Source organism: Pseudarthrobacter sp. Pseusp20 (assembly GCF_059492155.1).
The window spans coordinates 729235-784699 of record NZ_CP168521.1 but is presented as its reverse complement, the minus strand read 5'-3'; the positions used below and the strand labels follow the sequence as shown (position 1 = coordinate 784699).

Annotated in this window: 56 protein-coding genes, 3 tRNA genes, 1 pseudogene and 1 riboswitch (2 of these 61 running past the window's edge); of the genes and pseudogenes, 23 read left to right on the top strand and 37 right to left on the bottom strand. The window is 66.4% G+C overall.

Going from position 1 to position 55465, the window contains the following annotated elements; translation table 11 throughout:
* Both ACEN9K_RS03835 and ACEN9K_RS03830 read right to left on the bottom strand, forming a co-directional pair.
* A protein-coding gene (locus tag ACEN9K_RS03835) for an adenylosuccinate synthase (RefSeq protein ID WP_026266160.1) crosses the window boundary here: on the bottom strand, positions 1-262 show its 5' portion. The gene continues 1028 nt to the left of window position 1, outside the view; only the first 262 of its 1290 coding nucleotides appear in the window; it begins with the start codon at positions 260-262; its stop codon lies beyond the left edge, outside the window.
* A 238-nt stretch (positions 263-500) separates the two neighbouring features.
* Complete coding sequence (locus ACEN9K_RS03830) at positions 501-1589, bottom strand: M14 family zinc carboxypeptidase (protein ID WP_495635199.1); 1089 nt, start codon at positions 1587-1589, stop codon at positions 501-503.
* A gap of 184 nt (positions 1590-1773) precedes the next feature.
* A riboswitch (SAM riboswitch) is annotated at positions 1774-1877 on the top strand.
* Positions 1878-1890: 13 nt separating this feature from the next.
* Here ACEN9K_RS03830 and ACEN9K_RS03825 point away from each other — a divergent pair.
* The gene (locus ACEN9K_RS03825; protein WP_495635198.1) at positions 1891-3099 is read left to right on the top strand and encodes a cobalamin-independent methionine synthase II family protein; all 1209 of its coding nucleotides are present in this window, start codon (positions 1891-1893) and stop codon (positions 3097-3099) included.
* Between the two features lie 201 nt (positions 3100-3300).
* The gene (locus ACEN9K_RS03820) at positions 3301-3930 is read left to right on the top strand and encodes a uracil-DNA glycosylase family protein (RefSeq protein WP_134165181.1); all 630 of its coding nucleotides are present in this window, start codon (positions 3301-3303) and stop codon (positions 3928-3930) included.
* A gap of 12 nt (positions 3931-3942) precedes the next feature.
* Here ACEN9K_RS03820 and ACEN9K_RS03815 read toward each other — a convergent pair whose 3' ends face one another.
* The 4 genes from ACEN9K_RS03815 to ACEN9K_RS03800 all read right to left on the bottom strand — a co-directional run bounded on the left by ACEN9K_RS03815 (position 3943) and on the right by ACEN9K_RS03800 (position 6518).
* Positions 3943-4083 carry a hypothetical protein gene (locus ACEN9K_RS03815; RefSeq protein ID WP_166673119.1) on the bottom strand — a complete coding sequence of 47 codons (141 nt, stop codon included), beginning with the start codon at positions 4081-4083 and terminating at the stop codon, positions 3943-3945.
* 195 nt (positions 4084-4278) lie between these two features.
* Positions 4279-4701: a DUF3151 domain-containing protein gene (locus ACEN9K_RS03810; protein ID WP_018772228.1), complete on the bottom strand. Its 423-nt coding sequence runs from the start codon at positions 4699-4701 to the stop codon at positions 4279-4281.
* The gene (fbaA, locus tag ACEN9K_RS03805; protein ID WP_018772229.1) at positions 4702-5721 is read right to left on the bottom strand and encodes a class II fructose-bisphosphate aldolase; all 1020 of its coding nucleotides are present in this window, start codon (positions 5719-5721) and stop codon (positions 4702-4704) included.
* Between the two features lie 122 nt (positions 5722-5843).
* A complete protein-coding gene (locus ACEN9K_RS03800; protein WP_018772230.1) occupies positions 5844-6518 on the bottom strand; it encodes a TrmH family RNA methyltransferase in 675 nt (224 codons plus the stop codon).
* 40 nt (positions 6519-6558) lie between these two features.
* Here ACEN9K_RS03800 and ACEN9K_RS03795 point away from each other — a divergent pair, with 40 nt between their 5' ends.
* Positions 6559-7401, top strand: coding sequence for an HAD-IIA family hydrolase (locus ACEN9K_RS03795; RefSeq protein WP_018772231.1), 843 nt, complete (start codon positions 6559-6561; stop codon positions 7399-7401).
* Between the two features lie 2 nt (positions 7402-7403).
* Here the strand turns inward: ACEN9K_RS03795 and ACEN9K_RS03790 are convergent, their stop codons facing one another.
* The 5 genes and pseudogenes from ACEN9K_RS03790 to ACEN9K_RS03770 all read right to left on the bottom strand — a co-directional run.
* A complete protein-coding gene (locus tag ACEN9K_RS03790) occupies positions 7404-8444 on the bottom strand; it encodes a thioesterase domain-containing protein (RefSeq protein ID WP_018772232.1) in 1041 nt (346 codons plus the stop codon).
* Positions 8445-8513: 69 nt separating this feature from the next.
* Positions 8514-9134, bottom strand: a complete 621-nt coding sequence (locus ACEN9K_RS03785; RefSeq protein WP_026266219.1) for a hypothetical protein — start codon at positions 9132-9134, stop codon at positions 8514-8516.
* Positions 9135-9216: 82 nt separating this feature from the next.
* The gene (locus tag ACEN9K_RS03780) at positions 9217-9990 is read right to left on the bottom strand and encodes a GAF and ANTAR domain-containing protein (protein ID WP_056392235.1); all 774 of its coding nucleotides are present in this window, start codon (positions 9988-9990) and stop codon (positions 9217-9219) included.
* 110 nt (positions 9991-10100) lie between these two features.
* Positions 10101-10685 (bottom strand): orotate phosphoribosyltransferase, encoded by a 585-nt coding sequence (pyrE, locus tag ACEN9K_RS03775; protein WP_495635676.1) that lies wholly within the window; start codon positions 10683-10685, stop codon positions 10101-10103.
* A gap of 48 nt (positions 10686-10733) precedes the next feature.
* Positions 10734-11993: pseudogene (locus ACEN9K_RS03770) on the bottom strand (FAD-dependent oxidoreductase); the annotation flags it as partial.
* 75 nt (positions 11994-12068) lie between these two features.
* On the opposite strand from ACEN9K_RS03770, the gene nadE reads away from it, so the two are divergent.
* Complete coding sequence (gene nadE, locus ACEN9K_RS03765; protein ID WP_018772237.1) at positions 12069-12923, top strand: NAD(+) synthase; 855 nt, start codon at positions 12069-12071, stop codon at positions 12921-12923.
* A 114-nt stretch (positions 12924-13037) separates the two neighbouring features.
* On the opposite strand, the gene ACEN9K_RS03760 is transcribed toward nadE, so the two are convergent.
* Positions 13038-13832: an IclR family transcriptional regulator gene (locus tag ACEN9K_RS03760; RefSeq protein ID WP_495635197.1), complete on the bottom strand. Its 795-nt coding sequence runs from the start codon at positions 13830-13832 to the stop codon at positions 13038-13040.
* A gap of 165 nt (positions 13833-13997) precedes the next feature.
* Here ACEN9K_RS03760 and ACEN9K_RS03755 point away from each other — a divergent pair, with 165 nt between their 5' ends.
* Genes ACEN9K_RS03755 through ACEN9K_RS03740 form a run of 4 tightly spaced genes read left to right on the top strand, consistent with a single transcriptional unit; the run spans position 13998 to position 18130 of the window.
* Complete coding sequence (locus ACEN9K_RS03755) at positions 13998-14714, top strand: CoA transferase subunit A (RefSeq protein WP_018771680.1); 717 nt, start codon at positions 13998-14000, stop codon at positions 14712-14714.
* 46 nt (positions 14715-14760) lie between these two features.
* Complete coding sequence (locus tag ACEN9K_RS03750) at positions 14761-16218, top strand: short-chain fatty acid transporter (RefSeq protein ID WP_235509820.1); 1458 nt, start codon at positions 14761-14763, stop codon at positions 16216-16218.
* Between the two features lie 32 nt (positions 16219-16250).
* A complete protein-coding gene (locus ACEN9K_RS03745) occupies positions 16251-16940 on the top strand; it encodes a CoA transferase subunit B (protein WP_134165185.1) in 690 nt (229 codons plus the stop codon).
* Complete coding sequence (locus ACEN9K_RS03740; RefSeq protein ID WP_495635196.1) at positions 16937-18130, top strand: acetyl-CoA acetyltransferase; 1194 nt, start codon at positions 16937-16939, stop codon at positions 18128-18130. The genes ACEN9K_RS03745 and ACEN9K_RS03740 overlap by 4 nt, the downstream gene beginning before the upstream one ends.
* 54 nt (positions 18131-18184) lie before the next feature.
* Here the strand turns inward: ACEN9K_RS03740 and ACEN9K_RS03735 are convergent, their stop codons facing one another.
* Positions 18185-18763: a GlcG/HbpS family heme-binding protein gene (locus ACEN9K_RS03735; protein WP_018771684.1), complete on the bottom strand. Its 579-nt coding sequence runs from the start codon at positions 18761-18763 to the stop codon at positions 18185-18187.
* Positions 18764-18960: 197 nt separating this feature from the next.
* Here ACEN9K_RS03735 and ACEN9K_RS03730 point away from each other — a divergent pair, with 197 nt between their 5' ends.
* From ACEN9K_RS03730 to ACEN9K_RS03710, 5 genes are all read left to right on the top strand, one after another.
* Positions 18961-20190 (top strand): histidine kinase, encoded by a 1230-nt coding sequence (locus tag ACEN9K_RS03730; protein ID WP_208324275.1) that lies wholly within the window; start codon positions 18961-18963, stop codon positions 20188-20190.
* Positions 20187-20813: a response regulator gene (locus tag ACEN9K_RS03725; protein ID WP_495635195.1), complete on the top strand. Its 627-nt coding sequence runs from the start codon at positions 20187-20189 to the stop codon at positions 20811-20813. The genes ACEN9K_RS03730 and ACEN9K_RS03725 overlap by 4 nt, the downstream gene beginning before the upstream one ends.
* Before the next feature lie 132 nt (positions 20814-20945).
* Entirely contained in the window at positions 20946-21149 is a 204-nt protein-coding gene (locus ACEN9K_RS03720; RefSeq protein WP_009357211.1) for a cold-shock protein, read from the top strand.
* Between the two features lie 149 nt (positions 21150-21298).
* On the top strand, positions 21299-21628 hold the full coding sequence (locus ACEN9K_RS03715) for a hypothetical protein (protein WP_018771687.1): 330 nt from the start codon (positions 21299-21301) through the stop codon (positions 21626-21628).
* A gap of 67 nt (positions 21629-21695) precedes the next feature.
* Positions 21696-22478, top strand: coding sequence for a MerR family transcriptional regulator (locus tag ACEN9K_RS03710; protein ID WP_495635194.1), 783 nt, complete (start codon positions 21696-21698; stop codon positions 22476-22478).
* Between the two features lie 19 nt (positions 22479-22497).
* On the opposite strand, the gene ACEN9K_RS03705 is transcribed toward ACEN9K_RS03710, so the two are convergent.
* Genes ACEN9K_RS03705 through ACEN9K_RS03690 form a run of 4 tightly spaced genes read right to left on the bottom strand, consistent with a single transcriptional unit; the run spans position 22498 to position 26151 of the window.
* Positions 22498-23181 carry a DedA family protein gene (locus tag ACEN9K_RS03705; protein WP_495635193.1) on the bottom strand — a complete coding sequence of 228 codons (684 nt, stop codon included), beginning with the start codon at positions 23179-23181 and terminating at the stop codon, positions 22498-22500.
* 27 nt (positions 23182-23208) lie between these two features.
* A complete protein-coding gene (locus ACEN9K_RS03700) occupies positions 23209-23985 on the bottom strand; it encodes an enoyl-CoA hydratase (RefSeq protein ID WP_495635192.1) in 777 nt (258 codons plus the stop codon).
* Positions 23982-24998, bottom strand: coding sequence for a 3-hydroxyisobutyrate dehydrogenase (mmsB, locus tag ACEN9K_RS03695; RefSeq protein WP_495635191.1), 1017 nt, complete (start codon positions 24996-24998; stop codon positions 23982-23984). Before mmsB ends, ACEN9K_RS03700 begins: the two co-directional genes overlap by 4 nt.
* Positions 24991-26151: an enoyl-CoA hydratase/isomerase family protein gene (locus ACEN9K_RS03690; RefSeq protein WP_268003479.1), complete on the bottom strand. Its 1161-nt coding sequence runs from the start codon at positions 26149-26151 to the stop codon at positions 24991-24993. Before ACEN9K_RS03690 ends, mmsB begins: the two co-directional genes overlap by 8 nt.
* Positions 26152-26312: 161 nt before the next feature.
* Between ACEN9K_RS03690 and ACEN9K_RS03685 the strand changes: the two genes are divergently transcribed.
* Together ACEN9K_RS03685 and ACEN9K_RS03680 are read left to right on the top strand one after the other, a co-directional pair.
* Entirely contained in the window at positions 26313-27119 is an 807-nt protein-coding gene (locus tag ACEN9K_RS03685) for an exodeoxyribonuclease III (protein ID WP_142069132.1), read from the top strand.
* 34 nt (positions 27120-27153) lie between these two features.
* On the top strand, positions 27154-28044 hold the full coding sequence (locus ACEN9K_RS03680) for a DUF8083 family protein (RefSeq protein ID WP_495635190.1): 891 nt from the start codon (positions 27154-27156) through the stop codon (positions 28042-28044).
* A gap of 4 nt (positions 28045-28048) precedes the next feature.
* Here the strand turns inward: ACEN9K_RS03680 and ACEN9K_RS03675 are convergent, their stop codons facing one another.
* From ACEN9K_RS03675 to ACEN9K_RS03655, 5 genes are all read right to left on the bottom strand, one after another.
* The gene (locus tag ACEN9K_RS03675; RefSeq protein ID WP_018771695.1) at positions 28049-29101 is read right to left on the bottom strand and encodes a LacI family DNA-binding transcriptional regulator; all 1053 of its coding nucleotides are present in this window, start codon (positions 29099-29101) and stop codon (positions 28049-28051) included.
* Between the two features lie 125 nt (positions 29102-29226).
* The gene (locus ACEN9K_RS03670) at positions 29227-29475 is read right to left on the bottom strand and encodes a hypothetical protein (protein WP_026266133.1); all 249 of its coding nucleotides are present in this window, start codon (positions 29473-29475) and stop codon (positions 29227-29229) included.
* A complete protein-coding gene (locus tag ACEN9K_RS03665; protein ID WP_495635189.1) occupies positions 29472-30371 on the bottom strand; it encodes a carbohydrate ABC transporter permease in 900 nt (299 codons plus the stop codon). The genes ACEN9K_RS03670 and ACEN9K_RS03665 overlap by 4 nt, the downstream gene beginning before the upstream one ends.
* Entirely contained in the window at positions 30368-31405 is a 1038-nt protein-coding gene (locus ACEN9K_RS03660; protein ID WP_026266134.1) for a carbohydrate ABC transporter permease, read from the bottom strand. Before ACEN9K_RS03660 ends, ACEN9K_RS03665 begins: the two co-directional genes overlap by 4 nt.
* Positions 31406-31412: 7 nt before the next feature.
* A complete protein-coding gene (locus ACEN9K_RS03655; protein ID WP_018771699.1) occupies positions 31413-32705 on the bottom strand; it encodes an ABC transporter substrate-binding protein in 1293 nt (430 codons plus the stop codon).
* A 140-nt stretch (positions 32706-32845) separates the two neighbouring features.
* Between ACEN9K_RS03655 and ACEN9K_RS03650 the strand changes: the two genes are divergently transcribed.
* Entirely contained in the window at positions 32846-34648 is a 1803-nt protein-coding gene (locus ACEN9K_RS03650; RefSeq protein ID WP_478222420.1) for a glycoside hydrolase family 13 protein, read from the top strand.
* An 85-nt stretch (positions 34649-34733) separates the two neighbouring features.
* On the opposite strand, the gene ACEN9K_RS03645 is transcribed toward ACEN9K_RS03650, so the two are convergent.
* From ACEN9K_RS03645 to ACEN9K_RS03605, 9 genes are all read right to left on the bottom strand, one after another.
* Entirely contained in the window at positions 34734-35345 is a 612-nt protein-coding gene (locus ACEN9K_RS03645; RefSeq protein ID WP_495635188.1) for a hypothetical protein, read from the bottom strand.
* Positions 35342-35980, bottom strand: coding sequence for a hypothetical protein (locus tag ACEN9K_RS03640; protein WP_495635187.1), 639 nt, complete (start codon positions 35978-35980; stop codon positions 35342-35344). The genes ACEN9K_RS03645 and ACEN9K_RS03640 overlap by 4 nt, the downstream gene beginning before the upstream one ends.
* Positions 35977-36357, bottom strand: coding sequence for a hypothetical protein (locus ACEN9K_RS03635; protein ID WP_018771703.1), 381 nt, complete (start codon positions 36355-36357; stop codon positions 35977-35979). Before ACEN9K_RS03635 ends, ACEN9K_RS03640 begins: the two co-directional genes overlap by 4 nt.
* The gene (locus ACEN9K_RS03630) at positions 36354-36545 is read right to left on the bottom strand and encodes a membrane protein (RefSeq protein ID WP_018771704.1); all 192 of its coding nucleotides are present in this window, start codon (positions 36543-36545) and stop codon (positions 36354-36356) included. The genes ACEN9K_RS03635 and ACEN9K_RS03630 overlap by 4 nt, the downstream gene beginning before the upstream one ends.
* Positions 36542-36991, bottom strand: a complete 450-nt coding sequence (locus ACEN9K_RS03625) for an Asp23/Gls24 family envelope stress response protein (RefSeq protein ID WP_026266136.1) — start codon at positions 36989-36991, stop codon at positions 36542-36544. The genes ACEN9K_RS03630 and ACEN9K_RS03625 overlap by 4 nt, the downstream gene beginning before the upstream one ends.
* Positions 36992-37189: 198 nt before the next feature.
* Positions 37190-38785, bottom strand: a complete 1596-nt coding sequence (locus ACEN9K_RS03620; protein WP_018771706.1) for a glycoside hydrolase family 68 protein — start codon at positions 38783-38785, stop codon at positions 37190-37192.
* A gap of 693 nt (positions 38786-39478) precedes the next feature.
* Positions 39479-39554: transfer RNA gene (locus ACEN9K_RS03615), tRNA-Phe, on the bottom strand.
* 48 nt (positions 39555-39602) lie between these two features.
* A tRNA-Asp gene (locus ACEN9K_RS03610) sits at positions 39603-39676 on the bottom strand.
* A 90-nt stretch (positions 39677-39766) separates the two neighbouring features.
* A tRNA-Glu gene (locus tag ACEN9K_RS03605) sits at positions 39767-39839 on the bottom strand.
* 164 nt (positions 39840-40003) lie between these two features.
* Here ACEN9K_RS03605 and ACEN9K_RS03600 point away from each other — a divergent pair.
* The 5 genes from ACEN9K_RS03600 (at position 40004) to ACEN9K_RS03580 (ending at position 45124) form a co-directional block, all read left to right on the top strand.
* Positions 40004-41020 (top strand): PHP domain-containing protein, encoded by a 1017-nt coding sequence (locus ACEN9K_RS03600; RefSeq protein WP_018771707.1) that lies wholly within the window; start codon positions 40004-40006, stop codon positions 41018-41020.
* Between the two features lie 89 nt (positions 41021-41109).
* The gene (locus tag ACEN9K_RS03595) at positions 41110-42084 is read left to right on the top strand and encodes a DMT family transporter (protein ID WP_495635186.1); all 975 of its coding nucleotides are present in this window, start codon (positions 41110-41112) and stop codon (positions 42082-42084) included.
* Between the two features lie 9 nt (positions 42085-42093).
* On the top strand, positions 42094-42522 hold the full coding sequence (locus ACEN9K_RS03590; RefSeq protein ID WP_018771709.1) for a metallopeptidase family protein: 429 nt from the start codon (positions 42094-42096) through the stop codon (positions 42520-42522).
* Positions 42523-42532: 10 nt separating this feature from the next.
* The gene (locus ACEN9K_RS03585) at positions 42533-43453 is read left to right on the top strand and encodes a cation diffusion facilitator family transporter (RefSeq protein ID WP_495635185.1); all 921 of its coding nucleotides are present in this window, start codon (positions 42533-42535) and stop codon (positions 43451-43453) included.
* 192 nt (positions 43454-43645) lie between these two features.
* Entirely contained in the window at positions 43646-45124 is a 1479-nt protein-coding gene (locus ACEN9K_RS03580; RefSeq protein ID WP_268002533.1) for a C40 family peptidase, read from the top strand.
* Between the two features lie 66 nt (positions 45125-45190).
* On the opposite strand, the gene ACEN9K_RS03575 is transcribed toward ACEN9K_RS03580, so the two are convergent.
* From ACEN9K_RS03575 to ACEN9K_RS03555, 5 genes are all read right to left on the bottom strand, one after another.
* The gene (locus ACEN9K_RS03575) at positions 45191-46075 is read right to left on the bottom strand and encodes an ABC transporter permease (protein ID WP_056392266.1); all 885 of its coding nucleotides are present in this window, start codon (positions 46073-46075) and stop codon (positions 45191-45193) included.
* Positions 46065-47135, bottom strand: a complete 1071-nt coding sequence (locus tag ACEN9K_RS03570) for an ABC transporter ATP-binding protein (RefSeq protein WP_235509821.1) — start codon at positions 47133-47135, stop codon at positions 46065-46067. Before ACEN9K_RS03570 ends, ACEN9K_RS03575 begins: the two co-directional genes overlap by 11 nt.
* 45 nt (positions 47136-47180) lie before the next feature.
* A complete protein-coding gene (locus ACEN9K_RS03565; RefSeq protein WP_495635675.1) occupies positions 47181-48296 on the bottom strand; it encodes a LolA family protein in 1116 nt (371 codons plus the stop codon).
* 60 nt (positions 48297-48356) lie between these two features.
* A complete protein-coding gene (locus tag ACEN9K_RS03560; RefSeq protein ID WP_495635184.1) occupies positions 48357-51200 on the bottom strand; it encodes a PEP/pyruvate-binding domain-containing protein in 2844 nt (947 codons plus the stop codon).
* Positions 51201-51263: 63 nt separating this feature from the next.
* The gene (locus tag ACEN9K_RS03555) at positions 51264-52304 is read right to left on the bottom strand and encodes a universal stress protein (protein WP_056392273.1); all 1041 of its coding nucleotides are present in this window, start codon (positions 52302-52304) and stop codon (positions 51264-51266) included.
* A 428-nt stretch (positions 52305-52732) separates the two neighbouring features.
* Between ACEN9K_RS03555 and ACEN9K_RS03550 the strand changes: the two genes are divergently transcribed.
* Positions 52733-53371, top strand: a complete 639-nt coding sequence (locus tag ACEN9K_RS03550; protein ID WP_018771717.1) for an NAD(P)/FAD-dependent oxidoreductase — start codon at positions 52733-52735, stop codon at positions 53369-53371.
* Between the two features lie 49 nt (positions 53372-53420).
* Here the strand turns inward: ACEN9K_RS03550 and ACEN9K_RS03545 are convergent, their stop codons facing one another.
* Positions 53421-54074, bottom strand: a complete 654-nt coding sequence (locus ACEN9K_RS03545) for a copper resistance CopC family protein (RefSeq protein ID WP_018771718.1) — start codon at positions 54072-54074, stop codon at positions 53421-53423.
* A gap of 111 nt (positions 54075-54185) precedes the next feature.
* On the opposite strand from ACEN9K_RS03545, the gene ACEN9K_RS03540 reads away from it, so the two are divergent.
* Positions 54186-55465, top strand: the 5' portion of a protein-coding gene (locus tag ACEN9K_RS03540) for an NCS2 family permease (protein WP_056392274.1). It continues 160 nt past the right edge of the window; only the first 1280 of its 1440 coding nucleotides appear in the window; the start codon lies at positions 54186-54188; its stop codon lies off the right edge, out of view.

Here is a 55465-nt window from a genome sequence, read left to right as displayed (position 1 = left end):
CCTGGAGCCCATCGATTTCCTGGAAGAGGGCTTCGAGGTTCACCACGCAGCCGTTGCCGATGATGGGAACAGCGTTGGGGCTGAGAATGCCTGCCGGCAGCAGCTTGAGTTCGTACTTTTCACCGCCTACGACGACGGTGTGCCCGGCATTGTTGCCGCCATTGGGCTTGACGACGTAGTCAACACGGCCGCCCAAAAGGTCGGTGGCCTTGCCTTTTCCTTCGTCGCCCCACTGGGCTCCTACGATCACAATTGCTGGCATGGGATCCTCCCCCATTCGTTCGGGCTGCCCGGGTCCAGCCACCTGGTGGCGGGCCCATGCAGCGCCGTTCATGAGAATGCCCCGAACATACCGGCCTTCGCACAGCCGCAGCACGGCACGGCGAAGCAAGAGTTCCGGGGCTCTTACCACCCAAGTTTAGCCGATGGGGCACTTTGTCCACTGTTGTGGCCCGCCGCGGCCCTTTCGCAAATATGGGCCGCGGCGGGCGCCGGGCCTCCTACTCGTCCTCGGCCTCCCCCGCGGGCCGGGACGTCTGCTCGGCGAGCGTGTCCCAGAAGGAGGTGTCGGCGTCGGCAATGGATCCATCCGCGATGGCCGCGGCGGTGGACGCCAGCGTGGTGACCGTCTGCTTGATCAGGTAGCCATTGCTCCGCTGCCCCAGCGCGTAACCATCCAGGTAGTGGTCGGACATGCCGCGCATCTCGAAAAGCAGGGTGGCAATGCCGTATTCCACGGAGATGCCGTTGCGGCTGATGGTCTCGGCGCTGCCGCCCTGGTACCTGCCCAGGTGGCCCCAGCCGGTGGAGTCAACGTTGTTGAAGACAACGGCGCCGAGCCGCTTTGATTTCTCGACGACGGAGGGGTCGGCGTTCGGGGTGGTGGGGTACAGGATGGAGCCGGAAACCAGCTTGCCGTCGCGCTCGGCGCGGGTGCCCTGGTGGTGCAGGTCGATCATGTAGTCAATGCGGTACTTGCGCATCACGTTGTTGTGCAGCGCCTGGGTCTCCGGCTGGACCTTGGCCACATGGTCCCGGTTCAGGTCCACGCCCTCCGCGTTGTAGCGGGTGAGGTGGCGGTCCCCTTTGGCAAGGTAGTCGTCCAGGGAGAAGTTGACATCCCCCATGGCACCGTCCGCGTTGAGCATGGGCACGATGAGGATGTTCACGCCGTCCAGGATGCCTGCCGACTTGCCCGTGCCCAGGTGCTTGACGAACTCGAGGGCACCCTCGGTGGTGAGCTGTTCATTGCCGTGCTGCTGGGTCAAATACAGGATGGTGGGCTTGGCCGGGTCCGATATGTACTTGACCAGGTGGATGTCGCGGCCTTTGACGGTCTGGCCGATGACCTCCAGCTCCATGGCGGGCTGGCGCGCATCCTGGTCCTTCAGGAACGAGACCATCTGGTCGTAGGTGGCCAGCTTCGACGTGGTGATCTGGCCGTTGCCGTCGTAGGAAGGCCCTTCGCCTACGGCGCCGGCCAGGGGCGCCGGACCTGCTGCGACGACAGCGAGCGCGAGGGCTCCGCTAACGGCAAGGGTCCTGAGGGATTTCGTCACAGTTACCTCTTTCAAGTGCTCGGGTGGCATCCGCCGCTCCGTCGCAGCGGAGGCATGTGACATTCAGCCAACCAAGCTTAACGAAACCTGTCAATATACTGGACAAACACTGTAAGTACGTTCCGGTCCCACCGCCGGCGGCCGGCCGGACATGCCCACGACATAAAGCGGTGCGGATTTGCGCGGCTCCACGCGCGTCGATTTATCTGAGAGTGAACCATCCGGAGCGGCCGAGAGACCTGGCTCAATGACGCCGCAGCAACCACGTCCCGGCAGACTCCTGCCGGCCGAAGGTGCTACTGCCAGGACCGATGGAAAGGAAGATTCCAGCATGTCCCAGAACACCGACCATATCCGCGTGACCCACGCCGGTTCATTGCCCCGCACCCCTGAACTCATTGCGGCCAACGCCGCCAAGGAAGCCGACGGCATCACGCCGGAATTCCTGGAACTCCTCGAAGCCTCCGTAGTGGACGTGGTGCAGCGCCAGAAGGACCTTGGCATCGACATCCCCAACGACGGCGAGTACGGGCACACCATGTCCAGCTCGGTGGATTACGGGGCGTGGTGGAATTACTCCTTCGCCCGGCTCGGGGGCCTTGAGCCAACCACCGTGGACCGCTGGGCCGAGTCCGGCGTCCGCCGCTCGTCCCCCGGCAACGTTGTCCTGACCTCGTTCCCGGACCGGCGCGACCGGCAGGCCTTCAACGAGGCCTACAGCGATCCCGCATCCGGCATCCTCACCCACCGCAGGAGCGTTGCCCAGCCCAAGATCGCCGGACCGCTGACCTACACGGGCCAGGACCTGGTGGCCTCGGACATCCGGAACCTGAAGACCGGGCTCGCCGCCGCAGGCCTCACGGATGGCTTCGTGGCCTCCCTCTCCCCCGGCTCATGCGCGCGGGTAGCCAACGACTACTACAAGAGCGACGAGGAACTCGTCTACGCCTGCGCTGATGCCATGCGGGAGGAATACAAGGCCATCATCGAGGCCGGCCTTACGGTGCAGCTCGATGATCCGTCCCTGGCCGAAAGCTGGGACCAGATCAATCCCGAGCCATCCCTGGACGATTACCTGAAGTTCATCCAGCTGCGCGTCGAAGCGACCAACTGGGCGCTGCGCGGCCTGCCGCAGGAGCAGATCCGGCTGCACGTGTGCTGGGGATCCTGGCACGGCCCACACACCACGGACATCCCGTTCGCCGACATCATCGGCTCTGTGCTTCAGGTCAACGCCGGCGCCTATTCCTTTGAAGCGGCAAACGTCCGCCACGAACACGAATGGCGGGTGTGGGAGGACACAAAGCTCCCCGAGGGCAAGGTGATCATCCCGGGCGTTGTTTCGCATGCCACCAATGTGGTGGAGCACCCGGACCTGGTGGCGGACCGGATCGTCCGCTTTGCGGACCTCGTGGGCCGCGGGAACGTCATTGCCTCCACCGACTGTGGCCTGGGCGGCAGGGTGCACCCGCAGATCGCCTTCGCCAAGCTGGAGGCACTGGGTGAGGGTGCCCGCCGCGCCTCGAAGCGCCTCTTCTAGCCGCTCCCGCACCGACGCGCCGGCTGTGCCTTCCATCACCGGAAGGGGCGGCCGGCGTTTCGCTTGCCTGGGCTTGCTAAACTGGAGTAGGCCGACCAGGAGTTGGTCCACCCCAATCAACCGCCACTGATGTGCCGTGCCGCCGTGCGCCCATGTCCGTGGCGGCAGCAACGCCAATCCCCGCAGGAGATCCAGCACTTCATGACAGCCCTGGCACCCGAAACATTCCACGAACAGCTCATGAGCCGCCGCTACGAACCCAGCGTTGCCGCCGTCAACGAACTGTGTGATTCCCTGCAGGAGGCCAAGCCCGGAACCGTGGTGCCCTACGTGGACCCCATGCACGACGTGGAGGAATGCCGCATTATCAGCCTGTTCTCCAACATCGGCGAGGTGGATCCGTCCGGGTTCATCACCCCCGGCGACCAGGACGCTGTTACCCGCATGCTGGGGATCCAGTGGAAGCTTGGCCTGCGCCCGGAGTTCGTCATGCCGTGGAACGTCCACCCTTGGCACGTCCCGGGCGAACCCAACGGCAAGTTCACTCCGGACCAGATCCAGTCAGGCCTGAAGCCCCTGCTGAAGTTCCTGGCCCTGGTCCCCCGCGCCTCGGTGATCGTGGCGCATGGCACCGAAGCCAACCGCCTGGCCAACCTGCTGTTGAAGACCGAGGTGCCCCTCCTCTGGCGCCGCGGCCTGAAGACCTACAAGGTCCGCTCGCTGAGCGGCCGCGCCTTCGCCGGTTCCCCGGCCCGCCAGGAGGAGTACCTGGAGGACATGCGCACTGCCTATGCAGACGCCATGGCCCGCACGGGTATTGCCAAACCTTAAGACCTGCGCCGCTCAGCCTGTGGCATCGGACTCGGTAAACGAAATTCCCGGGGCCGATTCGTCTTCGGCTTCAACCCAGGTGGTGAAGTCGGCGTACGACATCCACGAGTAGTAGTCACAGAACCTGAGACGCGCTTTCTCCTGCTTTCCCACGCTTCGCGCAGCTCCTCCTTTCCGCCCCTGGCCCTTCGATTCTTTTAACCGAAACGAGGGACGGCGCATTCCAGGCCGGATACGACGGCGGGCGGTCACCTTCTCATTGAAAGGTGACCGCCCGCCGTCGTTCGCAGCCCGAACCCCTCCCTGGCAATCTGCACCAGGAAACAGTGCGGGCGTGGGCCCAGGGAGTTATTCGCCCTCGATGGCTGCCTTTGCCGTGGGGTCGGAATCGTTCAGGAACTTCTCGATCCGCTCCGGCTCTTCAGCCTCGCCGATGGCCGACGAGGCCCGGCCCAGGGAGTAGAGGGCCCGCAGGAACCCGCGGTTTGGCTCATGCTCCCAGGGGATGGGCCCCACGCCGCGCCAGCCGTTGCGGCGCAGCGCATCCAGTCCACGGTGGTAACCCACCCGGGCATAGGCGTAGGAGTCGATGGTGCGGCCTTCCGTCCACGCCTCCTCAGCCAGGACGGCCCACAGGAGCGAGGACGTTGGGTGCTTCGCCACCAGGTCCAGGGCCTCCTGGCCGGCCTCAAGCTGCGCGTTCACCTCGGTTTCGGCAGGCAGGAGAGTGGGCTCCGGCCCCATCAGGTTCCGGCGGAACTCGTCCGACATCTAGAAGGTCTTTCCGGCCGAACCGAGCTGCTTGGTGGCTTCCACCACGCGGGCTGCCAGGCCGGCTTCGGCGGAGGCGCCCCAGACGCGGGGGTCGTAGGTCTTCTTGTTGCCCACTTCGCCGTCCACCTTCAGGACGCCGTCGTAGTTCTTGAACATGTGGTCAGCAACGGGACGCGTGTAGGCGTACTGGGTGTCGGTGTCGATGTTCATCTTGATCACGCCGTAGGAGACGGCGTCGGCGATTTCCTGGTCGGAGGAGCCGGAGCCGCCGTGGAACACGAGGTCGAACGGGTTGTCCTTGCCGATTTTGGCACCCACCTGGGCCTGGATGTCCTTGAGGATCTCCGGGCGGAGCTTGACGCCGCCGGGCTTGTAGACGCCGTGGACGTTGCCGAAGGTCAGGGCCGTGATGTAGCGGCCGTTTTCACCGGAGCCGAGGGCATCGATGGTGGCCAGGGCGTCCTCAACGGTGGTGTACAGCTTGTCGTTGATGGCGTTTTCGACGCCGTCCTCCTCGCCGCCAACGGTGCCGATCTCCACTTCGAGGATCATCTTGGCGGCAGCAGTGCGGCCGAGCAGTTCGCGGGCGATGCGCAGGTTTTCCTGGAGGGTCTCGGCGGAGCCGTCCCACATGTGGGAGTTGAACAGCGGGTTCCGGCCGGCCTTGACCTCAGCCTCGGAAGCAGCCAGCAGGGGCAGGACGAAACCGTCCAGCTTGTCCTTGGGGCAGTGGTCCGTGTGCAGGGCGACGTTGACGCCGTAGTTCTTGGCTACTTCGCGGGCGAAGGCTGCGAAGCCCAGGGAACCGGCAACCATGTCCTTGGTGGATGCGCCGGACCAGTAGGCCGCACCGCCGGTGGAAACCTGGACGATGCCGTCGGACTCCGCCTCGGCGAAGCCGCGGAGCGCTGCGTTGAGCGTCTGCGAGGACGTGACGTTCACGGCCGGGTATGCGAAGCCGCCCGCCTTCGCGCGGTCGATCATTTCGGAGTAGATCTCTGGGGTTGCAATGGGCATGCTGGCTCCTCTGCTGAGTTTCGTCTGTGGGTGGAAGACCCTCAAGTAGACCGCTTACGGCTAGGCACCATCCTAGCCATTCCCGGACCACGAGGGTGTTTCGGGTCACCGCTCGGTAACACTCAGACGTGCTGGTTGAACACGTGCCGCCGGATCCAGGCGTGCATGGCGATGGCGGCTGCCGAAGCGGCGTTGATGGACCGGGTGGAGCCGAACTGCTCGATGGACAGGGTGGCGGCGGCGGCCTGGTGGACTTCGGGGGTCAGGCCCGGGCCCTCCTGTCCGAAGACCAGCACGCAGTCGCGCGGCAGCTCGTATGTCTCCAGGGGAACCGAGTCCGGGAAGATATCGATGCCGATGATCGCCAGCCCCTCCCCCTGCGCCCACTGGACGAAGTCCTCGACCGTGGGGTGGTGGCGGACGTGCTGGTAGCGGTCGGTGACCATGGCGCCGCGGCGGTTCCATCGCCGCCGGCCGATGATGTGCACCTCTTTGGCGAGGAAGGCGTTGGCGGTGCGCACCACCGTGCCGATGTTCAGGTCGTGCTGCCAGTTCTCGATGGCCACGTGGAAGTTGTGCCGCCGGGAATCGAGCTCCGCCACGATCGCTTCGTGCTTCCAGTAGCGGTACTTGTCCAGGACGTTGCGGCGGTCCCCGTCGGCAAGGAGGTCAGGGTCCCAGTGGTCGCCTTCGGGCAGTTCGCCTTCCCAGGGCCCGACGCCGACCTCCGCCTTTGCGGGCTCGGCCTCCCCGGGCTCGTGGCGGGGTTCGTCTGGCAGGCCGGGCGTTTGGTTCACCCCTCAACACTAGACTGGAGCACTGGAGCATTCATCACCGGTGGAGGTAAACGTGGCAGAAGAAGACCAGGTAGCAGCAAACCCCGCGGTTTACCGCAGCGGCCAGGAGATCGAGTGCTGGCTGACGGACATGGACGGCGTCCTGGTCCACGAGAACCAGCCGATCCCCGGCGCCGCGGAACTGATCCAGCGGTGGGTGGATACGTCCAAGCGCTTCCTGGTGCTGACCAACAACTCCATCTTCACCCCGCGCGACCTTGCCGCCCGCCTGCGTTCCTCCGGCCTGGAAATTCCGGAGGAAAACATCTGGACTTCGGCGCTGGCCACGGCGCAGTTCCTCAAGGACCAGGTGCGGGGCTCAGAGTCCGGCAACCGCGCCTACACGATCGGTGAGGCGGGGCTCACGACGGCGCTGCATGAGGCCGGCTTCATCCTCACCGACCAGAACCCGGACTTTGTGGTGCTTGGCGAGACGCGCACGTACTCTTTCGAAGCCATCACCATGGCCATCCGGCTGATCCTTGCAGGTGCCCGGTTCATCGCCACCAACCCGGATGCCACCGGCCCCTCCAAGGACGGCCCCATGCCCGCCACCGGTGCCATCGCGGCCCTGATCACCAAGGCCACCGGCCGCGAGCCGTACATTGTGGGCAAGCCGAATCCCATGATGTTCCGCTCCGCGATGAACCAGATCGATGCACACTCCGAGACCACCGCCATGATCGGTGACCGGATGGATACGGACATCATCGCCGGCATGGAAGCGGGCCTGCACACCGTCTTGGTCCTCAGCGGCATCACGCACAAGGATGACATTGCCGCGTATCCGTTCCGCCCCAACCAGGTGCTGAACTCCGTGGCGGACCTGAAGAACCAGATCTAGGACTAGAAGATGCTCACCCGGGAGCCGCCCCGGGGCAGCGGGAAGAACCCGTCCAGCAGTTCCGTCACCAGGGGCCGGTAGACTTGCGGATTCCAGCCGGGGCTGGCGTGGGCGGGTGCCGCGCCGGTGGTCTGCAGGTTGCTTGAGACCATGTTGTCCTTGAAGACCACGGCCCAGGTTTCCGCCGCGGTTTCGTAGTCGACCGTCCTGTCCTTGGGGTTCCCGATATAGGCCATCTTGGCCGTGCCCAGCTTCCCGGCGAACTGGCTTCCCTCGAAGTGGTAGATATACGCGGACTCGGTCTGGATCAGGACGCTGGAAGGTGCGATCGGGGACAGCTGCTCCAGGGTCTGGTCCAGGACCTGCCGCCAGCTCCGTTCGTCCTTGTGGATGATCCGTTCACCCAGCTCATACCCACCTCGCAGCGTGGACGGGAACCTGACGCCGCGCTCGTAAAGGAACACCACGCCGTCGAACCAGCTTTGGTCCAGCACGTCGTGCGCACTGTAGGGACTGGAGTCCAGGAGGATGAACTGCACCTGGACTCCCTGCAGGGCAAGGAGTCGGGCAGCCACCTGGGTGGCCAGCATCCCGCCGAAGCTGTGCCCGTAGAAGAAGAGCTTGGTGATCTTCTCTTCGGCAATGTAGTCGGTGATCGCGTTGACCACCTCCGTGATGTTCAGCCCCAGGTTGGAATATCCGACGGCGGCGAGCCGGGCGCGCTTGTTCAGCGCCCCGCGCAGGGTGTTGAGGATCCACTGTGCCTCTTCCCAGCTGGTCTTGTACCCCGGGAACAGGAACCAGCTGGCATCCGGGTAATAGGCGTCCGCGAAGTCGTCCGCAACGCTGAGGATCCTGGTGGTCCGGCGCTGCGACTGGACCTCGCGGGTAACCAGCATGTCGGCAGCCAGCAGCCCGGACGCCCCTGCACCCGCCAGGAACGTGCGCCGCGAAAAGCGTTTCAGCGCAGCCGCCTCCGCCAGCAGCCGGGCGTGGGAAACCCCGCGCCCGCCCTGCGGACTTACCTCCCCCTCATACGGCACACTCCTACCGTAAACCCACCCAAACGTACCGCCGCAACGGGCGGGGGTAACCGTTCGGTGACGCTGGGGTCAGCAGGCGGCCTGGCCCTCCGCGGCGGGGATTGGGGACGTGGGTTCCTGCCGGCGGCGATGGATCTCCAGGCCGATGTCGTTGTAGCGGCCCAGCAGGTCGGCACTGTCCTGGGTGTTTGGATTGTCGAGCAGCGCGAAGAGCGCGTCACTGGCGGCAAGGAGCTCCTCGTTGGAGTATTCCGTAAGGGGCGGCCCGTACAACTCCTCGATCCACATGACAGGAAGGTGTGGATACTCCCCGGCGAAGCGGCCTCCGGGGAACAGCTCACGGACGTCGCCGTCCAGGGGAAGTGGCTGCTCGCCGGATGGCCGGTTCAAGGAAGCATTGTGGGCAGCGGGTACCAGCTGCAGGGAAACGCCTGCACCACAGGCTCCCGGCAGCGCGTTGGCATCCAGCGCATTCAGGTCGCTGCGCAGGCCGGCCAGCGCGGTTGACTCCACCAGGTCCGCCATTGAGAGGTCAACGCAAATATGGCAGCGGATGCCCATTCGCCGGACACGGCGGATGATGTGGACCAGGTGGGGGCGGGAACCGCTGTCAAGGCTCCCCCGGACTTCAATCCGGACGATGTCTGCAGGGACATCAAAATTAACAACTGCGTCTAATGCTCGGTCCATAGGTACTCCAAAAGAGGTCTATGGCCGACGGCTCAACCTCCGCAAGCCTAACCTCCGCGGGAGCCCCTGCACAACCCAACCCTTAGGAACGGGCCGCGCGGATTACCTTTCCCGGCTCCTCATAGTGCGTCCGGGCACCGGCTCCGCCCACTGAGTCCACCAGGGACTTGGCGATGTCCCGCAGCTTGGTGTTGCTGTTGCTGGATGCCTCGGTGAGGATTTCGACGGCAGCCGCCTGGCTGCAGCGGTTCTGGGCCATGACAATGCCCACGGCGATGTCGATGATGGTGCGGGACTCCAGCGTGGCCCGGAGGTTCGACGCGCTGTCCGCATGCAGGGAGAACCGGACGGCAAGGCGCAGGGCCTGCGAAATTTCACGGGTGAAGTCCCGGGCCCTTGCCGTGGCCCGTCCTTCGAACTTCCGGGGAACATCGGAATAGAGGTTCAGGGCCGCCTTGGCCTCGCCCTGCAGGGTGAACGGGAGGGAAAGCACCGAACGCAGGCCATGGGCGGCAACGGCCGTTGCGTAATCGGGACCCCACCGGTTCTCCTCCAGCAGATCGGGAACGTGGACTTCGCGTTCCTCCTCCGCAGCAGTCAGGCAGGGGCCCTGAGACAAGGAGTACTGGATTTCGTCCACTTCCCGCGCCGAATCGCTGCTCCACCCGATGGTGGCCGCCTTGCGGTCACGGAGCAGGGTGATGCCACACAGAGCGTCGTCACCGTCGCCTGCCATCTGGTGGGCGGAGAAACGGGCCAGTTCGTTGAGGAAGTCCTCAAAATCAGCGCTTTCCAGGATGAGGTTCTGGACCTGGTCGGTTGCGCTCAAAGGCTGTTCTGGGGGGAGCAAATGCATGATCTCCAAGCAACTGAAAAGTGTTAAAGGACATCATAAAGCAGCGCCAACAGCCCGGCCAACGGCCAGCATACTTGTTCCCAGGCGATTTCCCGGGTCCGCAGCAGGACCTAGGACAGCCCCAGCTCGTCCTTGCTGAACGCAAACAGGTATGGAACGCCGGTCTCGGCTTCGATTTTTTCCTTGGCACCGGTGTCACGGTCCACGATCACTGCCACCGCAACCACGTTGCCGCCGGCCTTCCGGACGCCTTCCACTGCCGTCAGCGCGGAACCGCCCGTGGTGGAGGTGTCCTCCAGGACCAGCACCTTGCGGCCTTCAACGGAGGGGCCCTCCACCTGGCGGCCCATGCCGTAGGACTTCTGGGCCTTGCGGACCACGAAAGCATCCACGGCACGGCCGGCATCAGCGGCAGCGTGCATCACTGCAGTGCCCACCGGGTCAGCACCCATGGTGAGGCCGCCGGCGCACTCAAAGCCGATCCCGGCGTCGTCCGCCAGGGCGAGCATGACCTGGCCCACCAGCTTGGAGGCCTCGTGGTGCAGGGTGATGCGGCGGAGGTCGATGTAGTAGTCAGCCTCGGCCCCACTCGAGAGGATCACCTTGCCGCGGACCACGGCGAGTTCCTTGATGAGTTCGAGCAGGCGGGCGCGGGCAGCTGCGGTGTCTACCGCAGTGTCAGAGGGCGAAGTCATGGGCTCAAGTTTAGTGGGTGGGCGGACGGTGAGTGGGCGGGCAAAGCCTGGCGCGTGCTCGGGGCGGGGCCCGAAGGCGATGACGCGCGGCAGGACACGCCTGACCACGGGGTTGTGGCGCAGGATGAAGAAGACCATCCGCGTGATGGAGAGCGTAGTCCGGGCACCATCGCCGGCCAGGGTCGCCCCGGACAATCTCCCGGCGAAGAGCGGAACAAAAACCACCCTGTGCAGGATGCGCTGCACGGTTTGGACCACCACTGTAGGCATGCGCCGGCGGCGCTGGATTGCCGCGAGGGTCCTGGCCCGCACGTGGCCCCGCCGCAGGTCCGGGGCCAACCGTTCGGCGGCCGCCACTGCATCCTGGATGGCCAGGTTGATGCCTACGCCGCCGGCCGGTGACATCGCGTGGGCTGCATCCCCGATGCACAGGAATCCGTCGGTGTACCAGCGCTGCAGGCGGTTCAGCTTAACGTCCAGCCAGTGAAGGTCGTCCAGGCTGCGAATGGAGTCGACGCGGTCGGCGAGATCCGGACGAAGTGCCGCCACGCGCTGCCGGAACCGTTCCACGCCGCCGGCCCTGATCCCGGCATCCGAGCCCTTGGGGGCGAGGTACCCCAGCTGGTAGTAGTCGGTGCGGTTCAGGGCAATCATGGCGTCCCCGTCACCCAGCGACGGCACCACACCCGCCACTTCGCCCTGCTCGGAAGCGTGGCGCGGGAGCCTGAACCACCAGGTGTCGAACGGCACCGGGTACTCCCTGGTGCGCATTCCCGCCGCCTCCCGCAGCACTGAATGGCGCCCGTCCGCGGCCACCACCACATCTGCATGCAGCACGTGTTCCGCCCCCGGCCCGGCCCCGCCCGTGGCCCTGTAGCGCACTCCGGTGACGCGGCCGCCGTCGAACTCCAGGCCGGTGGCCTCGCTCTCCATAAGCAGGCTGAACGTCGGTTCCGCAGCGGCCGCCGAGGCGAGGAAATCCAGGAAGTCCCACTGCGGCATCATGGCCACGTAGTTATACGGGGGCTTCAAAGAGTCGAAGGCCGCCAGGGTGACCAGGCCGGCGCCGGGGACCGGAACAGCCACGTTGTTGAGCCTGCTTTGGGGCAGGCTGCGGAATCCCGCGCCCAGGCCAAGTTCGTCGATCAGGCGGATGGTGGAGGCATGCACCGTGTCGCCGCGGAAGTCGCGCAGGAAGTCGCGGTGCTTCTCCAGGACGGTCACCTGCACTCCGGCCCGGGCCAGCAGCAGTCCCAGCATCATTCCCGCGGGGCCTCCGCCCACCACGGCACACCCTGTCCGCTCCATGCAGTTACGCTACGCCGCGCAGGGGCCGCCCGGAACAGTTGAGGGTTGTTGACAGTGCTGGCTAGGCTGGACAACATGCGCGAACTCCAGGCCAAAATCATTGAAGAAATGGGCGTTCAGCCCCGGATCGATCCCGCGGGGGAGGTGCGCAAACGCGTCACGTTCCTCAAGGAATACCTGAAGGCAACCCACACCAAGGGCTTTGTCCTGGGCATTTCCGGTGGCCTGGATTCATCCCTTGCGGGCAAGCTTGCGCAACTGGCGGTGGATGAGCTTGAGGCCGAAGGCGTGGAAGCCAATTTCGTGGCCGTCCGCCTTCCCTACGGAGTGCAGCACGACGAGGAAGATGCCCAGGCAGCCCTGGACTTCATCAAGGCCAAGACGGAATGGACGTTCAACATCTCCGCCGCCGTGGACGGTTTTGAAGACGAGTTCGAAAAGACCGTGGGCTCGGAGATCTCCGATTTCCACAAGGGCAACACCAAGGCCCGCACCCGGATGATCGCCCAGTATGCGCTGGCGGGCGAGCACAACTACCTGGTGGTTGGCACCGACCACGGCGCCGAGTCCGTCACCGGCTTCTTCACCAAGTACGGCGACGGCGGCGCGGACATCCTGCCCCTGTTCGGCCTCAACAAGCGGCAGAACCGCGCCCTGCTGGCTGAACTTGGAGCGCCGGCGCGCGTCTGGGAGAAGGTACCCACCGCCGACCTGCTCGATGACCGGCCAGGCCGAACCGATGAGGACGAACTGGGCCTCAGCTACGACCAGATCGACGACTACCTCGAAGGCCGCGAGGTTCCGGACGCCGTTGCCGACTCCATCGAACAGAAGTACCTCCGGACCCGCCACAAGCGCACCGTGCCGGTCACCATCTTTGACACGTGGTGGAAGGACCAGGGCCCCGAGGAGCCCCGCGTGGGCCTCTAGGCAGCCTCGGCGGACTTCCCCACCTTTGGGGAGCACGTCTTCGGGGAGAACGACGGCGGGCGGCACCGGAAGGTGCTGCCCGCCGTCGTCGTTCGCGGCCAGAGCCGGGGAGGCTCAGCGGGGCCGCCGCCCGGCGTCGCCGCCCACGCCAAGCTGCTGCGTAATCCGGTGCGCCTCCGCCATCAGGAGGCCGCCGAGTTCCTCCTGCCGTTCCGGCTTGAAGCGTGGTTCGATGCCCGTCAACGACAATGCCCAAGCCGGTTTCCCGGAGCGGTCAAACACCGCCGCACCCATCCCCCAGCTTCCCTCCAGGACCAGGCCGGGGTTCACCGAATAGCCGGCCAGCCGGGTGCGGGCCAGGTTCTTCCGCACCAGTTCGGGAGTATGGTTCCCGGCGAACTCGCCCGCGTGTTCGCTCCAGCGCCCCAGCATTTCCTCCTGCTCGCTTTCCGGCAGGAAGGCCATGATGGCCGTCCCGGCCGACGCGACGCCAAGGGGGAACCGGACACCCTCGTGCAGGACGAAGGAGCGGACCGGGAAGCTGCCTTCCTCACGCAGCAGGCAGACCGTCCCGCCGCCGCGGCGGATGGAGAAGAAGGCGCTCTCGCCCGTGGCCTGCGCCAGCCGGCGGAGGCTGGGCCGGGCGATGTCCTCCAGGGGAAACCGCGCCGAAGCCACCGAGCCCATCAGGAGGATCTCGGGGCCCAGCACCCAGTTCCCCGTCACGGGATCATGGTCCAGCAGGCCTTCCGCGGCCAAGGACGTCAGGAGCCTGTGGAGCGTGGGACGGGTAAGCCCGGATTCCCGCACGAGGTCCACCAGGGGCATTCCCTCCGAGCTCCTGCCCACCAGCCGCAGCAGGCCGGCGATCCGCGTTACCACCTGCGCGCCCTGCACCTGCATGGCCATAAACCCTCCTAATGTCCACAATATGGATACACGCCATCGTACTGTCCACACTGTAAATAGGCCACGCCGTGGTCCTTGACAGGCGCAATAATGCGCCCGTAGTCTCCAGACTCAGATCCCCGGCATCCACTTAGTGGACACCACCGTGCTCAACGAGGAGACGACATGAAGAAACTCCAGGCTTCCGCCGCCAGCGCCCTGGAAGGGGCCCTGCAGGACGGCATCACCCTCGCCGTAGGAGGATTTGGCCTGAGCGGCATTCCGGCCGACCTGATCGAAGCTGTGCGTGATTCCGGCGTCCGGGACCTCACCGTGGTGTCCAACAACATGGGCGTGGACGGCAAGGGGCTGGGCATCCTGATCGAGGCGGGCCAGGTCCGCAAGGTCATCGCGTCCTACGTCGGCGAGAACAAGCTGTTTGCCGAGCAGTACCTTGCCGGCAGGCTGGAGGTGGAATTCACTCCGCAGGGCACCCTGGCCGAGCGGCTTCGCGCCGGCGGCGCCGGCATCCCTGCCTTCTACACCAAAACCGGCGTGGGCACCCTGGTTGCCGAAGGCAAACCGCACGAGGTGTTCGACGGCGAAACGTACGTCCAGGAGCGGGCCATCCGGGCCGATGTCGCGCTTGTCCATGCCCACACCGCTGACACGGACGGCAACCTCATCTACCGCTACACGGCCCGGAACTTCAACCCCGTAGTGGCCACAGCCGGCACACTGACCATCGCCGAGGCGGAAGTGATCGTGGAGCCCGGCCGGCTGGACCCGAACCACGTTGCGACCCCCGGCGTCTTCGTCCAGCGGCTGGTGCAGGCGTCGGACCGGGTCAAGGACATCGAGCAGCGGACCGTCCGGCAGCGCGCCGGCCTCGTCTCCGCCTGACCGGCCTCCGACGCCGGCCACCCCAACAACGGAAGAACATCACTCAATGGAGAGAAACACCGCCATGGCCACCAGCCAGCTCGACCAACCGGACGTCCGCCAGAAGGGCTTGGCCCTGATGGCTGAAAAGCTGGCCGGATGGACGCAGAAGTGGTTCCCGGACGCTTACATCTTCGCCCTGGCAGGCGTGCTGCTGGTGGCCATCGCAGCACTCGCCATCGGCGCCTCTCCCAAGGCAGTGGTGGACTCCTTCGGAAACGGCTTCTGGGACCTCACCGCCTTCACTTTGCAGATGGCCATGGTGGTGCTGACCGGCTACGTGGTGGCCACCTCGCCGCCCGTGGCCCGGTTGATTGACCGACTGGCGCAGGTGCCAAACTCCGCGCGCGCCGCCGTCAGCTTCGTTGCCGTGATGTCCATGTCGGTGTCGTTCGTGAACTGGGGTTTGAGCCTGATCTTCGGCGGCCTCCTGGCGCGTGCCGTGGCCCGCCGGGCGGATCTGCACGTCGACTACCGGGCGCTCGGGGCAGCGGCCTTCATGGGGCTGGGCGCCGTCTGGGCGTTGGGCATGTCCTCCTCCGCGGCCCAGCTCCAGGCCACAAAGGCCTCCATTCCCCCGGCGCTGCTGAAGATCACCGGCGTCCTGGACTTCGGCACCACCATCTTCACCTGGCAGTCCCTGCTGACCCTGGTCATCCTGATGCTGCTGACCACCGTCATTGCCCACTTCTCCGCCCCCACGGGCGGCGCCGTCAAAACCGCGGCCGACCTCGGCGTCGACCTTGATGACCAGCCCGAACCGCCGGCCGAGAAGTCGCGCCCCGGCGAGTGGCTCGAATACAGCAGGGTCCTCCCCGTCCTGGCCGGGGTTCTGACGCTGGGGTGGCTGGTGTCCCAACTCCTGACCCTGCCCATCCTCAGCGTGGTCAGTTCACTGAACGGCTACCTGCTGGTCTTCCTGATGCTGGGGCTTGTGCTGCACGGAACCCCGCGCAAATTCCTCCAGTCCGTGACCAAGGCCGTGCCCGCAACCGCAGGCATTTTGGTCCAGTTCCCGCTCTATGCCGCGATGGCGGCCATCCTGACCAAGGCCACCGGCGCGGGCGGCCTCTCGGTGTCGGAGCATCTGGCCCATTTCTTCACCAGCATCGGCGGCAACGGGGCGTTCGCGGTCATCATCGCCATCTACACGGCACTCCTTGGCATGTTCGTTCCGTCCGGCGGCGGAAAGTGGCTGGTGGAGGCACCGTACGTCATGCAGTCCGCCACCGACGTGAACATGAACCTCGGCTGGACCGTGCAGATCTACAACATGGCCGAGGCCCTGCCCAACCTCATCAACCCGTTCTTCATGCTGCCGCTGCTGGCCGTCTTGGGCCTGCGCGCCCGGGACCTGGTGGGCTTCACGTTCCAGCAGTTCCTGTTCCACCTGCCGGTGGTCCTGCTGCTCGCCTGGCTGCTGGGAATGACGTTCGAGTTCGTGCCGCCGGTAATACCCAACTGAATTACAGCCAAGACGACCAAAGGAGAAAACCCATGGGATGGACCAGGGATGAAATGGCTGCGATTGCGGCCGAGGAACTGAACGACGGCGACTACGTAAACCTGGGGATCGGCATCCCCACGCTGGTGGCGAACAACCTGCCCGAGGGCGTGCGGGTGGTGCTGCAGAGCGAGAACGGGCTGCTGGGCATGGGCCCGTTCCCGTACGAGGGCGAGGAGGACGCCGACCTCATCAACGCCGGCAAGCAGACCGTCACGGTCCTGCCGGGCGGCAGCATCTTCGACTCCGCCACCTCGTTCGGCATGATCCGGGGCGGGCACGTCAAGGTGGCCATCCTGGGCGCCATGCAGGTCTCCGGCAACGGCGACCTGGCCAACTGGACCATCCCCGGGAAGATGGTCAAAGGCATGGGCGGTGCCATGGATCTGGTGGCAGGAACGCCGCGCGTGGTGGTCCTCACCGAACACAACGCCAAGGACGGCACCGCCAAAATCGTCCGCGAATGCACGCTGCCGCTGACCGGGCTCAGCTGCGTGGACCGGATCATCAGCGACCTCGCCGTCTTCGACCTTCACAAAAAGGACGACGGCGGGCGGCAGCTCACGCTGACCAGGCTGGCACCGGGGGTCACCGTGGAGGACATCCGGGAGAAGACCGAAGCCGGCTTTGAGGTCGCCCCCTCCCTCGATCCAGCCACCACCTTGGAAGGAGCCTCGGCATGAGCCTCAAAAAGCAGTTCGGCAAGGATGTCCTGATCACCGGCTGGGGTCACAGCAGGTTCGGGAAGCTCACCGACGACACCCTGGAATCCCTCATCGTCCAGGTGGCCACGGACGCCATCAGCAGCGCAGGGATTGAGCCGGCCCGGATCGATGAAATCTACGTGGGACAGTTCAACTCCGGCATGATGCCGCTGGCGTTTCCATCCTCCCTGGCGCTGCAGGTGTCACCGGACCTGGCCAACGTCCCGTCCACCCGCGTGGAGAACGCGTGCGCCTCGGGCTCGGCGGCCTTCCAGCAGGGCACCAAGGCACTGCTCGCCGGAACCGCCAAAACGGTCCTGGTGATCGGCGCCGAAAAGATGACCCACGCGGGAGCTGATGTGGTGGGCGCCGGGCTGCTGGGCGCCGACTACGACATGGCCGGCAGGCCCTCCACCACCGGGTTCACCGGACTCTTCGCGGAAGTGGCCAGGCACTACGCCAAACGCTACGACGCTGACGGGAAGCTGGGCGATGTCCTGGGTACCATCGCGGCCAAGAACCACCGCAACGGCGTGGACAACCCGTACGCCCAGCTCCGCAAGGACCTCGGCGAGGAGTTCTGCCAAACCGTCTCGGACAAGAACCCCATGGTGGCCGATCCCCTGCGCCGGACCGACTGTTCCCCCGTGTCCGACGGTGCCGCCGCAGTCGTGCTGTCCACTTCGCCAACCGGAGGCCTCACGGCACCGGTACGGCTCGCCGGATTTGGCCAGGCCAACGACTTCTTCCCCGCGGCGCGCAGGGACCCGACGGCGTTCGAAGCCACGCGGGTGTCCTGGCAGCGTGCCCTGGCGATGGCCGGCGTCGGGATTGAGGACCTGGACCTGGCCGAAGTCCATGACTGCTTCACCATCGCTGAGCTGCTCATGTACGAGGCCATGGGCCTGACCGAACCCGGCCAGGGCGCCCGGGCGCTCCAGGAAGGCTTGGTCTACAAGGAGGGGAAACTTCCCATCAACCTCTCAGGAGGCCTCAAGTCCAAAGGCCACCCTGTGGGTGCCACCGGCGTGTCCCAGCACGTCCTGGCGGCCATGCAGCTCACGGGCACCGCGGGCGACATGCAGCTCCCGGCTCCGCGCCGGGCAGCCGTGCAGAACATGGGTGGCGTGGGCATCGCCAATTACGTCAGCATCCTGGAGGCCGTGTAGCTGTCCGGGACCGGTCCGCCGTCGTGGGCTGCTTTCACGACGGCGGACCGCAGCCTATTTCGCAGTGCCTGCGATGGACTCGGCGCCGGCAGTGGCGCACGCTTCGTCAAGGGCACCATCGGGCGCCCCGCCCACACCGATGCCGGCCACGGAAACGCCGTTGACCTTCAGCGGGACTCCGCCTGCCAGGAACAGGGTGCCCGGCAAGTCTGCGATCGAGGGGCCATTGCCATTGATGCGCTTGGCCAGCTCGCTGGTGGGGGTGCCGAAAGCTGCTGCGGTGTAGGCCTTTTCCTTGGCGGCCTCAATGGTGTGCGCCGCGGCATTGTCTCCCCGCAGCAGTGCCTGGACGGTGCCGAAGCGGTCAACGAGCGCCACCGTGACGAACGGCAGTTTGTCCGCCTGGCACTTGGCGAGTGCCGCGGCGACGGCCTGGGCGGAGGCTGTGGCGGAGATACGGTTCTGCTGCACCACAGTCTCCGGCGCCGGCTGCACGTCAACGGCGGGCACGACGGCGGGCGCTTCAGTGCCGCTGACGCGGCCGGTGCCGGCGTTGGCGGCTGCCGTGGCTCCGGCCGTGACCAGGATTGCTGCGGCTGCGGCGGCTGTGAGTGCCTTGTGGGATTTCTTCATGGTGCGTTCCTTGGGTTGGTAGGTGTGCTGTTGCCGGTTTCCATCCTTCTCGGCAGCGGTTGGCGTGGCATCGGGCCTTCGGCTGCCCCTTGCTGGCCCGAAAGGCCAGCCGTATCAGCCAAAAGGCTGAGGAACCCGGCAGGCGTGGAGCCCTAGCATGGAAGGCAGTGCTTCCCACCACGAGATCCGGATCCCGCATGCCTGCCAAAGATTCCACCCCGGCCACCGGCCCGGCGGCCGCCGTTGCCGCCGGGGGCGCCGGGGGCGCGTCCCGTCCGGTGCCGCCCACCCCCAAGGGCCGCCTGGGCAGCATTGAGGCCGCCGTCCATCTGGGCTTCGCGGTGCTCCTGGTGGCATCGGTGGTGCGCTATGTCATGCGGCATTCCCCTTCCGACAACGTCCTGGTCCTGGGACTCGCCGCCGCCGCCTGCCTGCTGTACGCCGTCGTGGCCCTGCTCTCGCTGCGGGACCGGCACAGCGCGCCGTGGATGGTCGCGTTGGTGGCTGTCTGGGCGGTCCTGGTGGTGGCAGCACCGAGCTTCGCCTGGTGTTCCTTCGCCCTCTTCTTCCTGTGCAGGAGTGCCCTGCGCGGTGCTGCGTCCTACGTCCTGGCGGGCGGCATCACCCTGGCAACCGCGGCCGGCCTGTTCCGGCTGGGCAACGGTACGGACCTTGCCATGCTGTTGGGGCCTGTGGCCGTAGGCGTCATGCTGACGCTCATCTATGACCGGATACAGCACGACGCCGAGGAGCAGCGCCGCCTGCATGCGGAGGTTACCGAGGCCCAAGGCCAGCTGGCGGCCAGTGAACGCCGTGCCGGCACCATCGCCGAACGGGAGCGGGTGTCCCGGGAAATCCACGACACCGTCACCCAGGGGCTCGCCAGCAGCCTGCTCCTGCTCGAAGCCGCGGGGCGTGGTTGGCCAAGTGGCGCCGCGCAGCAGGATCTCCACCAGGCCACCAGCCTGCTCCGCACCAACCTGGCGGAAACCCGGAGCCTGGTCCACGAGCTTGCTTCCCCCGGGCTGGAATCAACGCCGCTGCCGGAAGCGCTGCTGCTGGCCGCCCGGCAATACCTGCCGGAAGCCACCCTTGTGGTGACAGGAGCCCCCAGGCAAGTCTCACCGGACATCCGGCACGCACTGCTGCGGGTGGTGCAGAGTGCGGCCTCCAACACCGCGCTGCACGCTGCGGCTTCAGTCGCTGCCCTGACGGTGGGCTTCCTGCCGGACGCCGTCACCCTGGACATCTACGACGACGGCGCCGGTTTTGATCCGGCGGCGGCAGCTCCGCCGTCGACGGCCGGAGGTTACGGCCTGCGGGCCATGCGGCAGCGGGTGGAGCAGCTGGGTGGCATATTCTCGATCCAAAGTGCCCCCGGCGAGGGGACCATCGTGGCGGCCCAATTGCCATTGGAGGGCGCATGAACAGCATCACGGTCCTGCTGGTGGACGACCACCTTGTGGTCAGGAGCGGGCTGCGCGCGTTGCTGGGAACCCAGCCTGACCTGGCGGTTGTGGCGGAGGCATCCTCGGGAGAGGAAGCGTTGCAGCTGGTGCATGCGCACCTCCCGGCTGTGGTGGTGATGGACCTTGCCATGGGCCCTGGCATGGATGGAATCGAGGCCATCAGGCGGATCCGGAATCTCAACAGCGGGCAGGCAATCCTGGTTTTCACCACCTACGACTCGGATGCCGATATTGTCCGCGCAGTCGATTCCGGCGCCATGGGCTACCTGTTGAAGGACGCCGCCCCGGAGGAAATCTTTGCCGCCATCCGCGGCGCGGTTCAGGGCAGGAGCGTGATGAGCCCGCCGGTGGCCTCGCGGTTGTTCCAGCAGCTGCGCAACCCCGAAGAAGTCCTCACCCCCCGGGAGGCAGAATTGCTCAGTTTGCTCACTGAAGGCCTCAGTAACAGGGAGCTCGGGCGGCGGCTTTTCATCTCCGAGGCCACCGTCAAAACCCACCTGGCGCACATCTACGCAAAGCTCGGAGTGGATACGCGGGCGGCCGCTATTGCCACCGCGATACGCCGTGAGGGCATGCGGTAACCGCGGTTTATGGCCCTTACCCTTGCACCCGGGCCCTGTGCCCCGTACGTTTGGGACTGCGGGGACTAACTCCCGCGCACTCCGGGATGATTCCCCGGGGAGAGAATCAGAGTCACATGAAGGAATGCAGCCATGGCAACAGGCACAGTTAAATGGTTCAACGCCGAAAAGGGTTTTGGCTTCATTGCCCCCGATGACGGGTCCGCTGACGTTTTCGCCCACTACTCGGCAATCGCCACCAGCGGCTACCGCTCACTGGACGAGAACCAGAAGGTCGAATTCGATGTGACCCAGGGCCCCAAGGGCCCGCAGGCAGAGAACATCCGCCCGCTCTAAGTCTTCGGCGGCCTCCGGCACCTGCCGGGACCCCATCCAGCGGCCCCTCCAGCTCAGGTTGGAGGGGCCGCTGCTTTTATGTGGGGGTTTTGTGGGGCACGTGTTCCCGGGGCCAGTCCTCCGGTTTCCCCTTTTGGGATAATTGATCCATGACCGGACAGGACCAGGACAGGGACAAGGATCCGTGGGAGGAGTTTGACGCTCTGGGGCCCGCTGCACCGGACCGCGTGCCCGGCCAGCCCGGCGGGGAGCCCTACGGTTTCGGCTTCCGCACCGGGGTACGCAGCGCCCGGGTGGCGGTCGGCTTTGCCGTTTACGCCCTGGCGCTGGGAACCATCCTGGCCCTGACCGGGTGCATTGTGTTCATCAGCCGGCAGCAGTGGCTGCTGGCGGGCCTCATGCTTGTGATCGAGGCAGTGTTTGTTTTCGCTTTCACGCGGCTGGTGGCCCAGGCCAGGCGCCGCCGGCAGGCGCGGTGACAATTCCAAACCTTGACCTTGACCTTGACCTTGACCTTGACGCAGCGTCAAACCCTAGGCTCGGAGCATGGAAGACATCCCCGACACCGGCACGGACTGGTCCATCCAGGACGTAGCCAGGATGACCGGCACCACCAGCCGCACGCTGCGCCACTACGATGACATCGGCCTGCTGAAGCCCAGCAGGGTGGGCAGCAACGGTTACCGCTATTACGACGGCGCCGCCCTCCTCCAACTGCAGCGCATTCTCCTGCTGCGGGAGCTGGGCCTGGGCCTGCCGGCCATCGCGGAGGTCTTCCACCAGCAGGCTGACCCGGTCACCGCGCTCACCCGTCATCTTGAGTGGCTCGGACAGGAGCAGCAGCGGCTGGCACGGCAAATGCAATCCGTGCGGCGAACCATTGAAACAGTAAGGGCAGGAGGCCAACTGATGGCAGAGGACATGTTCGACGGCTTCGACCACACCCAGTACAAGGATGAGGTGGAGGAACGGTGGGGCAAGGAGGCCTACGCAAAATCCGACGCGTGGTGGCGCGGCATAGCTTCGGACGAAAAGCAGGAGTGGATGTCCAAGGTGGAAACCCTTGGCAACGACTGGAAGGCTGCCGCCCGCTCCGGCGTTGCTTCGGACGGTCCCGAGGCCCGGGAACTGGCAACGCGGCACGTCGACTGGCTGAGGTCCATCCCCGGGACTCCGGCCGCCGGAAACAGCGGGAATATCAAGGGATACGTCCTGGGGCTGGCGGACATGTACGTGGAAGACCTGCGCTTCGCCGCCAATTACGGCGGAGTGGAGGGGGCGGGCTTCGTTCGGGCGGCCCTTCGCAGTTTTGCGGAGAAGTATCTGTAGGGCAGAGGCGGAAGGCAGCCTAGCGGCTGGTCTCGGAGCTGCCGGCGCCCGCCCGATCAGCCTTGGCGCGCCGGGTCCGCCGGACCACCAGCAGCACCACGGCAATGGCCAATCCGGCGTAGACGGCATAGTTCAGGAAGCGTGAGTACTCCTCGATCAGCCTGTATTGGGTGCCCAGCAGGTAGCCCAGGCCGATGAGGGCGCCGTTCCACAGCCCGCTGCCGGCCAGGGTGAACAGGGTGAAGGTGGCAAAGGGCATGGCCGCCGCCCCCGCCGGAAGGGAAATGAGGCTGCGGACGCCGGGCAACAGGCGGCCGAAGAAGATGGATGACCTGCCGTGGCGGCGGAACCATCCTGCCGCGTGTTCGAAGTCTTCGCGGTCCACCAAGGGCAGTTTGGACAACCACCGGATGGACCGCTCCAGCCCCAGCTTGGCGCCGAGCCAGTAAAGGAACAGCGCCCCCAGATAAGCGCCAAGGGTGCTGGTGGCAAAAACGAGGAAAAGGTTCAGGGAGCCCTGCTTGGCCAGATATCCCGCCAGGGGGAGGATCACCTCGCTGGGGATGGGAGGCACCACGGTTTCGGCGAGCGTGAAGCCCCCCACGCCCCACTCCCCCAAAGTGTCGATGGCCCTCGCCGCAAACCCGACGATTCCGGTGAGTCCCTCAGTGGGGCTGGCTGCACCGGTCAAGATTGTCCACATACGCCCGTCCCGTCCCCTGCGCCCGGGTTACCGGTGCTTGAATTCCGGCTGGCGCTTCTCGGCGAACGCCGCCATGCCTTCCTTTTGGTCCTCCGTGGCGAACAGGGAGTGGAAGAGCCGCCGTTCGAACAACACCCCCTGGGCCAGCCCGGTTTCAAAGGCGGCATTGACAGCTTCCTTGGCAGCCATCGCCGCGGGCTTGGACTTGGCGGCAATCACCCCTGCCACCTTGAGTGCCTCGGACACGACGTCCGCCGCCGGAACCACACGGGACACCAGCCCGCACCGGTCGGCTTCCTCCGCCTCGATGAACCTGCCGGTGAGGATCATGTCCATGGCCTTCGCCTTGCCCACGGCCCGGGTGAGCCGCTGCGAGCCGCCCATGCCGGGGAGTACGGCGAGGTTGATTTCCGGTTGGCCGAATCTGGCGTTGTCCCCGGCGATGATGAGGTCGCACATCATGGCCAGTTCGCAGCCGCCGCCCAGGGCAAACCCGGACACCGCAGCGATGGTGGGAATCCGCAGCCGGGCAAAGTCCTCCCAGCCCCGGAACCAGTCGGCGGCATACATGTCCATGTAGCCCTGGTCCGCCATTTCCTTGATGTCGGCTCCGGCCGCGAACGCTTTGCCCGAGCCGGTGATCACCACGGCACCCACACCGGGATCGGAATCCATGGCGGTAACGGCGGCCACCAACTCCTCCATGGTGGCCTTGTTCAGCGCATTCAACGCCGACGGCCTGTTGAGGGTTACCAGCCCTACCCTGCCCTGCTGATCCACCAGGATGTTGGCGTACTCCGTCATTCGGGGCTCCCGTCGTCGTGTGCTGTTGTGGTCCCTGGCCGGCCCGGCATTTCCGTGCCGGTGCTCTCCCCCGCCGCCGGCTCTTGCTGCCTCGCTGCATGCTGCCCGGAGGCGTCGCGGATGTCCGTAATGATGGCCGAGAAGTCGCGGCCCGCGCCGCCTTCCGCGGCAAACCTATCGTAGATCCGGGCGGCGAGCGCTCCCATCTGTCCCGCCACCCCTGTGCTGTCCAGGGCGTTGACGGCGAGGTTGAGGTCCTTGGCCATCAGCGCTGCGGCAAAGCCCGGCTGGTAGTCCCTGTTGGCGGGGCTGGTGGGAACCGGTCCGGGCACCGGACAATTGGTGGTCAGCGCCCAGCACTGGCCGGACGCGGCGGAAGCGACGTCGAACAAGGCCTGGTGGGTCAGGCCCAGCTTTTCGCCGAGCACGAAGGCCTCGCTGACCGCAATCATCGAGACGCCCAGGATGAGGTTGTTGCAGATCTTGGCCGCCTGGCCGGCTCCGTGTCCGCCGCAGTGCACCACCCGCTTGCCCATGACCTCCAGGAGCGGCCGCACCGCCTCAAAGTCAGCCCCGTCGCCGCCGGCCATGAAGGTCAGGGTGCCTGCTTCGGCCCCCACCACGCCACCGGAAACGGGGGCGTCAACGGAGCGGTGGCCTGCTTCGATGGCCAGGCGGGCGGCGTCCCTGGCCTCGTCGACGTTGATGGTGGAACAGTCCAGGAACATCGTCCCGGCCGGCGCCGCTGCCAGCAGCCCGGGTCCGTCTGCACCGCCCACGTAGGCGTCCAGGACGTGGCGGCCGCTGGGGAACATGGTGAGGACAACGTCGGCACCGGCCAGCGCCTCCACGGCGCTCCCTGCCACCGGAATACCCTGTGCACGGGCCGACTGCAGGGCTTCAGGGACCACGTCGAAACCAGCAACCCGGTAACCGGCGCGGACCAGGTTCAGGGCCATGGGACGCCCCATGTGTCCAAGGCCCAGGAAGGCCACACCGCTCTTGTCAGGCATGGTCCGTCTCCTTCATCTGCAGGTCGGGGTTGGAGTGCGGTTCAAGCCGGGGGTGCAGCTCAGGCGGGACATGGAGGTCCAGTTCCCCGCCGTCCAGGGGCTGGAAGAACCCCTCCACCTGGGCGGGAAGCACCTCGGCCAGCGTGGCAGGTTTCCACTGCGGGTTCCTGTCCTTGTCCACTACCTGGGCGCGGATTCCTTCGCGGAAGTCCGGTGCGGCCAGGAAGCGGATCCCGGCCCGGTACTCCTGGGCCAGGGCCTCATCCAGGGTCAGGCCGGCCGCGCGGCGCAGCGACGCCAAGGTGACCGTGACCGAGGTGGGTGACTTGGCTTCGATCGTGGCGGCGGCTTCCGCGGCATCGTCGCGTCCGGGCCCGGTCCACGCCCGGAGGCGCCGGACAATCTCTCCAGCATCGTCCGGGGCGTAGCAGGAGTCGATCCATTCCCGCTGCCCGGCCAGCATGGAGGCAGGGGGCTGCCCGGCATAACGGGCGACGGCGTCTTCCGGGCTTTCCTTCTCCAGCGCAGCCACGAGGCGCGGCAGGGCGTTCGACGGAACGTAGTGGTCGGCAAGGCCCAGGAACAGGGCATCCCCGGCTGCCAGGTGTGCTCCCGTAAGCGCCGCGTGGGTTCCCGCCTCGCCTGGTGCGTGTGAAAGCAGGAAGGTCCCGCCGACGTCGGGCGCGAAGCCAATGGTGGTCTCCGGCATCCCCATCCTGGTCCGCTCGGTGACCACCCGGACGTCCCCGTGCGCGGAGATGCCCACCCCGCCGCCCAGGACCAGGCCGTCCATGAGGGCGACGTACGGCTTGGGGTACCGGGCAATCAGCGAGTTCAGGCGGTACTCGGTCTGCCAGAAGTGGGCCGTCCTGTTCCCGCCGTGCAGCATGTCCCGGTATATGGCCACGATGTCCCCGCCCGCGCACAGGCCCCGCTCCCCGGCGCCCTGGACCAGGACGGTGGCCACGCCGTCGTCCCCTGCCCATGCGGTGAGCTGCCGCAGGAGCAGCTCCACCATTCCCGCGGTAAGTGCGTTGACGGCCCGGGGCCGGTTGAGGGTGATCACGCCCAGCCGGCCGCGGCGCTCAAAGAGTACGTCCGCGCTTCCGTCCCCTGCCGCGTTGTCCGTTGTGCTGTCCTTGGCTGCGGTCATCGGCTGGGTGCTCCTTCGCATGGTGGCCGGATGAGTGATCCAGGTCATTCTGTTGCGAATATACCCGCCCCTTCACGCCCGGAACCAACCACGGCGGATCGCGGACGCGGGGACGGCCAAGGCTTTACCCGCCCTGCGGCTGCCAAGGTAAGTTAGGAACCGTGAAGATAGCTACCTGGAATGTGAATTCGCTCCGTGCCCGCGCCGACCGTGTTGAAGCCTGGCTCCAGCGCAGCGACTGCGACGTCCTGGCCATCCAGGAGACCAAGTGCAAGGACGATAACTTCCCCTGGGAGCTCTTTGAACGGATGGGCTACGAGGTGGCCCACTTCGGGGTGAACCAGTGGAACGGCGTAGCCATTGCCTCCCGGGTGGGGCTTGAAGACGTGGAGCGGACGTTCCTGGACCAGCCCTCGTTCGGCAAGGCGGGCAAGGATCCCGTGCAGGAAGCCCGCGCCATGGCTGCCACCTGCGGCGGCATCCGGGTCTGGAGCCTTTACGTCCCCAACGGCCGTTCGCTGGACGACGAGCACATGCCGTACAAGCTCAAGTGGCTGGAAAGCCTCAAGACGCACGCCCAGGCCCTGGTCACGGACAACCCCCAGGCGCAGGTGGCCCTGATGGGTGACTGGAACATCGCGCCCTTTGATGACGACGTCTGGGACATCGACCTGTTCATCCGGAACCGCGCAACTCACGTCAGCCCGCCAGAACGGGAGGCGTTCCACGCGTTCGAAGCTGCCGGCTACACCGATGTGGTGCGCCCCTACACGCCGGGCCCCGGCGTCTACACCTACTGGGACTACACCCAGCTGCGGTTCCCCAAGAAGGAGGGCATGCGGATCGACTTCATCCTGGCCTCCCCCGCCTTGGCCGCGCGCGTCACCGGGGCTTCGATCGACCGCGAGGAACGCAAGGGCAAGGGCGCTTCGGACCACGCTCCCGTGCTGGTGGAACTGGCGGACTGATGACTGCATCCTGGACCCATTCAAGGAGACCGTAATGACGGGAAACCTCTATCGGGGCCAGGCCGGCCTGCCATTTTCCTCAACCCTGCGCGTCTACGAACCCCTGGAAGCCTTTCCGGAGGACCAGCGTCCGGCCATCAAGGCCGCGGGGGCCCGGGCGGTCCCGCGTGCCGCCGTCGAAAACGCTGAACTGCTGGCCTCGCTGGGCCGCATCACCCGCTCCGGCGGGGACCCCTTCCCCACGGGGCGCACGGACCTGGTGCGCGTCACCACCGTGCCGGCCCCGGAGGGTGGAGCGCCCGACGACGGTGCTGACGCCGAGGCCGAGCCCGTCCTCCTGTACTGCCCCAGCCAGCTTGTCCTGCGCGCCGGACTGGCGGCCAACGCCTTGATGGAGGGAATCCATGGCCCCCTGGCCGAGCTGCTGATCCCGGAGGAGCAGCGTGACCGGCACCAGGAACGGATCGACCAGGTGAAGGCCCGGGACGGATCCATCCGGGTACATACGCGGGCGTCAACCTGGGGAATCCCGTTCAGCTGGTTCTCGCTGTTCATGGAGTCGGACCGCAAGGATGTGGTGGAGGCCGCTGGGCGCATCCTCACCGTTCGGGTCTGGGCGCCCATCACCGATGCCCTGGAACGGGCCCGCTACGCGGTGGCCAACCTGGCCCTCGCCGCCCCGGACCTGGACATGCTTGACGACCTGGCGCAGCTGACGGAGTGGCTTGAGCTGTTCCACGTCAACTCCATGGTGGAACTGGACTACGGCGCCGTGGCAGACAAGGTCTACCCGGACGAATCCCCCATGGATATCAGGCTGGGCATCGAGTGCCTGGCGGAGGGTGACATGACCGGGGCTGCGGCCGCCTACCGCAGGCTCGCGTCCCGCTGGATCCCCATCCGGCAGCTGGCCCGCGCGTCCTGACGCGTCAGTTCCTGGGGGGCGCTGTGGTGCGCCGGATGATGAGTTCATGGGGCGCGACGGCTGAGTGGACGGATCCGATCTCACCGTCCAGTTCGTCCAGGAGCATCTTGGTGGCCAGCTCGGCCTGCTCGTCGGGGCGCTGCCCAACCGTGGTCAGGCCCATGGCATCGGCGAAATCATGGTTGTCGATGCCCACCACCGACAGTTCGCCGGGGACGTTGACGCCCAGGCGGTTGGCCTCGAAGATGACTCCCATGGCCATCTCGTCCGAGGCGCAGAAAATTGCCGTGGGCTTCTGTCCGGGACGGGACCACAGGCGGCGGAAGGCTTCCTGTCCGCTGCGGACCGTGAAGTCCCCCCATTCGTCCCATTCCGGCCGGGTGGGCAGGCCGGCCGCGGCCATCACGTCCTTGAACGCCAGGATGCGCACCCGGGGGACGTCGAAGTTCAGGTCGGTTTCGTCGTCGCCATGCAGCAGGGCAATATCCCGGTGGCCCAGGTCGATCAGGTGCCGGACGGCTGTTGAGGCGGCGGCGTAGTCGTCGATGCCGATGTAGGGGCATTCCTCCACGTGGCCACCCACCACTACCAGCGGAATGTCGATCTTCTGCAGGTGCTCGATCTCTTCGTGGCTGAGCGCCATACATAGAACCAGCAGGGCGTCGATCTGCTTGTAGACCATGGTCTTGCTGAAGAGCCGCTCACGGTTGCTGCCGTGGCCGCCGAGGTTGAACAGGGAGAGGTTGTAGTGCCGGGCATGCAGCTCGCGGTCCGCGCCCTCAATTGCTTTGGAGAAGAACCAGCGGCTGACGAACGGGGCCAGGACACCGATGGTCTTGGTCCGGCCCGTGGCCAGGCCGGAGGCGGAGGACGATGCAACGTAGCCCAGGTTTCCGGCCACCTCCAGGATTTTTTCCCGGGTGGCTGGCGAGACCCGGGGCAGGCCGCGTACAGCCCGGGAGACAGTTGCTGTTGAGACTCCGGCGGCTGCCGCCACGTCCTCGATGCTGACGCCGTTATGGCCGCCCCGCTGGGACCTTTCCGTTGTCCGTGCCACCGTGTCCCCTCTTTAACTCCTTTTCGGCGTAGGGCCGAAAGGCCCTGCGTTACGCCCGCCCTGTATTTTCGCATTCCACGGCGAGGCATTGATAACTATGGCGGGGAACCGACGCATGGGCTCCCTTACCTGCGGGCCGGCAGCTTTCGGCGCAGGCGAACCATTCCATACAGCGCCAGCAGTGTTGCCAGCAGGCCCAGGGCCCAGCCGAGGGCCGGTTGGGCTGTGACTTCCATCCACACGGTTACCACCAGGAGGACAAGGGCCCAAAATGCGAGGAAGCCGATAATGATGTCGAAGTCTTCGCCCGAACGGACCATACGGCTGCGGTTTCCCGCCCCCGGAGTGCGGGGGCGGGAACCGTTGGGCGTCACTTGACCGCACCAGCCGTAAGGCCGGCGACGATCTTGCGCTGGAACACCAGCACCAGGATCACCAGCGGGATGGTGACGATGGTGCCCGCGGCCATGATGGCCGTGTACGGGATCTGGTTGGGCTGTGCACCGGCGAAGTTGGCAATGGCCACCGTCACCGGCTGGGTTGCGTCGCTGGACAGCTGGCTGGCGATCAGGAACTCATTCCACGAGGAAATGAAGGCCAGGATCGCCGTGGTGAAGATTGCCGGCGCTGCCAGGGGCATGATGACCTTGCGGAAGGCCTGTCCCTGGGTACAGCCGTCAACGCGCGCCGATTCCTCCAACTCCCAGGGCATTTCCCGGAAGAACGAGGTCATGGTGTAGACCGTCAGCGGGAGCACGAAGGAGATGTTCGGGATGATCAGCGCCTGGTACGTGCCCATCCAGCCAATGTTGGTGAACAGCTGGAAGAGCGGGGTGATCAGGGCAACACCGGGGAACATGGAAGCTCCCAGGATGAAGCCGAGCACCAGGAACTTGCCCCGGAAGTTCAACCGGGCCAGCGCGTAGGCGGCGAACACGCCGATGAGCAGGGACACGAGCGTCACCACGCCACCAATGAACACACTGTTGAGCAGCGCCTGGCCGAACTTGTTGCCGAATGACGTATCAAAGGCGGTCCTGAAGTTGTCCAGGGTCACGTGCGTGGGAAGGATCGACGTGTCGTAGGTGAACCCGACCTCGCGGAAGGCGGTCACCACCATCCAGTAGGCCGGCGCCAGGCACCAGAGCAGCACGATGGCCGCGCTGATGTAGGTCCTGCCCTGCGCCCACTTTTCCCGGTTTTGCGCAGCCTTGCGGCCCTTGTCCTGCCTTGCCCGCAGCGCCGAGGCGTCTGCCGTTGCCGTGGTCATTTCTTCCCCTTTCCTGTGGCGCCGCTCTGTTCAACGACGTTTGCCCCGAGGAAGCGGACAAAGATGAAGGCCACAAGGAAGATGATGATGAAGGTGATGGTGGACAGTGCGGCTGCCGAGTTGAAGCCTTGCCTGATCTGGTTAATGACCAGGATGGACAAGGTGGTGGTGTTGTTGGCGCCGCCGGTGAGGATGTAGGGCAGGTCAAACATGCGCAGTGCATCCAGGGTACGGAACAGGATCGCCACCATGAGCGCCGGCTTAACCAGCGGCAGGGTGATCAGCCGGAACCGCTGCCATGCAGTGGTTCCGTCCACCTTTGCGGCCTCATACACTTCAGCCGGGATCATCTGCAGGCCTGCCAGGATCAGCAAAGCCATGAACGGCGTGGTCTTCCAGACGTCAGCGATGACCACAGCCCACTTGGCCGGCCACTCGCTGCCCGTCCACAGGATGGTGGTGTTGAACAGCTTGTTGGCGATGCCCTCGAAGGCGAAGATGAAGAACCAGAGCTTGGCCGTCACGGCGGTGGGGATGGCCCACGGCACCAGGACGGCTGCGCGGACCAGGCTGCGGCCGCGGAATTCGCGGGCCATGATCATGGCCATCCAGAAACCAAGCACCGTTTCGAACGCGACCGTGACGACGGTGAAGAAAAATGTTGTGGCGGTGGCGGACCAGAACTGGCCGCCCAGGGTGCCAGGTGGGCAGGCGACTGTTCCGCCTGTCGGCGCCGAACACTGCTGCGCGAGCCAGTTCACATAGTTCTGGATGCCTGCCGGGCCACCCGCGGTGAACAGGCCGGTGGCTGGGTCAAGGCCGGCGTCCTTCTGGAAGGACATGACGATGGCGCTAATGATGGGGTAAACAATGACAATGCCCAAGGCAATGATGGTGGGAGCGAGCAGCCAGGATGCCCAGCGTCCTTGGCTGGCGATCCTGTTGTCCTCCCCCACACCCTTGGGCGCGTGATGGACGGGGGTACCGCCCGACGCCGGTGCTTTGACCGGCGTCGGGCCTAGTTCGGTTGCCATGGCAGAACTACGATCCCGCACCGGCGGATTCGATGGACTTCTGCATGTCAGAAAGTGCGGTTTCCACGGGCTTTTCTCCCTTAATTGCGGAGTATGCGTTGTCTTGGATTGCCTTTGTCACGGCCGGGTAGAACGGCGTCACGGGACGCGGCACGGCGTTCTCGATGGACGTCTTCAGGACCGGTAGGTAGGGCAGCTTGGCTACAAGTTCCTGGTCGGTGTACAGCGATCCAAGGACCGGAGCCAGCGAGCCCTGCGTGGCGTAGAACTTCTCGCTCTCGGCCGAGGTCAGGAACTTCACGAAGTCCAGTGCAGTGGCCTTGTGCTTGGAGTACACGCTGATTGCGGTGTTGTGGCCACCCAGTGATGATGCACCGGGGCCGCTCTTGCCCGGAAGGGCAGCCATGCCGAACTTGTCCTTCACAGCCGACGAGCCTTCAGTGCTCATGAGGCTGTAAACGTAGGGCCAGTTGCGCAGGAACAGGAGCTTGCCGCTCTGGAACGCCTGGCGGCTGTCCTCTTCCTTATAGGTGATTGCTTCCTTGGGGATGTTGCCGTCCGCGTAGGCCTTGGCGAGGTTCCCCAGGCCGGCCTTGGCTTCAGCGGTGTTCAGGCTGGGCTTGCCGTCCTTGTCCAGGACTGAGCCGCCGGCGGAGTTGATGGCTTCGGCCGCGTTGACCGTGAGGCCTTCATACTTGCTGAACTGTCCCGCGTAGCAGCCGATGTTGTTCTGCTTGGCGATGGAGCACATGCCCATCATCTCGTCCCAGGTCTTGGGCGGATTGGGTACCAGGTCCTTGCGGTAGAAGAGGATGCCGCCGTCGGAAGTGCGCGGTGCAGCGTAAAGCGTGCCCTTGTACGTGGCACTGTTCACGGTGGCCGGAAGCATGGCACTCGTGTCAACCGCCATCTTGTCCTTCAGCGGCTGCAGCCAGCCCTTGGCGGCAAACTCTGCCGTCCAGACGACGTCCACGTCGGTGACGTCGTAGTCGGACTGCTTGGCCTGGAAGTGCTGGACGAGGTCGTCGTGCTGCTGGTCTGCCTGGTCGGTCTGTTCCTTGAAGGTGACCTGCTCATCCTTGTGGGCCGCATTCCACTTATCGATGAGGGGACGGATCACATTGTTGTTGTCTTTGCCCTGGACGAAGGTGATCGGGCCGCGGGCATCGAGGTTGGCGTCAGCGTCACTGCCTCCACCGCCGCCCGTGGTACCCCCTCCACCTCCGCCGCCGCAGGCGGACAACGTAAGGGCCAGGATGCCGGCAGTGGCCGCCGGAAGCAGGAATCTCGGGGTTTTCATTAGCTTGAAGCTCCTCGCTGAGTGACAAGTAAGTCGACAGTGCGCTTGCTAGGTGAGGTTGATGTGGTGACCATCACACTAGTAAGGTGACTGTCGGGAATGCAAGCGTTTACATCAAAAAGTTATCAGAGGGGAACCAAATGCCCGACCCAACCGTTCCGGCGCCCCGCCAAATGCCCTCCTGGTGGACAGACGCCGTTGTCTACCAGATCTATCCCCGGTCGTTTGCCGACGGCAACGGCGACGGCATGGGCGACCTTCGCGGTGTCCTGGACCGGCTCCCCTATCTTGAAGGGCTGGGAGTGGATGCCATCTGGCTGTCCCCGTTCTACAAGTCGCCGCAGGCCGACGGCGGTTATGACGTAGCGGACTACCGGCAAGTGGACCCGCTTTTCGGGTCGCTGGCCGACTTCGACGCCATGTTGCAGGAAGCTCACCGCCGCGGACTGAAGGTGATCGTGGACCTGGTTCCCAACCACACCTCCGATGAGCATGCGTGGTTTCGGGAAGCGCTGGCGGCGGAGCCGGGAAGCCCGGAAAGGGACCGGTACATCTTTCGGGACGGCAAGGATGAGGTGCCGGGGTCCGGGGATGGCGGACGGGCGCCCAACAACTGGAAGTCCGTCTTCGGCGGCCCGGCCTGGAGCCGCGTGGCCGAAGCCGACGGGTCGCCCGGACAGTGGTACCTGCACCTCTTCGACACCAAGCAGCCGGACCTGAACTGGGAGAACCCGGAAGTGCAGGAGGAAATGCGTTCGGTGCTGCGTTTCTGGCTGGACCGCGGCGCGGACGGCTTCCGGGTGGATGTTGCCCACGGCCTGGTAAAGGAAGCGGGTCTTCCGGACTGGGATGGGGTGGCGGCGATGGTGGAAGGAACCTCCGCTCCGCGCCTGGAAAGCCACCTGCCGGGCGACGCCCCGCATGCCCACACCGATGCCGAGGAACCGCACCGGGCCGTCTCCCCGATGTACCCGCCGTCGCCGTTCTTCGACCAGGACGGGGTCCATGCCATCTACCGGGACTGGAACCGGGTCCTGGCCGAATACGGCGGTGACCGGATGATGGTGGCCGAGGCCTGGGTGGAACCTGCCGAGCGCCTGGCACGGTATGTCCGGCCCGATGAGATGCAGCAGGCCTTCAACTTCGATTTCCTGTTGGCCGGCTGGGACGCCGAACGCATGGCCGACGCCATCGACGCATCCCTGGCAGCGGCAGCATCCGTGGGTGCTCCGTGCACGTGGGTCCTCAGCAACCACGACACCGTGCGGCACAGCACCCGGTTCGGGCTCAAAGATCCCACTACTTTCCCCAAGGGCATCGGCGCCGCGGACGAACAGCCCGACGCAGCCCTGGGACTTGCCCGGGCCCGGGCCGCCTCACTGGTCGCGCTGGCGCTTCCGGGCTCGGCATACCTCTACCAGGGCGAGGAGCTGGGCCTCCCCGAGCACACCACCCTTCCCGACTCGGCCAGGCAGGACCCTACCTTCTTCCGGACCGACGGTGCCGAGATCGGCCGGGACGGCTGCCGCGTCCCGCTGCCGTGGGCAGGGGATCAACCCGGCTTCGGTTTCTCCGGAGCACTGTCAGGGGAAGCTCCCGAGCCCTGGCTCCCCCAGCCGGAAAGCTTCGGCCCCCTGGCCGCCGATCAGCAGGACGGCGAGGAGGGCTCAACGCTGGAGCTTTACCGTGCCGCCCTTGCATTCAGGTCAGCCCGGCACTTGGGCAGCGGCAGCGTGGAGTGGACGGACGAACACGCACCGGACAGTGGACTGTTGGCGTTCCGGAACGGGGAGGTGGTGGTCCTGTCCAACATGGGCTTCGCCTCGGCCCCCGTGCCCGAAGGCTATGCCGTAGTGCTCTCCAGCGGTCCCGAACCGGCCGACGACTGGACCGGGATGACAGAGGTTCCTGTGGACTGCACCGTGTACCTGCAACGGATATAGCTGCAAAGGATGAAGCGGGGCAGGTGCCGCTGCGCAACTGGCGCAGCGGCACCGCGCGCGCGGCAGCCTACGGTTGGCAATGGGTTCAGCGGACCCGCTCGGCCCGGCTGAAGCGGGTCCGCGCGCCCGCCCCGATGTGGATAAGGACAGGAATTTCCTTGCCCACCACAGCTTCCATCGCGTCAAGCAGCCCGGCGACCTCCACTGCCAGCAGGTGCGGTGCCACGCCCTGGCGCGGCAGGAGACGCACCTTCAACGCGGGAGAGCCCTTGACGTCGTAGGTGGTGACGGTGGCACCGGCCAGGTCCGGCCGTCCCTCGAGGGCGTGCCTCAGCCCTTGTTCCGCCACCCCGCCGCCGATCCGGACGTCGCCGGGCGTGTCGCCGGGATCGTATTCGGCGGCCAGAAGGTTTGACCGGCCCTTTCCTTGCTGGGCAATCCAGGCAACCATGAGGCCCATCAATGCCAGCAGCGCCAGTGCCACCACAATCCACAGCCAGCTTTCCGGCCGGCCGGGGAACCGGGTGGCGTCAAAGAGCCGGTTGATGCCGCTCCACACCCCGGCGGACCAGGAGTGCCACCAGGAGGCAACCGGAGGAACGGCCGCCAGGAGCAACAGCAGGACGCCCGCCCCCAGGAGGATCAGGCCCAGCAGGGTGAGCAGGATGCGGTTGAGCAGCGCCGGTGTGCTGTTCACGCTCCGATCACCCCCGAAGGAGTGACATTGACGCGGGGAACAGGCGCCGGTTCCAGCTGCATCTGGTCCAGCTCGTCGCGGACGGCTTCAAGCACCCTGTCCTGGTCCACAGGTACACCGGAGGTGGGCCGCACGTTCACCAGAACCTGCCGCTGGGAGACAATCACCATGACCTGTTCAGGCGTGACGTTGGCGGCCAGCCGTGCCCGGCGGGCGAGGGAGGAGGCGATGACTTCGTCGTCCACCACCACCGCCGGAAGCCCTTCCTCCCGTCCGTTGGCCAGCAGATGGCGGGCGCGCTTTCCCGGGAGGATGCCGCTGAGGAGGAAGATCAGCCCCACCATGGCGAGCACGCCGCCGATCGCGGCAAGCAGCAGCGGCGAGGTTCCGGCGGGAAGATCCACGATGCGCTGCGCCGCCACCTGGGGCTCAATCAGCCACGCGGGCTGGCCCACGGCGTGCACTCCCGATTCGAGGACGCCGTAAGCGGCCAGCACCAGCACAAGGGCGGCGGCAACAACCGACACCACCGCCCGCGGGGAATGGGTCTCGCGGTACACCACCCTGCGCATGTCCGGTCCGTTGCTTCTGCGCGGTCCGCTGTTCACCGGGCGGCTTTCCACACTGCTGCTCACCGTACCCGCCCTTCTGTACTGATCCTTGCCCCGCTGATCCGGATGTCCACGCGGCTCAGCCGGGAACCGCTCAATTCCGAGACCGTTGCCAGGATGCTTTCCTTGGCCCTGACGGCGCGGTCCCAGATGGACCCGCCGAGTGCGTCCACCCGTGCAGGGTTGGCCACCACGGACTGCAGCGGCGGGACGCCGATAGGGGTGACGAGGGACAAAGCCAGCAGGCCGTCGTCGTCCGTCCAGTCCGCCCGCACGTCCTGGGCGTCGACGCCCAACGCCTGGGCCGCAGCAGCCTTGGCGAGGCTGGTCAAGGCCTGGGTGCTGATCCGGTTATGGCCGCTGAGCGCCTGCCCACGCACAACGGGCGCGGGCGAGCTCATGAGGACGAGCGCCGGCCGGTGATGGCATCGAACACCCCGCGCAGGTCCAGCTTCCCTTCGGCGGCACGGCCCAGGAGCGCTCCGATTGCCATGAAGAGCAGGGAGACGAGGAAACCCCACAGTCCGAACTGCAGGGACATAAACGCCACGAAGGCGCCAATGGCGGTGCCTGCAATCGTGAGGCTCACAGCAGCGCCTCCCGTTCGGGAGCAGACGGCGCGGTTGTTTTGACCGGCGGCGGAACGTAGACATCCGCGATCTCGACGTTCACCTCGATGACCTGCAGCCCCACCAGTTCCTCAACTGCGCGGTACACGGCGGCGCGGACATTATTGGCCAATGCATGCAGCGGTGTGCCGTAGCTTGCCACCAGGGTGATATCAACAGCTACCTGCGTTTCGCCCACTTCCGCGTGGACGCCCGCAGCGTGGTCAGAACTTCCGACGGCGTCGCGGATCGCGCCCAAGGCACGGGACGGGCCCGAACCCAGGGAGTAGACCCCGGGAACCGCCCGCGCGGCGATTCCCGCCACCTTTGCCACGGCAGTCTCGGAAATTATCGTCCGGCCGGGCCCCGGAGCCGGGCTTCCGGAAGGACGGTTTGGCACCACGGGTTGTGGGTTCTGGTATTCCATCAGGCACTCCCCCTTCTGTTGTTTCCACCCTATCCCCAGGGTGCGGCACATGCGCTGGAAACTCTGCGGCCCGCCGACCGGCCTGGACTTAAAGGACCCAGGCGGGAACGCCCCCAAGGACATTCCCGCCTGAGCGGTGCCGCCTGTGTCAGCGGCGGTGCGGCAGAAGCCGCGGTCTATTCAGGTGTGCAGGCTGTCCTACTTGTAGAGGCCTTCGCCGCCGACCCTGACGTTGGTGGGCAGGTAGCCGAACGGGCCGAGGCCGTTCTGGCCGAAGCTGCGGTCCACCTGGGTCACGCCGTTCCTGAAGTTGATCTTGACAGTGGGTGACAGCGATCCGCCACGCACGCCGTTGACGTTGTCGATGAACGACTGCACGAGTCCGCCAGGCTGCACGTAGTGCGAGTATGCCTGGAACTGGCGACCGTTCTGCTGCCCGGAGATGGTACCGCTTGGGTTGTTGGCCGGCAGGTTGAGGTCGGTGGGTGAACCGAGGGCCAGGCCGCTGTTGTTCACCGGCTGGTAGTCCGAGCGCACGCCGTCACCAACAAAGCCGTAGACGCCGTCGGGGCCGCGCATGCCGGCCGCGTAGGTGAACTGGTGGCTGATCGTGTACAGGTAGTACTTGTTCTTGCCGTTTTCATTCTGGATGAAGATCTGCGGACGTTCCGTCTGGTCGTTGACGCAGTTGGCCGAAAGGATCGGCGGCAGGAAGGACCACTTGGTGAGGTCCTTGTTGTCGGCTACAGCCAGGCCCACATTGGCGGTCTGGTAGTTTGCGCCGCTGTTCTGGACGTCGCCAACGCTTTCTGCCTGGGGGTCGCCCGGCTGGTAGCCGAGGTCCTCACCCTTGCACTGGTAATCGCCGCGGGTGCCGGCGGTGTTGCCTTCGAAGACCATGAAGGTCTTGCCCGGGTGGGCGGGGTCGGCGAACGTGTACGGGTCCCGGAACGCGAAGCCCGGGTTCTGCGCCTTGGTCTGGTACATCTTTCCGTCCGGTTCCAGCAGCTTGGTGTGCTCGAAGCCGTCGAAGCTGACGCCGTTCTTGTCAGCGTGGATGTTGCCCAGGGCCTTGGCGATGGCAGCGTCAGGAGCGATCCCGCCGCCACCTGCGTTCCGCTCGGCCACGTCGTGGAAGGTGGTGGCGGTGTAGAAGACGTTGACGTGGTCGCCCTGCATGAGGCGGGTGGAGCCGGACCATTCGGTGTTGCCGATGGAGGTGTTGTCCAGGAAGAGATGGCCACCGTAGTTCCACTTGTCCTTGGCGGGGTCGGCGTTGGTTTTGCGGAAGAAGTAGCCGATCCGGGCGTTCCAGTGGCGCTGGTCGAAGCCGTAGCCGGCGTGGCGGTCGGCAACAAGGGAGAAGATGACGTCCCAGCCCTTGTAGCTGATCTGGTTGGCGTTTTCATCCGTCAGGGACCAGGTGTCCCAGACCCAGACGTCGTCATTCATGGCGGGGAAATCCTGGGGGATCTCCGGCATGGTGACGTCGGGACTCATGGAGTTCTGGCCGGGAGCCACCGTGGGATCGCTCTGCGCCATGATCTGCTTGGCGTCTGCGCGGGTCCACTTGGAGGTGAAGTCCGACGCCGGGTCGAAGGCCTCCTGCGTGTGCTCGGTGGGGAGGGCGAAACCGGGAGTGGGGGCCGGCAGCTGCCCGACCGTCGGCGGGTCCGACGGCTCGTTGGCTTGGGCAGAGGGGACGGCCAGGAAGGCCGAGGCAGCAACGGCTGCGGCCAGTGCTGCGGCGGCAGGGCGCCACCGCAGCAGCCGGTGTTGGGGGTGCTTGTGCATTTCTTGCTCTTCTCGCGGAGTTGTGACTGTTCGTGGAAGACGGGCATGTGCCCATAACCCCGAAAACAACCGCGGCCCGGTAACACCTCAGGCGTCGCCGGGGACGCCGTTGTGCTGGGGGGATCAGGACCTGGGTGGGGCCCTGCGGCCGATGGAAAGCATGCTTTCCCTCCGCCGCGCTCCACGCTAGAACGGGCGCCGGATGCAGTTCAAACCCTGTTTCACAGCCCAAAAACGGCTACCGCCGAGTAGGGTGCAAGCGCTTACGCAAGCCAACGCGCGCGCGTGCCACATCGGTTTGGCAATAATCAAATGTTTCAGGGCGGCTCGATTTTTTCCTGACAAGACAAGCGATTTGTTGCGCAGGCCACGCCGCCGCAGGCCGCTCGTCCTGGTGGCGCCGGGCACGCACGATCCCCAAAGGCCGGCCCACCTGAGCATGACGCGCACATTCGCCGGCGCCGCCCATATTCCGTATCGATACGCAAATATGGGCTGCGCAGGCGACCAAGGGTGTCGGTTTCGATTTTGCGTGTCGATGCCGCGGTTGGTGCGCCGGAGGTGAGGCGGGCGCCGGACAGTTGCTCCGGGGCCATCCACCTGGACAAGGGCACGGAACGCACTTGAAGAGCGGCTGGCCAATGGCGGTTAAATGAAGAAAAGCACCAGTTCCGAAGAACTGATGCTTCCCAGTGGTGGCTCCGACCGGCGTCGATCCGGTGACCTTTCGATTTTCAGTCGAACGCTCTACCAACTGAGCTACAGAGCCTAGGTGACTAGTCACCATGACAGCCGGAATTTCTTCCAACAATCAGAGCGACCCTGACGGGACTTGAACCCGCGACCTCCGCCGTGACAGGGCGGCGCGCTAACCAACTGCGCTACAGGGCCTTGCGTTTCTTGCTTCACAGTATCTCTACCGCTTTTTTCAAGGCTTCCAGCCTACCAGACTTTTTTTGCCTGTTTGACCAGTTCCTCGCGTACCCCCAACGGGATTCGAACCCGTGCCGCCGCCGTGAAAGGGCGGTGTCCTAGGCCGCTAGACGATGGGGGCCAGAACCCGTTCGGAACAAAATAAAAGGCGTCAAGCGAGGCTTTCCGTCTTTGTCCTTTGCGTTTCTCCGAACTGGACTCTAAAACTATAGGGCCTCCGCAGGAATTATCCAAAATCGGCGAAAAACCGCGCCGTTGGGCCGCCGCACGGGTCAAGATGGACGGATGGATGCCGTCGCAGCGCTCAATGAGATTGCTTTCTGGCTGGAGCGCGGACGCGCCGCCACCTTCAAGGTCCAGGCCTTCCGCAAAGCGGCGGCGGCCATCAGCCCCCTTGGCCCTGAGGAAGTAGCCACCCGGGCCCGGACCGGCCGGCTCAAGTCCATGAAGGGCATCGGCGACCGGACCTACGCGGTGATCCGGCAGGCGGTGGACGGCGAGGTTCCCGACTACCTGGCCGACCTCCGGGAGAAGGGCGCCCAGCCGCTGGCCTCCGGTGGGACGGAAATCCGTGGGGCATTGAGGGGCGACCTGCACAGCCACAGCGAATGGTCCGACGGCGGCTCCCCCATTGAGCTGATGGTGGCGGCAGCGGAGGTGCTGGGCCGGGAGTACCTGGCATTGACCGACCACTCCCCCAACCTCACCATCGCCAACGGGCTGTCGGCCGGGCGCCTGCTGGACCAGCTGGACGTGGTGGCAGCGATCAACAGCAACGGCGGGAACACCCGGCTGCTGACCGGGATCGAAGTGGACATCCTGGAGTCCGGCCAGCTGGACCAGGAGCCTGGGCTGCTGGACCGCCTGGACATTGTGGTGGCGAGCGTTCATTCGAAGCTGCGCGCGGACAGGAAGACCATGACCGCCCGGATGCTCGGCGGCATCCAGGACCCGCACACCAACGTCCTGGGCCACTGCACCGGGCGGCTGGTGGAGGGCACCCGCGGAACCCGGCCGCCGTCGGAATTCGACGCCGCGGAAGTGTTCGCCGCGTGCGCGGAGCACAACGTGGCCGTCGAGATCAATTCCCGCCCGGAACGGCAGGACCCGCCCGATGCGCTGATCCAGTTGGCGCTGGATGCAGGCTGCCTGTTCTCGATTGACAGCGACGCGCACGCACCAGGGCAGCTGGATTTCCTGCAGTACGGTGCCGAGCGGGCCGCCCGCAACAACGTGCCTGCCGAGCGGATCATCACCACCTGGCCGGCGGACAAACTGCTGGCCTGGGCCGGTTCGAAGTAGGCCCTGGAAGGCGCAGGCACGGTTACCACCGCTGCCGACATGGCCGATTTCCGCCAGCCCGGCGTCCGTTCCGGCCGTACATTTGTCCCATGCCGCCAACCAGCCCCGCCCATGAACCCCTGGCGTCCGCCACTGCAGCAGGAAAGCCCGTGAAGGCCCTCGGCGTGGCGGCCATGGTGGTCACGGTGGTCCTGTGGGCCTCAGCGTTCGTGGGCATCCGGGCCATCGGCCCCCACTTCTCCCCCGGCCCGCTGACCCTGGGCAGGCTGGCGATTGCCGCCGTCGTGCTGGCTTTCCTGGTGGTGCCGCAACTGCTCAGGAGCCGGATGCTGCCGCGGGGACGGGAATGGCTGCCCATCCTCGCCTATGGCGTGATGTGGTTTGGTGGCTATAACGTGGCGCTGAACGCCGCCGAGCACATCCTTGATGCCGGCACCAGCGCCCTGCTGATCAACGTCAACCCCATCCTGGTGGCCATCATGGCCGGCATCTTCCTCAAGGAAGGCTTCCCGCGCTGGCTGCTCATCGGCAGCACCGTGGCCTTCGCCGGCGTCGCATTGATCGCCCTCGGCTCCGGACAGCCACGGACGGGGGAAAGTTCGACGGCGGAACTGGCCGGGGTGGCGCTTTGCCTCCTTGCCGCGGTGCTCGCCGCAGTCAGCGTCATCATCCAGAAGCCGGTGGTGCGGAAGTTCCCGGCGGCGCAGGCAACCTGGTTTGGCATCGTGGTGGGGGCAGTGTGCTGCCTGCCGTTCGCCGGGCAGTTGGTGTCCGAGGTGCAGGCGGCTCCGCCGCAGGCCACGCTGGGGCTGGTGTATCTGGGGGTGTTCCCCACCGCCATCGCCTTCACCACCTGGGCGTACGCATTGTCACTGGTGGACGCCGGGAAGCTGGCCGCCACCACATACCTGGTCCCCGGCACCACGGTCTTCATCTCCTGGCTGCTGCTTGGTGAAATCCCCTCGGCGTTGGGACTGGTGGGTGGGCTGGTATGCCTGGTGGGGGTGGGGCTCACCCGGCGGCGGAGCCGGGTCCACGGCGACCCGCGGCCGCTTCGGCGCTAGAGTCGGGGTATGCCAGCCAGCCTTCCGCCGGGACTGCCCATCATTCCCGACGGCCCGCACGAACCGCCGGAATTCACCATGTCCCCTGACGAGTTCGAGGCAGCCGTCCAGGATGCCCTGGACAGCATTCCGGACAGGCTGGCCCGGGCCATGGACAACGTGGCCGTCTTCATCGACGACGACTACGTGCCGGGGCCGGGGGAAGATCCGGACACCGTGCTGCTGGGACTGTACGAAGGGGTTCCGCTGACGGAACGCGATTCCTGGTGGGACGCCGGTTCGCTGCCGGACCGGATCACGATTTTCCGCGAACCCATCCTGGAGATCTGCGGTTCCAGGGACGATGTGATCCACGAGGTGGCCGTAACGGTGGTGCATGAGATCGCCCACCACTTCGGGATTTCCGATGACCGGCTGCATGAGCTGGGCTGGGGCTAGCCTTGTAAGCATGGGACAAGACCACAGCCACAGCCATGGGATCACCGCCACGGGGCGGCACCGGAAACGCCTTGTGGCCGTCCTGGGAATCACGCTTGGCGTGGTGGTCATCCAGATCATCGGGGCTGTGCTGTCCGGATCGCTGTCCCTTCTCGCCGATGCGGGACATATGCTCTCGGACGCGGCAGGTGTCACCATCGCGCTCCTGGCCTCCTGGATTGCGGGCCGCCCGGCGAGCAACCAGCGGACGTACGGCTACCAGCGCGCTGAGGTCCTGGCCGCCCTCGCCAATGCGCTGATCCTGATCGTGATCTCCGTGGTCATCTTCACGGAGGCGGTCCGCCGGTTCGGTGCGCCGCCGGAAGTGCAGACGGACATCATGCTGTTTGCCGCCGTCCTCGGTGCGGTGGCCAACCTGGTGTCGCTCGTGATCCTGCGCACGGCACAGGATGAGAGCCTGAACATCCGCGGCGCCTACCTGGAAGTCCTTGGCGACCTCCTTGGTTCCGTGGCCGTCATCATCGCGGCCGCAGTGATCATGCTGACCGGCTTCCAGGCGGCGGACACCATTGCCTCCGTCCTGATCGCGCTGATGATCCTGCCGCGGGCGTGGAGCCTGCTGCGCGATGTGGTGGACGTCCTCCTGGAAGCCAGTCCCAAAGGGGTGGAGGTGCAGATGATCCGCGAGCACATCCTTTCGGTGGCCGGTGTGACGGATGTGCATGACATCCACATTTGGACCATCACGTCCGGCGTCCCCGTCTTCTCGGCCCACGTTGTGGTGGAGGACGGAGTGCTCAATGCCCGCGGCGCCGACCAGTTGCTGGACAAGCTCATCACCTGCCTGGGCTCCCACTTCGATACCGACCACTGCACCTTCCAGCTGGAACCTGCCAGCCACTCCGAGCATGAGGCGCACCAGCACGCCTGACCCCGGCCGACCACGACACACCGGACAAAAACCGCCCCTAATGACACTGTTGTGGTTTATGTTATTGATGTGACTGCTGTTGCTAATGTGCAGGGGGTCACGTAACCTCGGACTGCTGGGGGCAGCTGAGGGGCATCGTCGTGCCACATCCAGAACCTCACTCCCGGCCTTAACGTTGCGAGGTCTCTGCAGATGGCTTTATCCGGATCCGGCCGCAGGACGGCCGTGCTGTGCGCCGCCGTCGTCCTTTTTGCATCCGCGGCAACGCCGGCAGCCGCTGTACCGGCGCCGTCCGCTCCACTGGCCGTTCCGGCGTCGCCTGACATCCCTTCGCCGGAGGACATTGCCGCGGCTAAGGCCAGTGAGGCCGCCACGGCGGACCAGGTCGGCGCCATCGAGCGCATCCTTGCCGACGCGTCCGCAGCCCAGCAGGCAGCCTTTGCCGTGGCCATGCAGGCCAACAACTCGTACAGCGAGGCACTGGTGGAGCTGCAGCAAAGGACCGAAGCGGCATCCGTTGCATCAGCCAAAGCCTCGTCCGCCCGTGAACAGCAGGACAAGACCCGGAAGCAGGTTGGGCAGCTTGCCGGGGACCTGTACCGCAACGGCGGCCTGAACCCGACCCTCGGAACCATTGCCAGCGGCAGCGAGAGCCTGCAGCAGGCAGCCACGCTCGAGGCCCTCTCGGCCAGCCGCAGCCGGGCCTTCGAAGCGGCGGACACCGCGGCCACCGCCTACCGGTCCCTGACGGCAGCTGCCGACGACGCCACCAAAGCCGCAGACGACGCAGCGAAGACCGCTGAACAACGGAAGTCCCAGGCGGAACAGGCCAATGCCGCGCAGGCCAAGGCCGTGGCCGACGCGAAAGCGCAGCGGACCATCCTGGTGGACCAGTTGGCGCAGCTCCGCAACACCACTGTGGCCCTTGAATCGGCCCGCGTGGATGCCCTGGAACGGCAGCGTGAAGAGGCGCGGCTTGCCGCCCTGTCCGCCGCCGCAGACAAGGCCGCCCAGGAAAAAGCTGCGCAGGACAACGCCGCCCAAAACCAGGCAGCACAGAATCAGGCAGCGAACCAGAACAGCCGCGGGCAGGAACTGGCCCCGGCGGCACCGGCAGCGCCTGCCCCGGCTGCTGCCGCCCCCGCCGCTCCTGCGCCTGCCCCGGCTGCACCCGCCCCCGTTCCTGCCCCGGCTGCACCCGCCCCCGTTCCTGCTCCGGTTGCCCCCGCACCCGCTGCACCGGCACCCGCACCCGCTGCGCCGGCACCTGCACCGGCGCCTGCCCCTGCCACCGGCTCGGGCACCTACGAGGCAGCCATCACCGTCGCTTTGGGAAAGGTGGGCGCGCCGTACTTCTACCAGTGGGGCGGTACCGGTCCCTACGGCTTTGACTGCTCCGGGCTGGTGCAGAACGCCTTCGCCGCAGCCGGCAAGTACCTCCCCCGCACAGCTTCACAGCAATATGCCGCCGCGCCGGTCCACGTCCCCATTTCGCAGGCCCGCCGCGGCGACCTGCTGGTCTGGGGTTCGGCACCGAACTTCTACCACGTGGCCATCTACCTCGGGAACGGCCAGGTGGTGCAGGCACTCAACCCGCAGGAAGGCATCACCGTGTCCACCATCAGCTCCATGGTGGGCATGGACCTCTACCCCTACGCGGCCCGCTACTAGGCGGCACGGATGAATTGTGCGGTTGAACGGTGCGGTTGACTTCCACGGATAGATTGCTTGACTGCCTCAGCTCAGGATGTCCTTGGTGACGAACCGGCCATAGGCGAGCGCCCCGAACACTGCCATATACCCGGCCTGCAGGAGCGCATTGCTGGCAAAGGAATCCCACACCAACGGCTGACGCAACATGTCACCGAAACCAAGCCAGTAGTGGCTAAAGAGCCAGGGGTGCAGCCACTCCAGCTGCGGAAGCTGGTCAAGGACCTGCGAGACCACCGAGACCACCACGGTGGCGGCCATCGCTCCCACCGGCACCACGGTCAGCGTGGACAGGAAAAGCCCGATCGCCGAAAGGCCGGCGAGTGACACCGCCAGGTAGGCAGCGATCAGCACGATGCGCAGGGCAGCTTCGGACGGCTGGACCACCCCGCCGGACAACAGTGTCACGGGACCCACCGGGAAAAGTGCCGCGCCAATGGCAGCGCCGGCAAGACCGACGGTCAACGGGGCCACGATACAGAAGGCCAGCGCGCCCGCGTACTTGACCAGGAGGAGCCTGACCCGCCCGGCCGGTGCCACCAACAGGTACCGGAGGGTGCCCAGGTTCGCCTCCCCGGCGATCGTATCCCCCGCCACCACACCTACCGCGAGCGGCATGAACAGCGGCACGGAAACCAGCATGGCGGTGAAGGCCACAAACAGGCCGTTCTGGGTGATCCGGTCAAGGAAGGCGGGTCCCCGCCCGGGCGGGACCGCGGAAGAGACCTTCACGGCAACGGCAATCAGGACCGGAATGGCAGCGAGCGCCAGGAGCAGCGCCCAGGTCCGCCGGCGCCCGAACAGGACCTTGAGCTCCGACCCCAACAGGGACAGCCCGGAACTGCGCGGCACTGCGGCCGGCCGGGCTGTTCCGGCAGCCTCCGGAAGATCCGCGGGAACACTACTGGGCAACGTCGAATCCTTCCCCCGTGAGGGCAACAAAGCGGTCCTCAAGGCTTTCACGCTCGACGGCGAATCCCCGGACCCGGACGCCGGCCTGGACCAGGTGCGCCACGACGTCCTCGGGAAGCACCGCGGGCGGCTGGGCACCGTCCACCATGGCCGCAACGATCGTCTCGCCGTCCGGCCGCGCCCGCGCGGGTTGAGCGGGTCGGGGTTCAGTGGGTCCGGGTTCAGTGGGTCCGGGTTCAGTGGGTCCGGGTTCAGCTTGTCGGGGTTCAGCTTGTCGGGGTTCAGCGTGTCCAGGTTCCGGTACCAGCCCCAGCCGCGCCAGGACCTGCCGGGCCGCACCGCCGTCGGGCGTTACCAGCCGGAGCCGGGTGCTGCCGGCCTGCCGCAACTCAGCCAGGGGCCCCTGTGCCACGAGCTTTCCTGCGCTCATGACGGCAGCGTGGGTGCACATCTGGTCCACCTCGGCCAGCAGGTGGCTGGACACGAAAACGGTGGTGCCCTCATGCGCCAGCGACCGCACCAGGTTCCGGACTTCCCGGGTGCCCTGCGGGTCCAGCCCGTTGGTGGGTTCGTCCAGTACCAGCAGGTCCCGTGGCGACAGCAAGGCGTTGGCGATGCCCAGCCGCTGCTTCATGCCCAGGGAGTACGCGTGCACCCGTTTGCCGGCGGCGTGCTCCAGGCCCACGCGCTCCAGCGCCCGCTGCACCCTCGCTTTGCGTGTGGCGGGCACGGTGTGCGGGCCCGCGGCGTCGAGCCGGTGCAGGTTGGCGGCGCCGGACAGAAAAGGGTAGAAGGCGGGGCCTTCCACCAGGGCGCCCACGCGCGGCAACACATCATGGAGCTTGCCGGGCATCTCCTGGCCCAGCAGATGAACCGTCCCCGCGGATGCGGCCGCCAGGCCGAGCAGCATCCGGATGGTGGTGGTCTTGCCGGAGCCGTTGGGCCCCAGGAAGCCGAAGACACTCCCGTGCGGGACGGCCAGGTCCACGCTGTCGACGGCGGCCTGCCGGCCAAAGTGCTTGCTGAGTCCCCGGGTCTCGATCGCCAACCCCGCGCTCACCGGGCCGGCCCCCGTCCGGCCAACACTCCCCCGTCCACCCAACACTTATTGGGCCGCTGCTGCTGCGGCCTGCAGCCGCTCCGGCGGCACCATTCCTGCGAAGATCCGGCCGTCGTCCGTGACCAGGACGTTGAGCAGGGCGGTGGAGAGCAGCCGGCCGCCGGGGACGGCAACGGCGGCCTGGGACAGCAGCGGGTCCTGCAGCAGCGACTCGGCAGCGGCAGCAGACCCACGCGCCGTGCCCACCACGGTCTCCCATCCGGCGCCGGTTACGGAAACGTCTTTAGTGGCACCGGGATGCATGCCGTCGGGGCTGTGCATGTCTGCGGGCTCATGGGGCTTGTCCGGAACGGGAAGTTCCTTGACCGTGCTGCCCGGAGGCGGGGTAAAGGTGAAGACGGACTGGTCAGGAGCCTCCAGCGAAAGGCTGGTGAACCCGGAACGGAACGCCGGGGTGTCCGCTCCGCGTGCGGTCACCTGCACGGACAGGGGCATGCCGTTTTCACCGTCGACGGCGATGGCCACCTTACCCACCAGGGTCGCGTCGGTGCGCGGCTCAATCAGCAGGTTGTAGGCAGCCCGTCCTGCGACGGAAACGTCCGGCCCCACCGAAACGGCCGTGGTCGGTTCAACCTTGGACAGGAAGCGTTGTGCCAGGTCGCCTGGCGTCGGCATCCCACCTGCCCACTGATGGTCCTTCGCCCGGGATGGATCCTGGGCATGCTCCGGCAGGGTCAAGTGTGCGGCTGTGTCGTCCTTCGACGAATAGAACCAGACGTCGCTGCCGTGGCGGACCACGTCACGTTCAGCCAGTTGGTCCATCACCTGCACGCGGGCGTTGTCCTTGCCGTCCAGGTAGACGCGCGCGGTGTGCTTGCCGGACAGCAGCTCAATCACGGATGCGGCACTCCCCGCGGCCGCGGGACCGGATGGTTTCCCGGTGGCGGGCAGCTCCGGAAGCCCCAGGTCGGCGGACTGCTCCACTGTCCCTGAGAACGTGTGCACCTGGTGGCTTGCCGCCAACTCCAGGACCTGCGCCGGCGTCTTGGCCGGAAGTGGGTTGCTGGCACCGGCCGGAAGGGAGCCGGCCAAGGCGCCCGCAGCGATCGCCAGCGGAGCCGCGACGGCGGGCAGCCACCGCAGCCATGCCCGGCGGTTCATTGTGCTGTTTCGTTGCGACGGTCCGCTGGAATCCAGCGTGTTGGAGCCCATAGGTAAAGACTACGCCGGTGCAGGTGGATCGGTGTCACCCGCAGCGCCCCCATCCTGCTGCCGGCCGGGCCGTTCCGGCACTACGGTGCCCGCACCGCCGTCGACCGTTATTTGTTGGCCGGTCCTGATCAGCCCGGTAGCGTCCGCGACTCCGACCACCGCAGGTATCCCGTACTCCCTGGCCACAACTGCGCCGTGGGAATTGGCTCCGCCCATTTCCATCACCAGCCCGCCCGCAGTGAGGAACAGCGGCGTCCAGCCGGGGTCCGTGGAAGGGGCAACCAGGATTTCGCCCGGCTCAAGCCGGGCTCCCACGGGATCCAGGATGACGCGCGCGGCAGCGGTCACTGTTCCTGCCGAGGCTGCGCTGCCTGTCAGCATTCCTTCCATGGTGACGCCGACGGCGGTGCGCACCGCTTCGGGGTCGGTTCCATCCGAGAGCAGAACCCGGGGAATATGCCGGCGCCTGAGCTCCTGGGCGTAATCCTCGCGGCGGCCGGCCACGAGTGCGCGAAAGTCCTGGACGGGCGCTCCGCCGTCGGCGTCCACGGACAAGGCCTGCCTGGTTTCAACCAGGTCCAGGAAGAACACGTCGTCCTGCTGTTCGATGACGCCCGCCCGGGCCAGCTCCCCGCCCACCAGCAGCAGTTGCCGGCGGACTTCCCCGAGGCCGGTCACCAGCTGGTACTTTGGCAGCTCGCGCAGGCCGGCGAACAGCCGTGCCCTGTGCAGCGCGGCACGCACCAGCCTTCCCCGGATCCTGCCGCGGGCGGCGGCGCGGGCAACGAGCCGGTCCACCTGCGTTTCCGCGTCCTCCACGGCCTTGCTGAACTGTGCGTCAGGCGCCAGGGCCGGGTCCTCGAGCCTGAGGTAATTGGCGAGGATGCCCAGGATGTGTGCCGGCTCTTCGGACCATCGCGGCAGGCCAACGTCGATTTCGCCCACTGCCCGGTGGCCGTACTCGTCCAGGAACCGGGTGAGGCCCGCATCGAGGCGTGCGGGCAGCTGTCCGGCCTGGAACGCGGCTGCCAGGACGGTGGGATCGCCGGCCATGAGTTCGGTTCGTGATTGAACGTCTTCCCGGATTTCCTTGGCAAGGTGCCACAGCTCCAGGTCCATTTCGGTGGTGATGTTGTTGGGCAGGCCACGGATCACGGGCTGCAGCTCAGCCCAGGCATTGCCACCCAGCAGTCTTCCCGCAACGCCGAGCATGGCGAACCCCAGGGCGGGAAGGGGAAGAATTGCCGGAACAATCGGGAACAGGCGCTGCCCAAGGAGGGATTCGGCGTGGTCAAGGCGTGCCGGCGCGCCGGCACCGTCTTCGGAGCCCAGGGATGCCTCGAAGTCGCGCGTGAAGCGGTCCAGCCGCCGGAGCGCTGCCCGGGGCCGGACCAGCGCCCGGAGAAGCGTGGCGGGAACCTTGGCGCGGGCTGCGACGGGAACGATGTGATGCAGCAGCCCGAAAGGCGTCCTCGTGGTCACCGAAAAAGCGGGATTGTCGAACAGTTGCCGCATGACCGTTGCTGTCCGGGCCTCCATGATGTCGAAGACTCGGGGAACGAGGCGCCGGCCCACGGTACTGCGGATGGGAGTGGTGAAGTCGACGTAGATCCGCTCCCCGGCCTCGGCATAGGGCGACGGTCCGCCACGGGGGTCCGGAACAGGGAAGCCTGCAGCCTGGGCGATGGAGGAGGCGACGAGCCGCAGCGCCGCAAGGCCCATGGGCGTCAGCGGGCGGGTAAGCCCCTGGGCCAGGCTGAAACAGAGATACGCCCTGGTACCGCTTGCGGCGGGGCTGCACTGGGGGACCCTGCCCGCGGCACCGTTGCTCTCCGGGACGGGGTAGAGGGTGGTGATCGGCCTGGACTGGGTGAGCCACAGGGCCCCGGTACGGTCGATGGCCCACTCGGTGTCCTGCGGGGTGCCGAAATGATCCTCGGCCTCCAGGCCAAGGCGCGCCAGTCCAGCCAGTTGGCTGTCCGTCAGGCAGGCAGCATTGCTGGTTGCGGGAACCTTCAGGGTCTGCGTCCCGCCACCGGGAAGGGGGCGTACCGCCACGCCCTTATCTCCCAGTTTCCGTTCCAGGACCCTTCCGGTCAGGGCGTCCACCACGAAGTGGTCCGGATTGACGGCGCCTGAGACGACGGCCTCGCCCAGGCCGGGACTGGCATCGATAACGATCTGCCGCCTGCGGCCGGTCAGGGGGTTCGCCGTGAACATGACGCCGGCGGCGTCCGCGTCCACCATCCGCTGGACCACCACCGCGAGCGCCACGCCGGCCGGATCGATCCCCAGGCTTGCCCGGTATGCGGTTGCCCGGTCCGTCCACAGCGACGCCCAGCAGTTGCGGACGGCCTCAAGCAGGGCAGGCACTCCGACGACGTTGAGGTAGGTGTCCTGCTGCCCGGCGAAGCTGGCGAATGGCAGGTCTTCTGCGGTGGCCGAGGACCTGACCGCTACCGGAACATCGGGTCCCAGGGCCGCGTACGCCTGTTCCACCTCGCGGGAAACCGTCGCCGGAAGCGGAAGTGCCAGGATCGCGGCACGGGCTGTTTCAGCCAGCCCTGCCACGTCATGCGGTTCCGTAACGCCGGACCGGGCGGCGTCCCCCAGGGTGGCATAAACCCCGGCCAGCGCGGGAGGCAGGGAGTCGGGGGCGCCGGTTGCCTGCCGGTATGCAGCGGTAGTGAGGCAGAAACCCTCCGGGACCGGCAACCCTGCGGACAACAGCGCTCCAAGGTTGGCTGCCTTGCCACCCGCCAAGCCCAGCATTCCGGCGTCGAGCCGGCGCAGGTCCAGCACCAGCCCGGCGTCCGTGCTGGTGCCGACTTTTGACAGCCCTGGCTGCTCCATGTCCCAGATGCCTTATCCGAGCGGCGGTATTCCGGGGATGCCTTGCTGTTTGTCCGGTGCCGGCTAGGCGGCGTCGCCGAGGATCGGACCGAACCGCGCACGGTCCGCCAGGCGGGGGTCTTCCCGGTCCGGGACCACCATGACCGGGCCCTTTGCATGGTGCAGGACACCATCGGACGTTGAGCCCAGAAGCATTCCGGTGAAACCCCCGCGGCCGCGGGTACCCACCACCACCAGTTCCACGTGCCGGCTTTCCTCCACGAGCACGTCCACCGGCGAACCGTCCTTCAGCTCGTAGTCAGCCCGCAGGTGCGGGTAGTGGCTGCGGAGCCACGCCATGCCGGCCTCCAGGGTGACCCGGATATCGTCAAACAATGCCTTCCGGTCCATGGGTGCGGGAACCCAGGCCAGGGAACCGCTGTACTGGGGGACGGCACAGATCACGCGGAGCGAGGCACCCAGCCGTTCGGCCTGGTCGGCTGCTTCGAGGACGGCAACGCGTGCCTGCTCGGAGCCATCGACGCCGACCACCACCACGTTCTCCACCAGCCGGTGGCCGGACTTGGCCTGCTCCGCCTTGACGCGGCGGTCCTCGGTGGTTTCACCGAGCCGGTCCGAACAGAACAAGGGGACCGTCACGGTGGGGCATTTTGCATGGGCAGGCAGGGCACTGCTGACCGATCCCAGGAGGCGGCCCACGAAGCCGCCGCGGCCGCGGGTGCCCACCACCAGGAGTTCCGCGGTTTCGGAGATTTCCAGCAGGACTCCTGCTGCGTCGCCGTTCTCTACGGAGGAACTGACATCAATGTCGTAAGCGGAAACCTTTTCAACAGCCTGCTTGGCGATGGCCTCGGCACCTTCACGGATGACGGAATCGTCCACCGTGGCATAGCCTCCGTCCAGTCCGGACGCGGCGAAGATCGGCACGGAATAGGCGGTGACGATATGGAGCGGACGACGGCGGCGCTGGGCTTCCCGCGCGGCCCACACCAAGGCGCACTGGCCATGGTCCGAACCGTCCACGCCCACCACGATGCCGTGGGGAGCGGGTGACGCACCACCACCGTCCCGGGCCTGGTCCGGGTGCAACTCTCGTGAGCCCATGGGGGCCGCCTCCTCGCGATACGCCTGATGTTGCGGCTATTCTGCCAGAAAACGGACCACTCCCCGTGCATCCCGGCCCCCAGCGGCACCGGCAGGAAAAGGGCCGTTCCCGATTCCCACTATTCTCCGTCCCCCAGGGCTTAGCAAGCCTGTTCAGGGGCGGGTAGGCCGGGTTATCCACAGGCCCTCCGGAGCGGCTGGGAAAGCGCCTTCATGTCATCAGAAACGTTTTCCTCATTGGGCTATCCACGGCCGCATTTGTTCTGTAGTCTTCAGGACATTGTTGGTCCGGGACGCCAACCGCAACTTCCTGCGCGCACTGTCCCGGGCCATGCGCTGCGGCCGTACTTGGGGGTAACGGGACGCGGGCCGGCGAGGACGCCGGCACCTGCCGAAAGCTTCGAAGGAGGGAAACTGTAGTGTCAAGCATGCCTGGGGATGCCCAGACCGAACAGACCACCACTGTCATCATTGGCACGGGCCTGTCCGGGCTTGCCGTGGCCGCAGAACTGCGCCGCCACCGCGTGGCCTCCATTGTGGTGGACGGGCTGGACATCCTCGGCGCCGGGCAACCCGCAAACACGTCATCGCTGCAGCGCTGCGACGCGGCGGACAGCGACACCCTCCGGGAGCGCAACGAGATCCTGCGCCATCTGCGCAATTACGCCACAAGCCACAGCGTGGACGTCCGGAACACAACCCGCGCGGTCCAGCTGACCATGCTCCAGGGACCCGGGCACGGCGCCGCTCCGCAATGGCAGGTGCACACCCCCACCGGCATCCTGGTGGCCGACCACATCGTCCTGACCAGGTGCGCCCACAGCCAGCTGCGGCGCATGCTCAACGACTTCGGGATCGCCGTAGGCCGGAACGTGGCAGCGGCCATGCGGGCCATTGGCATCTACCTGGTGGGAGTGGGTGAGCTGATCACGCCGTCGCCCAAGGAAGTACTGCGCCAGGCCAAGACGGTGGGCCAGGCCATCTCCGCCAAGGTCAATCCCGGCAGTGGCCACCCGTCCGGCGGCGCCTTCCCGGCAACGGGCAGCTTTGCGGTGCTGACCTGCTGACAGCCCTGCCCGCCGCCAGGCCGGAGCCGGCCGGCCCCCCCGGGCCGGGCTACCCCCGGCCGTCCTCCCCGGCATCCATGCCGTCCCCGTCATCCCCGTCGCCTGTGAGCCGGCGCCGGGCCAGGACGCCGAGGGCCACCAGCAGCCCCACGGCAACGGCCGCAAAAATCACGATGCTCCACTGGAAGGGCTCGCCGGCATTGGCAGGCACGGACGGCTCCTCCGTAACCCCGGGCTGTGCTGTACCCATTCCCGGGACTGCACCCGCCGCCGTCGGACTGGCCGGGCCCGCCGTTGCGGACGGGTCGCCTGTGGCCGCGGTGAAAGTGAATGTGCCCTCAATGGGGTGCGAGTCCGAACTGACCACGCGCCATGCCACGGTGTACTTCCCCGCGGGGCCGCCTGGCCGAAGCTTTTGGGTGGCCACGTTGTCCACGATCTGCACGGACCCCTCAGCCCATTCGGTACCGCCGGCGTCCTTGACCGAGAACGACGAGCCGATGCCCAGCGGCTTGTTGCTGAAGGTCACCGAAACCTCGCCGGGCGGCGCCGGCAGCGCCGCACCCTGGGCCGGGCTGGTGGACTCTGCGGCATCATGGGCGCTGGCCGGGCCCGCCAGGCCCAGCATCGCGGCGGCGAGGACAACGGAGAGGACGAAGAAACCGGGCACAAAGCCCAGCAGTCGGCGGCGGACGTGGCGCATGTTTGGGCTGCTCCTTGTGTTGGCTTCCTTACAGACTAGGCGCATTTGCCGGCCCATTCCCTGCCGCCCCCTTAGGATGCAGGTATCCCCACACACTTCCCCGGAGGACTAATGCTTAAGCAAGGCTCTGCCCTGGACCGGTATTTCAGGGTCACCGAGCGCGGTTCCAACCTTTCCCGCGAGATCCGCGGCGGGTTCGCCACCTTCTTCGCCATGAGCTACATCGTGGTGCTGAACCCGCTGATCCTGTCCGGTCCGGACTCGAACGGCACCACACTGGGCTTCACCGCCGTGGCCGCCGTGACCGCGTTCGTGGCAGGCATCCTGACCATCCTGATGGGCGCCTGGGGCCGGCACCCCTTCGCGCTGGCCACCGGCCTCGGCGTGAATGCCTTCGTGGCCGTCACCGTGGCCACGAACCCGGAACTCAGCTGGCCGGACATGATGGGCCTGGTGGTCCTCTCCGGCGTCACCATGCTGATCCTGGTCCTCACCGGCTTCCGGACCGCCGTCTTCAAGGCCGTGCCGGACGGCCTCAAGACGGCAATCGTGGTGGGCATCGGCCTGTTCATCGCCCTGATCGGGCTGGTCAACGCCGGATTCGTGCGGCGCATTCCGGACGTTGCAGGCACCACGGTGCCCGTTGGCCTTGGCTTCGAAGGCAAGCTGCTGGGCTGGCCCACGGCCGTGTTCGTTTTCGGCCTGATCCTGACCATCGCCCTTGTGGTGCGCAAGATCAAGGGCGCCATCCTGATCGGCATCATCACCTCCACCGTGCTGTCCGTGATCCTTGAGACAACCCTGCACATCGGACCCAGCTTCGACGGCAAGAACTTCAACCCCCAGGGCTGGTCCCTGGTGGCGCCGGCGTTCTCCGGCTGGGCCGCCCCTGACCTGTCCCTGATCGGCAAGGCCAATCCCTTCGGCGCCTTCGAACACCTCGGCTTCGTGGCCGCCACCCTGCTGGCCTTCGTAATCCTGCTCAGCATCTTCTTCGACGCCATGGGCACCATGGTGGGCCTGGCCAACGAGGCCGGAACGGTGGACGAGCACGGCAACATTCCCGACGTCGACCGCGTGCTCCAGGTGGACGCACTCGGCGCCATCATCGGCGGCGGCGCTTCCGTCTCCTCCAACCAGATCTATGTCGAGGCCGGCGCCGGCATCGGCGAAGGCGCCCGCACCGGTATCGCCTCGGTGGTCACCGGCCTGCTGTTCCTGGTGGCCATGTTCTTCACCCCGCTGATCAACCTGGTGCCGTTCGAGGCAGTGGCCCCGGCGCTGGTAGTGGTGGGCTTCATGATGGTGTCCCAGGTGGGCAAGATCGACTGGCAGGATTGGGGCATCGCCATCCCGGCGTTCCTGACGTTCACCCTGATGCCGTTCACCTA

Excerpts from the sequence above, each read along its gene's own strand:
- ACEN9K_RS03830 (WP_495635199.1), bottom strand. The coding sequence starts at position 1,589 with ATGCCACCCGAGCACTTGAAAGAGGTAACTGTGACGAAATCCCTCAGG.
- ACEN9K_RS03825 (WP_495635198.1), top strand. The coding sequence starts at position 1,891 with ATGTCCCAGAACACCGACCATATCCGCGTGACCCACGCCGGTTCATTG.
- ACEN9K_RS03820 (WP_134165181.1), top strand. The coding sequence starts at position 3,301 with ATGACAGCCCTGGCACCCGAAACATTCCACGAACAGCTCATGAGCCGC.
- ACEN9K_RS03810 (WP_018772228.1), bottom strand. The coding sequence starts at position 4,701 with ATGTCGGACGAGTTCCGCCGGAACCTGATGGGGCCGGAGCCCACTCTC.
- fbaA (WP_018772229.1), bottom strand. The coding sequence starts at position 5,721 with ATGCCCATTGCAACCCCAGAGATCTACTCCGAAATGATCGACCGCGCG.
- ACEN9K_RS03785 (WP_026266219.1), bottom strand. The coding sequence starts at position 9,134 with ATGGACCGAGCATTAGACGCAGTTGTTAATTTTGATGTCCCTGCAGAC.
- ACEN9K_RS03780 (WP_056392235.1), bottom strand. The coding sequence starts at position 9,990 with ATGCATTTGCTCCCCCCAGAACAGCCTTTGAGCGCAACCGACCAGGTC.
- pyrE (WP_495635676.1), bottom strand. The coding sequence starts at position 10,685 with ATGACTTCGCCCTCTGACACTGCGGTAGACACCGCAGCTGCCCGCGCC.
- nadE (WP_018772237.1), top strand. The coding sequence starts at position 12,069 with ATGCGCGAACTCCAGGCCAAAATCATTGAAGAAATGGGCGTTCAGCCC.
- ACEN9K_RS03760 (WP_495635197.1), bottom strand. The coding sequence starts at position 13,832 with ATGGCCATGCAGGTGCAGGGCGCGCAGGTGGTAACGCGGATCGCCGGC.
- ACEN9K_RS03755 (WP_018771680.1), top strand. The coding sequence starts at position 13,998 with ATGAAGAAACTCCAGGCTTCCGCCGCCAGCGCCCTGGAAGGGGCCCTG.
- ACEN9K_RS03750 (WP_235509820.1), top strand. The coding sequence starts at position 14,761 with ATGGAGAGAAACACCGCCATGGCCACCAGCCAGCTCGACCAACCGGAC.
- ACEN9K_RS03745 (WP_134165185.1), top strand. The coding sequence starts at position 16,251 with ATGGGATGGACCAGGGATGAAATGGCTGCGATTGCGGCCGAGGAACTG.
- ACEN9K_RS03740 (WP_495635196.1), top strand. The coding sequence starts at position 16,937 with ATGAGCCTCAAAAAGCAGTTCGGCAAGGATGTCCTGATCACCGGCTGG.
- ACEN9K_RS03735 (WP_018771684.1), bottom strand. The coding sequence starts at position 18,763 with ATGAAGAAATCCCACAAGGCACTCACAGCCGCCGCAGCCGCAGCAATC.
- ACEN9K_RS03730 (WP_208324275.1), top strand. The coding sequence starts at position 18,961 with ATGCCTGCCAAAGATTCCACCCCGGCCACCGGCCCGGCGGCCGCCGTT.
- ACEN9K_RS03725 (WP_495635195.1), top strand. The coding sequence starts at position 20,187 with ATGAACAGCATCACGGTCCTGCTGGTGGACGACCACCTTGTGGTCAGG.
- ACEN9K_RS03720 (WP_009357211.1), top strand. The coding sequence starts at position 20,946 with ATGGCAACAGGCACAGTTAAATGGTTCAACGCCGAAAAGGGTTTTGGC.
- ACEN9K_RS03715 (WP_018771687.1), top strand. The coding sequence starts at position 21,299 with ATGACCGGACAGGACCAGGACAGGGACAAGGATCCGTGGGAGGAGTTT.
- ACEN9K_RS03710 (WP_495635194.1), top strand. The coding sequence starts at position 21,696 with ATGGAAGACATCCCCGACACCGGCACGGACTGGTCCATCCAGGACGTA.
- ACEN9K_RS03705 (WP_495635193.1), bottom strand. The coding sequence starts at position 23,181 with ATGTGGACAATCTTGACCGGTGCAGCCAGCCCCACTGAGGGACTCACC.
- ACEN9K_RS03700 (WP_495635192.1), bottom strand. The coding sequence starts at position 23,985 with ATGACGGAGTACGCCAACATCCTGGTGGATCAGCAGGGCAGGGTAGGG.
- mmsB (WP_495635191.1), bottom strand. The coding sequence starts at position 24,998 with ATGCCTGACAAGAGCGGTGTGGCCTTCCTGGGCCTTGGACACATGGGG.
- ACEN9K_RS03690 (WP_268003479.1), bottom strand. The coding sequence starts at position 26,151 with ATGACCGCAGCCAAGGACAGCACAACGGACAACGCGGCAGGGGACGGA.
- ACEN9K_RS03680 (WP_495635190.1), top strand. The coding sequence starts at position 27,154 with ATGACGGGAAACCTCTATCGGGGCCAGGCCGGCCTGCCATTTTCCTCA.
- ACEN9K_RS03665 (WP_495635189.1), bottom strand. The coding sequence starts at position 30,371 with ATGACCACGGCAACGGCAGACGCCTCGGCGCTGCGGGCAAGGCAGGAC.
- ACEN9K_RS03660 (WP_026266134.1), bottom strand. The coding sequence starts at position 31,405 with ATGGCAACCGAACTAGGCCCGACGCCGGTCAAAGCACCGGCGTCGGGC.
- ACEN9K_RS03655 (WP_018771699.1), bottom strand. The coding sequence starts at position 32,705 with ATGAAAACCCCGAGATTCCTGCTTCCGGCGGCCACTGCCGGCATCCTG.
- ACEN9K_RS03650 (WP_478222420.1), top strand. The coding sequence starts at position 32,846 with ATGCCCGACCCAACCGTTCCGGCGCCCCGCCAAATGCCCTCCTGGTGG.
- ACEN9K_RS03635 (WP_018771703.1), bottom strand. The coding sequence starts at position 36,357 with ATGAGCTCGCCCGCGCCCGTTGTGCGTGGGCAGGCGCTCAGCGGCCAT.
- ACEN9K_RS03625 (WP_026266136.1), bottom strand. The coding sequence starts at position 36,991 with ATGGAATACCAGAACCCACAACCCGTGGTGCCAAACCGTCCTTCCGGA.
- ACEN9K_RS03620 (WP_018771706.1), bottom strand. The coding sequence starts at position 38,785 with ATGCACAAGCACCCCCAACACCGGCTGCTGCGGTGGCGCCCTGCCGCC.
- ACEN9K_RS03600 (WP_018771707.1), top strand. The coding sequence starts at position 40,004 with ATGGATGCCGTCGCAGCGCTCAATGAGATTGCTTTCTGGCTGGAGCGC.
- ACEN9K_RS03595 (WP_495635186.1), top strand. The coding sequence starts at position 41,110 with ATGCCGCCAACCAGCCCCGCCCATGAACCCCTGGCGTCCGCCACTGCA.
- ACEN9K_RS03590 (WP_018771709.1), top strand. The coding sequence starts at position 42,094 with ATGCCAGCCAGCCTTCCGCCGGGACTGCCCATCATTCCCGACGGCCCG.
- ACEN9K_RS03585 (WP_495635185.1), top strand. The coding sequence starts at position 42,533 with ATGGGACAAGACCACAGCCACAGCCATGGGATCACCGCCACGGGGCGG.
- ACEN9K_RS03580 (WP_268002533.1), top strand. The coding sequence starts at position 43,646 with ATGGCTTTATCCGGATCCGGCCGCAGGACGGCCGTGCTGTGCGCCGCC.
- ACEN9K_RS03565 (WP_495635675.1), bottom strand. The coding sequence starts at position 48,296 with ATGAACCGCCGGGCATGGCTGCGGTGGCTGCCCGCCGTCGCGGCTCCG.
- ACEN9K_RS03560 (WP_495635184.1), bottom strand. The coding sequence starts at position 51,200 with ATGGAGCAGCCAGGGCTGTCAAAAGTCGGCACCAGCACGGACGCCGGG.
- ACEN9K_RS03555 (WP_056392273.1), bottom strand. The coding sequence starts at position 52,304 with ATGGGCTCACGAGAGTTGCACCCGGACCAGGCCCGGGACGGTGGTGGT.
- ACEN9K_RS03550 (WP_018771717.1), top strand. The coding sequence starts at position 52,733 with ATGCCTGGGGATGCCCAGACCGAACAGACCACCACTGTCATCATTGGC.
- ACEN9K_RS03545 (WP_018771718.1), bottom strand. The coding sequence starts at position 54,074 with ATGCGCCACGTCCGCCGCCGACTGCTGGGCTTTGTGCCCGGTTTCTTC.